The organism is Oceanobacillus profundus (assembly GCF_003515705.1).
Lineage (GTDB): Bacteria > Bacillota > Bacilli > Bacillales > Amphibacillaceae > Oceanobacillus > Oceanobacillus profundus.
This window is the reverse complement of sequence record NZ_QWEH01000003.1, coordinates 115,344-173,014: the sequence shown is the minus strand read 5'-3', so window position 1 is coordinate 173,014 and position 57,671 is coordinate 115,344. Positions and strand designations below refer to the sequence as shown.

66 protein-coding genes (2 of these 66 cut by a window edge) are annotated in these 57,671 nt (G+C 37.6%); 65 read left to right on the top strand and 1 reads right to left on the bottom strand.

Annotated elements, in window-relative coordinates:
* From fapR to rnc, 6 genes are all read left to right on the top strand, one after another.
* A protein-coding gene (gene fapR, locus D1B32_RS06450; protein WP_095308573.1) for a transcription factor FapR crosses the window boundary here: on the top strand, positions 1–53 show its end. The gene continues 529 nt to the left of window position 1, outside the view; 53 of the gene's 582 nt are visible here — the last part of the coding sequence; its start codon lies beyond the left edge, outside the window; the stop codon is at positions 51–53.
* A complete protein-coding gene (gene plsX / locus D1B32_RS06445) occupies positions 50–1,048 on the top strand; it encodes a phosphate acyltransferase PlsX (RefSeq protein ID WP_095308574.1) in 999 nt (332 codons plus the stop codon). The genes fapR and plsX overlap by 4 nt, the downstream gene beginning before the upstream one ends.
* Positions 1,049–1,052: 4 nt before the next feature.
* A complete protein-coding gene (gene fabD / locus D1B32_RS06440) occupies positions 1,053–1,991 on the top strand; it encodes an ACP S-malonyltransferase (protein ID WP_095308575.1) in 939 nt (312 codons plus the stop codon).
* Positions 1,991–2,731, top strand: a complete 741-nt coding sequence (gene fabG, locus D1B32_RS06435; RefSeq protein ID WP_095308577.1) for a 3-oxoacyl-[acyl-carrier-protein] reductase — start codon at positions 1,991–1,993, stop codon at positions 2,729–2,731. The genes fabD and fabG overlap by 1 nt, the downstream gene beginning before the upstream one ends.
* A 208-nt stretch (positions 2,732–2,939) precedes the next feature.
* Positions 2,940–3,173: an acyl carrier protein gene (gene acpP, locus D1B32_RS06430; protein WP_095308578.1), complete on the top strand. Its 234-nt coding sequence runs from the start codon at positions 2,940–2,942 to the stop codon at positions 3,171–3,173.
* Between the two features lie 100 nt (positions 3,174–3,273).
* Positions 3,274–3,960, top strand: coding sequence for a ribonuclease III (rnc, locus tag D1B32_RS06425; protein WP_095308579.1), 687 nt, complete (start codon positions 3,274–3,276; stop codon positions 3,958–3,960).
* 47 nt (positions 3,961–4,007) lie between these two features.
* Here the strand turns inward: rnc and D1B32_RS06420 are convergent, their stop codons facing one another.
* Positions 4,008–4,229, bottom strand: coding sequence for a DUF1128 domain-containing protein (locus D1B32_RS06420; RefSeq protein WP_095308580.1), 222 nt, complete (start codon positions 4,227–4,229; stop codon positions 4,008–4,010).
* A 532-nt stretch (positions 4,230–4,761) separates the two neighbouring features.
* Between D1B32_RS06420 and smc the strand changes: the two genes are divergently transcribed.
* The 59 genes from smc to rpsB form a co-directional block, all read left to right on the top strand.
* The gene (smc, locus tag D1B32_RS06415) at positions 4,762–8,328 is read left to right on the top strand and encodes a chromosome segregation protein SMC (protein WP_118888937.1); all 3,567 of its coding nucleotides are present in this window, start codon (positions 4,762–4,764) and stop codon (positions 8,326–8,328) included.
* Positions 8,329–8,341: 13 nt separating this feature from the next.
* Positions 8,342–9,343: a signal recognition particle-docking protein FtsY gene (gene ftsY / locus D1B32_RS06410; RefSeq protein WP_095308582.1), complete on the top strand. Its 1,002-nt coding sequence runs from the start codon at positions 8,342–8,344 to the stop codon at positions 9,341–9,343.
* Positions 9,344–9,423: 80 nt separating this feature from the next.
* Positions 9,424–9,741 carry a putative DNA-binding protein gene (locus D1B32_RS06405; RefSeq protein WP_095308583.1) on the top strand — a complete coding sequence of 106 codons (318 nt, stop codon included), beginning with the start codon at positions 9,424–9,426 and terminating at the stop codon, positions 9,739–9,741.
* A 13-nt stretch (positions 9,742–9,754) separates the two neighbouring features.
* Complete coding sequence (gene ffh / locus D1B32_RS06400; RefSeq protein WP_095308585.1) at positions 9,755–11,098, top strand: signal recognition particle protein; 1,344 nt, start codon at positions 9,755–9,757, stop codon at positions 11,096–11,098.
* Between the two features lie 338 nt (positions 11,099–11,436).
* On the top strand, positions 11,437–11,715 hold the full coding sequence (gene rpsP / locus D1B32_RS06395) for a 30S ribosomal protein S16 (RefSeq protein ID WP_095308586.1): 279 nt from the start codon (positions 11,437–11,439) through the stop codon (positions 11,713–11,715).
* Between the two features lie 9 nt (positions 11,716–11,724).
* The gene (locus D1B32_RS06390; RefSeq protein ID WP_095308587.1) at positions 11,725–11,952 is read left to right on the top strand and encodes a KH domain-containing protein; all 228 of its coding nucleotides are present in this window, start codon (positions 11,725–11,727) and stop codon (positions 11,950–11,952) included.
* Positions 11,953–12,204: 252 nt separating this feature from the next.
* Positions 12,205–12,594 (top strand): YlqD family protein, encoded by a 390-nt coding sequence (locus tag D1B32_RS06385; RefSeq protein ID WP_095308588.1) that lies wholly within the window; start codon positions 12,205–12,207, stop codon positions 12,592–12,594.
* Between the two features lie 19 nt (positions 12,595–12,613).
* The gene (gene rimM / locus D1B32_RS06380) at positions 12,614–13,126 is read left to right on the top strand and encodes a ribosome maturation factor RimM (RefSeq protein ID WP_095308589.1); all 513 of its coding nucleotides are present in this window, start codon (positions 12,614–12,616) and stop codon (positions 13,124–13,126) included.
* The gene (gene trmD / locus D1B32_RS06375) at positions 13,126–13,866 is read left to right on the top strand and encodes a tRNA (guanosine(37)-N1)-methyltransferase TrmD (RefSeq protein WP_095308590.1); all 741 of its coding nucleotides are present in this window, start codon (positions 13,126–13,128) and stop codon (positions 13,864–13,866) included. The genes rimM and trmD overlap by 1 nt, the downstream gene beginning before the upstream one ends.
* A gap of 162 nt (positions 13,867–14,028) precedes the next feature.
* Positions 14,029–14,373, top strand: a complete 345-nt coding sequence (gene rplS, locus D1B32_RS06370) for a 50S ribosomal protein L19 (RefSeq protein ID WP_095308591.1) — start codon at positions 14,029–14,031, stop codon at positions 14,371–14,373.
* A 144-nt stretch (positions 14,374–14,517) separates the two neighbouring features.
* Entirely contained in the window at positions 14,518–15,087 is a 570-nt protein-coding gene (gene lepB / locus D1B32_RS06365; RefSeq protein ID WP_095308592.1) for a signal peptidase I, read from the top strand.
* 4 nt (positions 15,088–15,091) lie between these two features.
* On the top strand, positions 15,092–15,943 hold the full coding sequence (gene ylqF / locus D1B32_RS06360) for a ribosome biogenesis GTPase YlqF (RefSeq protein WP_095308594.1): 852 nt from the start codon (positions 15,092–15,094) through the stop codon (positions 15,941–15,943).
* Positions 15,944–16,088: 145 nt separating this feature from the next.
* The gene (locus D1B32_RS06355) at positions 16,089–16,859 is read left to right on the top strand and encodes a ribonuclease HII (protein ID WP_095308595.1); all 771 of its coding nucleotides are present in this window, start codon (positions 16,089–16,091) and stop codon (positions 16,857–16,859) included.
* A gap of 23 nt (positions 16,860–16,882) precedes the next feature.
* A complete protein-coding gene (locus tag D1B32_RS06350) occupies positions 16,883–18,631 on the top strand; it encodes a TP0910 N-terminal domain-containing protein (protein WP_095308596.1) in 1,749 nt (582 codons plus the stop codon).
* The gene (locus D1B32_RS06345) at positions 18,628–18,894 is read left to right on the top strand and encodes an EscU/YscU/HrcU family type III secretion system export apparatus switch protein (protein ID WP_095308597.1); all 267 of its coding nucleotides are present in this window, start codon (positions 18,628–18,630) and stop codon (positions 18,892–18,894) included. Before D1B32_RS06350 ends, D1B32_RS06345 begins: the two co-directional genes overlap by 4 nt.
* Before the next feature lie 225 nt (positions 18,895–19,119).
* Positions 19,120–19,974: a peptidoglycan-binding protein gene (locus D1B32_RS06340; RefSeq protein ID WP_118888936.1), complete on the top strand. Its 855-nt coding sequence runs from the start codon at positions 19,120–19,122 to the stop codon at positions 19,972–19,974.
* Positions 19,975–20,371: 397 nt separating this feature from the next.
* Positions 20,372–21,532: an ADP-forming succinate--CoA ligase subunit beta gene (gene sucC / locus D1B32_RS06335; protein ID WP_095308599.1), complete on the top strand. Its 1,161-nt coding sequence runs from the start codon at positions 20,372–20,374 to the stop codon at positions 21,530–21,532.
* 45 nt (positions 21,533–21,577) lie between these two features.
* Positions 21,578–22,480: a succinate--CoA ligase subunit alpha gene (gene sucD, locus D1B32_RS06330; RefSeq protein ID WP_118888935.1), complete on the top strand. Its 903-nt coding sequence runs from the start codon at positions 21,578–21,580 to the stop codon at positions 22,478–22,480.
* A gap of 95 nt (positions 22,481–22,575) precedes the next feature.
* Entirely contained in the window at positions 22,576–23,469 is an 894-nt protein-coding gene (dprA, locus tag D1B32_RS06325) for a DNA-processing protein DprA (protein WP_095308602.1), read from the top strand.
* Positions 23,470–23,582: 113 nt separating this feature from the next.
* A complete protein-coding gene (gene topA / locus D1B32_RS06320; RefSeq protein ID WP_095308604.1) occupies positions 23,583–25,661 on the top strand; it encodes a type I DNA topoisomerase in 2,079 nt (692 codons plus the stop codon).
* Between the two features lie 157 nt (positions 25,662–25,818).
* Positions 25,819–26,136, top strand: coding sequence for a hypothetical protein (locus tag D1B32_RS06315; protein ID WP_095308606.1), 318 nt, complete (start codon positions 25,819–25,821; stop codon positions 26,134–26,136).
* A 306-nt stretch (positions 26,137–26,442) separates the two neighbouring features.
* Positions 26,443–27,363: a tyrosine recombinase XerC gene (xerC, locus tag D1B32_RS06310; protein ID WP_095308608.1), complete on the top strand. Its 921-nt coding sequence runs from the start codon at positions 26,443–26,445 to the stop codon at positions 27,361–27,363.
* A 10-nt stretch (positions 27,364–27,373) separates the two neighbouring features.
* Complete coding sequence (gene hslV, locus D1B32_RS06305) at positions 27,374–27,919, top strand: ATP-dependent protease subunit HslV (protein ID WP_095308610.1); 546 nt, start codon at positions 27,374–27,376, stop codon at positions 27,917–27,919.
* A 273-nt stretch (positions 27,920–28,192) separates the two neighbouring features.
* The gene (gene hslU, locus D1B32_RS06300) at positions 28,193–29,587 is read left to right on the top strand and encodes an ATP-dependent protease ATPase subunit HslU (RefSeq protein WP_095308612.1); all 1,395 of its coding nucleotides are present in this window, start codon (positions 28,193–28,195) and stop codon (positions 29,585–29,587) included.
* A gap of 27 nt (positions 29,588–29,614) precedes the next feature.
* Entirely contained in the window at positions 29,615–30,394 is a 780-nt protein-coding gene (gene codY, locus D1B32_RS06295; RefSeq protein WP_095308614.1) for a GTP-sensing pleiotropic transcriptional regulator CodY, read from the top strand.
* A gap of 455 nt (positions 30,395–30,849) precedes the next feature.
* Positions 30,850–31,245, top strand: coding sequence for a flagellar basal body rod protein FlgB (gene flgB / locus D1B32_RS06290; protein ID WP_118888934.1), 396 nt, complete (start codon positions 30,850–30,852; stop codon positions 31,243–31,245).
* 3 nt (positions 31,246–31,248) lie between these two features.
* Positions 31,249–31,698, top strand: a complete 450-nt coding sequence (gene flgC / locus D1B32_RS06285; RefSeq protein WP_095308618.1) for a flagellar basal body rod protein FlgC — start codon at positions 31,249–31,251, stop codon at positions 31,696–31,698.
* A gap of 19 nt (positions 31,699–31,717) precedes the next feature.
* Entirely contained in the window at positions 31,718–32,023 is a 306-nt protein-coding gene (gene fliE, locus D1B32_RS06280; RefSeq protein WP_118888933.1) for a flagellar hook-basal body complex protein FliE, read from the top strand.
* Positions 32,024–32,318: 295 nt separating this feature from the next.
* On the top strand, positions 32,319–33,908 hold the full coding sequence (fliF, locus tag D1B32_RS06275; protein WP_118888932.1) for a flagellar basal-body MS-ring/collar protein FliF: 1,590 nt from the start codon (positions 32,319–32,321) through the stop codon (positions 33,906–33,908).
* Positions 33,909–33,920: 12 nt separating this feature from the next.
* Positions 33,921–34,934, top strand: coding sequence for a flagellar motor switch protein FliG (fliG, locus tag D1B32_RS06270; RefSeq protein WP_095308624.1), 1,014 nt, complete (start codon positions 33,921–33,923; stop codon positions 34,932–34,934).
* Positions 34,927–35,685: a flagellar assembly protein FliH gene (gene fliH / locus D1B32_RS06265; protein WP_158586215.1), complete on the top strand. Its 759-nt coding sequence runs from the start codon at positions 34,927–34,929 to the stop codon at positions 35,683–35,685. The genes fliG and fliH overlap by 8 nt, the downstream gene beginning before the upstream one ends.
* Positions 35,682–37,004 carry a flagellar protein export ATPase FliI gene (gene fliI, locus D1B32_RS06260; RefSeq protein WP_118888930.1) on the top strand — a complete coding sequence of 441 codons (1,323 nt, stop codon included), beginning with the start codon at positions 35,682–35,684 and terminating at the stop codon, positions 37,002–37,004. Before fliH ends, fliI begins: the two co-directional genes overlap by 4 nt.
* The gene (gene fliJ / locus D1B32_RS06255; RefSeq protein ID WP_118888929.1) at positions 37,004–37,450 is read left to right on the top strand and encodes a flagellar export protein FliJ; all 447 of its coding nucleotides are present in this window, start codon (positions 37,004–37,006) and stop codon (positions 37,448–37,450) included. Before fliI ends, fliJ begins: the two co-directional genes overlap by 1 nt.
* 5 nt (positions 37,451–37,455) lie before the next feature.
* Entirely contained in the window at positions 37,456–38,043 is a 588-nt protein-coding gene (locus tag D1B32_RS06250) for a MotE family protein (RefSeq protein ID WP_118888928.1), read from the top strand.
* Between the two features lie 26 nt (positions 38,044–38,069).
* Positions 38,070–39,437 carry a flagellar hook-length control protein FliK gene (locus D1B32_RS06245; RefSeq protein ID WP_118888927.1) on the top strand — a complete coding sequence of 456 codons (1,368 nt, stop codon included), beginning with the start codon at positions 38,070–38,072 and terminating at the stop codon, positions 39,435–39,437.
* 9 nt (positions 39,438–39,446) lie between these two features.
* Positions 39,447–39,917 (top strand): flagellar hook assembly protein FlgD, encoded by a 471-nt coding sequence (gene flgD, locus D1B32_RS06240; protein WP_118888926.1) that lies wholly within the window; start codon positions 39,447–39,449, stop codon positions 39,915–39,917.
* Positions 39,918–39,929: 12 nt separating this feature from the next.
* Positions 39,930–40,301, top strand: coding sequence for a TIGR02530 family flagellar biosynthesis protein (locus D1B32_RS06235; RefSeq protein WP_118888925.1), 372 nt, complete (start codon positions 39,930–39,932; stop codon positions 40,299–40,301).
* 84 nt (positions 40,302–40,385) lie between these two features.
* Positions 40,386–41,177 carry a flagellar basal body rod protein FlgG gene (gene flgG / locus D1B32_RS06230; RefSeq protein WP_095308640.1) on the top strand — a complete coding sequence of 264 codons (792 nt, stop codon included), beginning with the start codon at positions 40,386–40,388 and terminating at the stop codon, positions 41,175–41,177.
* A 45-nt stretch (positions 41,178–41,222) separates the two neighbouring features.
* Positions 41,223–41,441 (top strand): flagellar FlbD family protein, encoded by a 219-nt coding sequence (locus tag D1B32_RS06225; RefSeq protein WP_095308642.1) that lies wholly within the window; start codon positions 41,223–41,225, stop codon positions 41,439–41,441.
* Complete coding sequence (gene fliL / locus D1B32_RS06220) at positions 41,434–41,853, top strand: flagellar basal body-associated protein FliL (protein ID WP_118888924.1); 420 nt, start codon at positions 41,434–41,436, stop codon at positions 41,851–41,853. Before D1B32_RS06225 ends, fliL begins: the two co-directional genes overlap by 8 nt.
* A gap of 34 nt (positions 41,854–41,887) precedes the next feature.
* On the top strand, positions 41,888–42,883 hold the full coding sequence (gene fliM / locus D1B32_RS06215) for a flagellar motor switch protein FliM (RefSeq protein ID WP_118888923.1): 996 nt from the start codon (positions 41,888–41,890) through the stop codon (positions 42,881–42,883).
* On the top strand, positions 42,873–44,042 hold the full coding sequence (gene fliY, locus D1B32_RS06210; RefSeq protein WP_118888922.1) for a flagellar motor switch phosphatase FliY: 1,170 nt from the start codon (positions 42,873–42,875) through the stop codon (positions 44,040–44,042). The genes fliM and fliY overlap by 11 nt, the downstream gene beginning before the upstream one ends.
* Before the next feature lie 17 nt (positions 44,043–44,059).
* Positions 44,060–44,422 (top strand): response regulator, encoded by a 363-nt coding sequence (locus D1B32_RS06205; RefSeq protein ID WP_095308650.1) that lies wholly within the window; start codon positions 44,060–44,062, stop codon positions 44,420–44,422.
* A gap of 16 nt (positions 44,423–44,438) precedes the next feature.
* Positions 44,439–45,098 (top strand): flagellar biosynthetic protein FliO, encoded by a 660-nt coding sequence (locus D1B32_RS06200; RefSeq protein ID WP_118888921.1) that lies wholly within the window; start codon positions 44,439–44,441, stop codon positions 45,096–45,098.
* Positions 45,091–45,756, top strand: coding sequence for a flagellar type III secretion system pore protein FliP (fliP, locus tag D1B32_RS06195; protein ID WP_095308654.1), 666 nt, complete (start codon positions 45,091–45,093; stop codon positions 45,754–45,756). The genes D1B32_RS06200 and fliP overlap by 8 nt, the downstream gene beginning before the upstream one ends.
* A 50-nt stretch (positions 45,757–45,806) precedes the next feature.
* Complete coding sequence (gene fliQ, locus D1B32_RS06190; protein WP_095308656.1) at positions 45,807–46,076, top strand: flagellar biosynthesis protein FliQ; 270 nt, start codon at positions 45,807–45,809, stop codon at positions 46,074–46,076.
* 3 nt (positions 46,077–46,079) lie between these two features.
* On the top strand, positions 46,080–46,859 hold the full coding sequence (fliR, locus tag D1B32_RS06185; RefSeq protein WP_118888920.1) for a flagellar biosynthetic protein FliR: 780 nt from the start codon (positions 46,080–46,082) through the stop codon (positions 46,857–46,859).
* Between the two features lies 1 nt (position 46,860).
* Positions 46,861–47,940, top strand: coding sequence for a flagellar biosynthesis protein FlhB (gene flhB, locus D1B32_RS06180; protein ID WP_118888919.1), 1,080 nt, complete (start codon positions 46,861–46,863; stop codon positions 47,938–47,940).
* A 98-nt stretch (positions 47,941–48,038) separates the two neighbouring features.
* Positions 48,039–50,075 carry a flagellar biosynthesis protein FlhA gene (gene flhA, locus D1B32_RS06175; protein ID WP_118888918.1) on the top strand — a complete coding sequence of 679 codons (2,037 nt, stop codon included), beginning with the start codon at positions 48,039–48,041 and terminating at the stop codon, positions 50,073–50,075.
* Positions 50,072–51,175, top strand: coding sequence for a flagellar biosynthesis GTPase FlhF (gene flhF, locus D1B32_RS06170; protein ID WP_118888917.1), 1,104 nt, complete (start codon positions 50,072–50,074; stop codon positions 51,173–51,175). Before flhA ends, flhF begins: the two co-directional genes overlap by 4 nt.
* Complete coding sequence (locus tag D1B32_RS06165; protein ID WP_118888916.1) at positions 51,165–52,025, top strand: MinD/ParA family protein; 861 nt, start codon at positions 51,165–51,167, stop codon at positions 52,023–52,025. The genes flhF and D1B32_RS06165 overlap by 11 nt, the downstream gene beginning before the upstream one ends.
* 5 nt (positions 52,026–52,030) lie before the next feature.
* Complete coding sequence (locus D1B32_RS06160) at positions 52,031–53,074, top strand: protein-glutamate methylesterase/protein-glutamine glutaminase (RefSeq protein ID WP_095308668.1); 1,044 nt, start codon at positions 52,031–52,033, stop codon at positions 53,072–53,074.
* A 22-nt stretch (positions 53,075–53,096) separates the two neighbouring features.
* The gene (locus tag D1B32_RS06155) at positions 53,097–53,567 is read left to right on the top strand and encodes a chemotaxis protein CheW (protein ID WP_379601044.1); all 471 of its coding nucleotides are present in this window, start codon (positions 53,097–53,099) and stop codon (positions 53,565–53,567) included.
* A 3-nt stretch (positions 53,568–53,570) separates the two neighbouring features.
* Positions 53,571–54,206, top strand: a complete 636-nt coding sequence (locus D1B32_RS06150) for a chemotaxis protein CheC (protein ID WP_118888915.1) — start codon at positions 53,571–53,573, stop codon at positions 54,204–54,206.
* Positions 54,199–54,696, top strand: coding sequence for a chemotaxis protein CheD (locus D1B32_RS06145; RefSeq protein ID WP_095308672.1), 498 nt, complete (start codon positions 54,199–54,201; stop codon positions 54,694–54,696). The genes D1B32_RS06150 and D1B32_RS06145 overlap by 8 nt, the downstream gene beginning before the upstream one ends.
* Positions 54,697–55,124: 428 nt before the next feature.
* A complete protein-coding gene (locus tag D1B32_RS06140; RefSeq protein WP_095308674.1) occupies positions 55,125–55,907 on the top strand; it encodes an RNA polymerase sigma-28 factor SigD in 783 nt (260 codons plus the stop codon).
* A 150-nt stretch (positions 55,908–56,057) separates the two neighbouring features.
* Positions 56,058–56,336, top strand: coding sequence for a hypothetical protein (locus tag D1B32_RS06135; protein ID WP_240033746.1), 279 nt, complete (start codon positions 56,058–56,060; stop codon positions 56,334–56,336).
* Positions 56,337–56,349: 13 nt separating this feature from the next.
* Entirely contained in the window at positions 56,350–56,775 is a 426-nt protein-coding gene (locus D1B32_RS06130; RefSeq protein ID WP_095308678.1) for a DUF6115 domain-containing protein, read from the top strand.
* Between the two features lie 186 nt (positions 56,776–56,961).
* Positions 56,962–57,671, top strand: the 5' portion of a protein-coding gene (gene rpsB, locus D1B32_RS06125; RefSeq protein WP_095308679.1) for a 30S ribosomal protein S2. 67 nt of this gene lie beyond the right edge of the window; only the first 710 of its 777 coding nucleotides appear in the window; its start codon is at positions 56,962–56,964; its stop codon lies off the right edge, out of view.

Below are 57,671 nucleotides of genomic sequence, written 5' to 3'. Positions count from 1 at the left end.
GTGTATTTTATATGTACCAATCAAATGAAAATAAAGGGGAAAAAAATAAATGAGATTAGCAATTGACGCCATGGGCGGAGACAATGCGCCCAAAGAAGTTGTATTAGGTGCAATGGATGCTATTTCAGAAATTAAAAATCTGAATATCACCCTTTATGGTGACGAAAAACAAATAAAACCATTTTTAACAAATGATAAAAATATTGAAATTGTACATACGGACGAAGTCATTACTAGCGATGATGAGCCAGTTCGTGCAGTGCGTCGCAAAAAGAATTCCTCACTTGTATTAATGGCGAAGGCCGTAAAAGATGGCTATGCAGATGCATGTATTTCTGCTGGTAATACGGGAGCATTAATGAGTGCGGGATTATTTGTTGTCGGGAGAATACCTGGGATTGATCGGCCTGCATTAAGCCCTACATTGCCGACCGTTGATGGAAAGGGATTTCTAATGCTAGATGTTGGGGCAAATGTGGATGCAAAGCCTGATCACTTAGTACAATATGCAATTATGGGATCCATCTATTCTGAAAAGGTACGACAAATTCAAAATCCAACTGTTGGTTTACTAAATGTTGGTACAGAAGATGGAAAAGGGAACGATCTAACGAAAAAAACGTTTGAATTGCTCGAAAAGGCACCTATAAATTTTATTGGAAATGTCGAAGCGCGTGATATATTAAATCATGCTGCTGATGTAGTTGTTACAGATGGGTTTAGTGGTAATGTCGCATTAAAAACGATTGAGGGAACTGCTCAAACTATTTTTACGTTATTAAAAGAAACCTTTATGGCTTCAGCAAAAACGAAAATTGCCGCAGCACTAGCGAAAAATGATTTACGTGGGCTCAAAGATAAACTGGATTATTCAGAGTATGGTGGTGCTGGTCTATTTGGACTCGCAGCTCCTGTTATTAAGGCTCATGGTTCATCGAATAGTAGAGCAATTTTAAGTGCCATTAAACAAGCTAGCTATATGGTGGAAAATGATGTAACAAATACAATTAAAACAACAGTTGAATCAATTGAATCAGAAAAGGAGTGATTGAATGAAGCGCGTAGCTTTAATGTTTCCTGGTCAGGGCTCACAGGCTGTTGGAATGGGAAAGGAATTCTATGATGAATTTCCACAAGTTAGAGAGCTGTTTCAGAAAGCAAATGATGTATTAGGTAAGGATATAAAGGAAATTATATTTGAAGGTCCTGCAGAAGTGCTGACAGAGACAGAAAACACACAACCAGCATTACTATTAACCAGCATTGCGATCCATCAATTACTCGAGCAGGAAAAGGTCGAAGCAGTGATGACAGTCGGCCATAGTCTTGGGGAATACAGTGCACTAGTTGCTGCAGGAGCATTAACTGTTGAAGATGCATTGCCGCTTGTTGGTGTTCGTGGCAAGTTAATGGAAGAAGCCTTCCCAAAAGGACAAGGTACAATGGCAGCAGTTCTTGGGCTTTCGGAAGCAGAGATTACAGAAGTCTTGTCTGGTATAACAGATGAAATAGCGGATATTGCTAACTTAAATTGTCCTGGACAAGTTGTTATTTCTGGTTCGCAAAAAGGAATTGAGCTTGCTTCTGATCTATTAAAAGAAAAAGGAGCAAAACGTGTCCTGCCGTTAAATGTGAGCGGGCCATTTCATTCTCGATTAATGAAATCTGCGAACGAAGAATTTGCAGGATATTTGGATAAAACACCAATTAAAGATGCTATAATTCCGGTTTTTGCCAATGTTTCAGCAGAGGCTGTAACAGATGAAGCAGCGATTAAGGATTTACTTCTTAAACAATTGTATTCACCAGTTCGATTTGAAGAATCCATTAACCATATGATTGACCAAGGTGTTGACGCATTTGTTGAAGTAGGTAACGGAAAAGTTCTTTCTGGCTTGCTGCGGAAAATTGATAAAAAGGTGAAGACATTTGCGGTTCAGGATTTGAAATCAATGAACGAGTTTATTTCGTGGTATAGGGGGGATGCATAATGTTAAAAGGGAAAAATGCGTTAGTAACAGGTGCATCTCGTGGAATTGGAAGAGCAATTGCATTAGAGCTTGCGCGTCAAGGTGCAAATGTTGCGATTAATTACGCTGGTAGTGAGCAGAAAGCACAAGCAGTTGTAGAAGAAGTTGAACGGCTAGGCGTAAAGGCCTTTAAAATACAAGCTGATGTTGCGGATGAAACTAGTGTAAAAGCTATGGTTAAAGAAGTTGTGACACAATTTGGCAGCTTGGACATCTTAGTCAATAACGCTGGTGTTACAAGGGATAATTTGTTAATGCGCATGAAAGAAGAAGAATTTGATCAAGTTATAAATACAAATTTAAAAGGTGTGTTTATTTGTACGAAAGCTGTTACAAGACAAATGATGAAGCAGCGGGCAGGTAGAATTATTAATGTAGCTTCTATAGTAGGAGTTAGTGGAAATCCTGGACAAGCAAACTATGTTGCTGCAAAAGCAGGAGTTATTGGACTTACAAAAACATCTGCCAAAGAGCTAGCAACACGGAATATTTTAGTAAATGCAGTTGCACCAGGGTTTATTGCAACAGATATGACAGACGAACTAAATGAAGAACAAAAAGCAGCAATCTTAGGAGTGATTCCTTTAGAAAAACTGGGATCACCAGAAGACGTTGCAAAAGTCGTGCGATTCCTAGCCTCCGATGACGCCAACTACATCACCGGCCAAACCATCCACATTGATGGCGGAATGGTAATGTAATTTAGTTGCAAAGGCTGTATATAAAGAAACTAGGAACCAATGTGCAATGATGGATTTTGCGTATACCTGCTACGAAACATACAACGCTTTGCGGGTGTATACCTTTTATGAATAAAAGGGTTAAATGTGTAGGTGGTTGTTTTAATTCGGTTCCTGCTAGAATTTCTTATCCATATATTTTATACTACTTGAAGGGAGGTGAAGTAAAATGGCAGACGTATTTGATCGTGTTAAAGCTATTATCGTTGACCGTCTTGATGTTGAAGAGTCTAAAATTACAATGGAAGCCTCTTTTAAAGAAGATTTAGAAGCTGATTCACTAGATGTAGTAGAACTTGTAATGGAACTGGAAGATGAATTTGACATGGAAATTGCTGACGAAGATGCTGAAAAAATAAATACAGTAGGTGATGCTGTAAACTACATAAACAGCAAAGCTTAAGCAAATTACTCAAGCAATTACGCTTGTTCGTAATATGAACAGAAAGTCTCGCTTCATGCGGGACTTTCTGTATCTATATTAAAAAATGGAGGTGAAAATAATGAACGTAGAACAATTAGAAAAAGAGCTTAATCTTACATTCAATAACCATAACCTGATAAAACAGGCTTTTACACATTCATCGTATGTGAATGAGCATCGAAATGTCGTTTTTTCGGATAATGAACGACTTGAATTTCTTGGCGATGCAGTTCTAGAATTAGGTGTTTCACAATACTTATATCGAAAAAATAAAGAGATGCCAGAAGGTGAAATGACGAAACTACGTGCTGCAATTGTTTGTGAACCATCTTTAGTAAATTTTGCTCAAGAATTAAACTTTGGTAAGTATTTATTACTCGGTAAAGGTGAAGAACAAACGGGTGGGAGAGATAGACCTGCTATTTTGGCTGATGTATTTGAAGCTTTCCTTGGCTCACTTTATTTAGATCAAGGATTTGATGAAGCGATCAATTTTTTAGAAGTTCATGTATTTCCTAAAATCAAAAAAGGTGCTTTTTCGCATGCGATGGATTATAAAAGTCAACTGCAAGAGTTAGTACAGCAAAACAAAAACCAAACCATTGAATACAAAATTATAGATGAGAAGGGACCTTCCCATAATAAGGAATTTGTTGCCCAGGTTGTTATAAAAGGGAAAAATGCTGGGGAAGGAATTGGGAGAACCAAAAAAGAAGCAGAACAACGTGCAGCAAAATATGCGCTTGATTCATTTATTCCACATTAATTAAGAAAGGCTGTTATCCATCAGGTGGACACAGCCTTTTGCATTATTTATTTCCGAATTAATGAAAGTTCCTCTATAAATGCCTGTGTTTCAGATGCACTTAGTCTTCCTTTTTGATTAACCATATCATACATAAATTTTAAATCATCGTATTTTTCAAGATCGTAATCCTCTGGATCCATGATTGTCCGATTAACAACCTGCAATTTATCTGCTAAATCCTCCAGCAATATTTTCATATTTTCTACAGATGCGACTTCTAAACTCATTTTATCCTCCTTTTTTGCAAAACACTTGCGATTCGTTGAAGCCTGAAACAGTTCTGCACTTCTTTTGTTAATAAGTTTATGATAAAATAAATAAGTTAAAAAGCCAAACTATTTTTTTGTTAAGCAATTTCAAATGGAATATAACAACAATGAGAAGCAGGAAGCAGAGGATCTCATTTAAAATAATACTTAAAGTGCGTGTTCAAAAGGAAGATGAAAAGGACCGAGGTAGGCTAAAGCCGAAACGTTCTGGGGCTGCGATTACTTGTCCCACTGAAAAGCTTTGGTGCAAAGCCGACACTAGCACGCCCTTGGCGTCGAAGTTCAAGACGGCAAAGCTCCCCGTACCAGGCTTCCACAGGATATGGTGGCTTCGACTTTCGACACAGGATGGGTCGGTTTTTAGTCGAAGGTCCTTGTTCTCGATGTATGATTTTCACCGGACTTTTAGAACAACTTCTTAAAAATAAAAAAAAGAAATATAGCAAGGAACTAAGGGGAATAGGGTTCTTTTGGAATTAGGAGAATGTATATGTATTTAAAACGATTGGAAAGTGTGGGCTTCAAATCATTTGCAGAACGGATCAATGTGGAATTTGTGCCAGGAGTAACAGCTGTGGTTGGTCCGAATGGAAGCGGGAAAAGTAACATTACCGACGCAATTCGTTGGGTGCTCGGTGAACAATCAGCTAAATCATTACGTGGCTCCAAAATGGAAGATATCATATTCCAGGGCAGTGAATCAAGAAAAGCATTAAATGTCGCTGAAGTTACACTCGTACTCGATAATCAAGATAAACGAGTGCCACTTGATTATGAAGAAATTAGTGTTACACGTCGAGTTTATCGTTCTGGTGATAGTGAGTTCTATATTAATAAGCAGTCATGCCGATTAAAGGATATTATTGATCTTTTCATGGATTCTGGTCTTGGAAGAGAAGCTTTCTCCATTATAAGCCAAGGAAAAGTCGAAGAAATCCTTAGCTCAAAAGCTGAGGAAAGACGAACGATTTTTGAAGAAGCTGCAGGAGTACTGAAATACAAACAGCGCAAGAAAAAAGCGGAATATAAATTAGCGGAAACCCAGGAAAATCTTAATCGGGTTGAAGATATTATCCACGAGATTGAACAGCAGATTAATCCGTTGAAGCAACAGGCTGAAACAGCTGAGAAGTATATAGAGCTAAAAGAAATGCTTAAAGAAAAGGAAATTTCCTATCTATTATCTGAAATTGAACAGCTGCACCAGCAATGGAAAACACAATTAAAGGAGCTTGAGGAAGAAAAGTTATCCGAAAGTGCCCTTAAGTCTATGATCCAAAAAAAGGAAGATGAAATCGAGAACCAGAATAAAGCAATTCAGCATCTGGATGAAAAAATAGAGGAAATGCAAGAAAATCTATTAATTGCTACTGAGCAGCTTGAAAAGTACGAAGGCAAAAAACAACTGCTGGATGAAAGATCGAAGCATTTTGGTGAAAATAAGCATAAATTAGAAATGCAGAAAAAAGAAAGCAATACGAGAATTGCTGCGTTAGAGGATGAGCTGGCAAAAGAAAGGAAGCTACTTGTACAATTGCAGCATGATCGAAAAAAATATAAAGAACAAGCAAACGAGCTAGAAGCTAAATTAAACACAAGTAAAGAAAGTATTTCAGAGCAAATTGAAGATTTAAAATCGGATTATATTGAATTACTTAACAAGCAAGCAGCGAAAAGGAATGAAAAGCAATCTGTCGCCCAGCAATTACACCAGATAAATGGAAAAAAGGAAAAACAGTCAAATAAATTTCAAAGTCTAATTGAGCAAAGAGAGCAATTGACGGAAGAGAAGAATCGATTAGAAGCAAGCTATAGAGCGAGAGAATCTGGCTTTTCAGCAATCGAATCCGATGTCAAGCAATTAAAATTGAACTTAGAAACCGAGCGAAGCCTTTTTCAAGAATCGCAAACAAAACTATACCAAGGCTATCAATATATAGAAAAATTAAAATCAAAAAAAGAAATGCTGGAAGAAATGAAAGAAGACTTTCAGGGGTTTTTCCATGGGGTTAAAGCAATTTTGAAGGCTCGTGAAGAAAAGAAGCTGGAGAATATTTACGGTGCCGTAATCGAATTGATTGATGTTCCGAAAAAATTTATTACAGCAATTGAAACTGCTCTTGGTGGGCAAGCACAGCATATTGTTGTAACAGATGATATGGCAGCAAGAAGGGCAATCGCTTGGTTGAAGCAAACAAATAATGGAAGAGCAACCTTTTTACCGCTTGGTTCTATCCAGGAACGTTTTATTACGCAAGATATGTTAGCGAAAATGGAAGGTCATCCAGGCTTCCACGGAATAGCATCAAAACTCGTACATACAAACGCTACTTACCAGAAGGCAGTTAATCATTTAATGGGACATGTTATTATTGCTGAAAAATTAAAGGATGCAAATGAAATTGCTGCACTCGTTAACCGTCGATTTCGCGTTGTTACACTTGATGGGGATGTCGTAAATCCTGGAGGTTCCATGTCTGGTGGAGCTCAAAAGAAAACGAATCAGTCGCTATTTACAAGAGAAAAGGATTTGCAAGAAGTAACCGAAAAAATCGAAGGATTCCAGCAGAAAATATTTCAATTTGAATCAATTGTCGGGCGTAAGAAGCAATTGATTAAGCAGCTGGAAAATGATCTAAGAACGAAAGAGAGCACGATTTCTTCGGAGCAAAATGCACTACAAGAATTACACTCGGAGTGGAAACAAGTAGAGATGAGACTTTCTTCTATTAACGATAGCCTGTCAATCTATGATCAGGACAAGCAGCAGTTTGTTCAAGATAGTAAAGAACTTACTAAACGAGAGGAAAGTTTAACAGAAGAATTAACTGCACTTAAAGTACAGTTGGATTCCATTCAACAGAAAATCGACTCGCTTACGAATGAAGAAGCTGCATTTAAAGAGAATAAAAAAATGCTGCAGGATAATCTGCATCAATTACAAATCCAACTTGCTGAACAAGAAGAAAGAGTGAAGTATCAGCGCGAAAAAACAAATTCAACTGGTGAGCAATTAGATAAACTAAAAGAGCAGCATCATAACTATGCGAAGGAATTGAGCAATTTATTAGAAATTGAACAATCGAAAGAAACAGAAGAAGAGGTGGCGGCACGGATTGCGGCTGCTAAGCAAGAGAAGGAAATGTTAACGAATGAAATTCATCAGAAACGTACTGAAAGAGCACAACAAACACAGTATGTTCTAGATGAGGAAAAAGAACGGAAAGAAAAAAGTAACAGGCTTCAAATACTGCAACAATCCATTCAGCAAAAAGAAGTTCGTGCAGGTCGCCTTGATGTTGAACTCGAAAACCGATTGAATCATCTACAGACGGAATATACCATCACATACGAGAAGGCAAAACAGCAGTATCAGAAGGCAGAAAATATGATAGAAGCAAAAACAATCGTTAGTGAGTTGAAATTACAAATAGATCGTCTTGGAACCGTTAATCTTGGTGCTATTGAAGAATACGAACGGATATCGGAACGCTACACTTTCCTGTCTGAACAGCAAAATGACCTTGTCGAAGCAAAAGAAACACTTTATACCGTTATTGATGAAATGGATGAAGAAATGAAAAAGCGGTTTGATGAAACATTTAACAAGATAAAAGATGAATTTCATGATGTATTCAAACAGTTATTTGGTGGCGGCTATGCTGAACTGAAATTAACCAATCCGAAAAATTTATTGGATACAGGTGTTGATATCATCGCACAGCCACCAGGGAAAAAACTGCAGCATTTAGGCTTGCTATCTGGTGGAGAACGTGCACTTACGGCAATTGCTCTACTATTTGCTATTTTAAGGGTAAGGCCAGTTCCATTTTGTATTCTTGACGAGGTTGAAGCAGCGCTTGATGAAGCAAATGTTGCCCGTTTTGCGAAATATGTTAAATTATACAGTGATAACACACAATTTATTGTGATTACACACCGAAAAGGTACAATGGAAGAAGCGGATGTGTTATATGGTGTTACGATGCAAGAATCAGGTGTGTCACGGCTTGTCTCGGTTCGATTAGAGGAGACGAAAGAATTAATAAATTCTTAGGAGGGAAACAAATATGAGCTTTATCAATAAGTTAAAGAATAAATTTAAACAGAATGAAAAAGAGGAAGAGGTTTCTAAAAAATACCAAGAAGGTATGACAAAGACACGTAATTCTTTCTCATCAAAAATTAATGATTTAATTGCTCGATATCGTAAAGTCGATGAAGATTTTTTTGAAGAGCTAGAAGAAGTTCTTATAACTGCAGATGTTGGTGTTACAACTGTAATGGATCTCGTTGAAGAGCTGAAGATGGAAGTGAAACGCCAGAACATTAAAGATACAAACGGGATAAAAGATATTATATCTGAAAAACTTGTGGAGATTTATTATGGTGAAGATCAAGCAGAAATCGAAAAATTGAACATCCAGGAACAAGGTCTTTCTGTTATCCTTGTGGTTGGCGTTAACGGTGTTGGAAAGACGACGTCAATCGGAAAACTAGCACACCAGCTAAAGCAAGAAGGAAAACAGGTAATCTTGGCAGCAGGGGATACATTTCGCGCAGGCGCGATTGAACAGCTGGAAGTATGGGGGGAAAGAGCTGAAGTTGATGTTATTAAACATAATGCAGGCAGTGACCCAGCAGCAGTAATTTTTGATGCAATTAAAGCAGCGAAATCACGCCAGGCAGACGTGTTAATTTGTGATACTGCAGGCAGACTTCAAAATAAAGTGAATTTAATGAATGAGCTTTCGAAGGTGAAACGTGTCATCGAAAGAGAAATACCAAATGCACCGCATGAAGTTCTCCTCGTGTTAGATGCGACAACTGGTCAAAATGCCCTAAGCCAAGCCAAAACATTTTCAGAGGTAACAAATGTATCTGGTATCGTATTAACGAAGCTTGATGGCACAGCAAAAGGTGGGATCGTACTTGCGATACGAAATGAACTTCATATCCCTGTGAAGTTTGTTGGGCTAGGGGAACAAGTGGGAGACTTGCAGCAATTTGATGCCAATGCATTTGTATATGGTTTATTCGCAGATCTTGGAACCGAAGCAAATGCAGAGTAGAATTTGAAATTCCTTGACAATGAACAAAAGCATTCGCTATGATAATGTAAAGGAATTTCACTTAACAAGGGGTGTGAATTATGATTGAAAAAACAACCCGCATTAATTATTTATTCGATTTTTACCAAGCGCTTTTGACGCCGAAGCAACGTAATTACATGGAAATGTATTACTTAGAGGATTATTCTCTCGGAGAAATCTCCGAATTGTTTCATGTGTCCCGCCAAGCAGTATATGATAATATCAAACGTACAGAGGCTATGCTTGAATCATATGAAAAAAAATTGCATTTATATGAGAAATTTGAACAGCGAGCAGCACTTATTGAAAAATTGGAGCAATCAGTTGCAGATCAGTCTGTTTTGAAAATGCTTCATCAACTAAAAGAATTAGATTAGGAGGACACCTTCTATGGCATTTGAAGGATTAGCCGACCGCCTGCAAAGTACAATCAAGAAGATAACTGGTAAGGGGAAGGTTTCTGAGCAAGACGTAAAAGAAATGACACGTGAAGTCCGCCTTGCATTACTGGAAGCGGATGTAAACTTTAAAGTGGTCAAAGATTTGATCGCCCGTATTAAGGAGCGTGCAATTGGCCAGGAGGTAATGGAGAGTTTAACACCTGGTCAACAGGTTATTAAAGTAGTAAAAGAGGAACTAACAACATTAATGGGTGGTGAGCAAAGTAAAATTGCTGTGGCTGACCGCCCGCCAACCGTCATAATGATGGTAGGTTTACAAGGTGCTGGTAAAACAACAACAACCGGTAAACTAGCTAATTTATTACGCAAGAAACATAATCGTTCGCCACTATTAGTCGCATGTGATGTGTATCGTCCTGCGGCAATTAAGCAATTAGAAACACTTGGTACACAACTTGATATGCCTGTGTTCTCAATGGGGACAGAAGCAAATCCAGTAGATATTGCAACAGGAGCGATTGAAAAGGCGAAGGAAGAGCACCGGGATTATGTTATTATCGATACAGCTGGGCGCTTGCATGTAGACACAGATTTGATGGATGAATTACAACAAATTAAATCAGCTGTCACCCCAGATGAAATATTTTTAGTTGTTGATTCCATGACAGGTCAAGATGCGGTGAACGTTGCAGAAAGCTTTAATGAACAGCTTGATATTACAGGAGTTGTGCTAACAAAATTGGATGGGGATACCCGTGGCGGTGCTGCATTATCTATTAAAGCCGTTACGGACAAGCCTATTAAGTTTGCTGGGATGGGTGAAAAACTAGACCAGTTAGAGGCATTCCATCCCGATCGAATGGCCTCTCGTATCCTAGGCATGGGTGATGTGCTTTCGTTAATTGAAAAAGCACAAACAAACGTTGATGAAAAGCAAGCGAAAGAACTGGAAGAAAAAATGCGTACGATGTCCTTTACATTTGACGATTTTCTTGAACAGATGGGACAGGTAAAGAAAATGGGACCGCTAGATGATTTGATGTCCATGATTCCTGGCGCAAGTAAAATGAAGGGTCTTAAAAACGCACAGCTGGATGAAAAGCAGCTAACGCAAGTAGAGGCAATCATTCAGTCGATGACAAAAAAAGAAAGAGTAGACCCAAGCATTATTAATGGGAGTCGCAGAAAGCGGATTGCCAAAGGCTCTGGAACATCCGTATCCCAAGTGAACCGCTTGATAAAACAATTCAGTGAAATGAAAAAGATGATGAAGCAAATGACAAACATGCAAAAAGGAAAAAAAGGAAAAGGCATGAAATTTCCTTTCATGTAAATTCGGAAGCAGGAGTGCCTGAGAGGCGTATAGACTGCGCCTCGCACTTTAGGGGGATTCCGACGTTAGGCGTAGCTGATTTTAGTCAGCCATCCTTTTACTTGAAGTCGATGCCCGATTTCACCGCGAGGGTATAAATACGACTAAGCTACATGTCTTGGTAGTCGGCAAATCTTCTACAGATTATCATGAGATGAAGGAAGCCTGGCCTCTGGGAATCGGAGCTGGAAGTAATAAAAAAATACTTTTTAACGTTGTAATGTAAAAACACTTTACAGACCCATTTTTTTCTGTTAGAATCTTAAATTGTGAATAACATTTTATTGGAGGTGCAAATAATGGCTGTTAAAATTCGTTTAAAGCGTATGGGATCAAAAAGAAACCCATTTTATCGTATCGTTGTAGCTGATTCACGTTCTCCTCGTGACGGACGTCAAATCGAACAAATCGGAACATATAATCCGGTAGTCAACCCGGTTGAAGTTAAGATTGATGAAGCAAAAGCACTTGATTGGATGACAAAAGGTGCAAAACCAAGTGATACAGTTCGTAATCTTTTCTCAAAAGAAGGCATCATGAAAAAATTCCACGACCAAAAAAATCAAGTAGAGAAGTAGTGTGATATCATGAAGGCCCTAATAGAATCGATTGTTACCCCATTGGTTGATCACCCGGAAGATATCGTTGTTAAGGAGACAGAAGAAGATACAAAAATTGTATATCATCTTACTGTTCATCAGGAAGATGTCGGAAAGGTAATTGGAAAAAATGGACGTATTGCAAAGGCAATTCGTACAGTTGTCTATGCAGCAAAAACGGATGGTAATAAACGTATTTATTTGGACATTATGTAAAGGGAAAGCGGACCTCCAAAGGGTTCTTCTTTCCCTTTTACACATCTTGAAATGATTGTTTGGCAGATAGTTCTTGACTCTATAAATGCAACTAATGAATCTGTTAAAGACTCGGTGAATACTAACTTTTCACCCCCATTAACGGCAGTAATCCCCACCACCTTTAAGCATGAGAAAAATAAAATGTAAAGTTGTGGGAGGGGCACAAAACTGATCGAAGTTTCATTTTTATAACGGGAGCGAGGAAATCCAGTGAATATCATTAAAAAAGTAGTGATTAAGCAAGTTGTCACAGAGAAAAGTAAAGAAAAGATTTATCGCAATTTCCATGATCATAAATTGCGGCTTGAACAAGAGTGTCAACAGCTCCTTTTTGAAAAAAGAAAATTGCAGAATAAAGCTGGTAGTGCAAAGCAAGAAATTGAACAACGTTTCCAGCAAGAAATAAATAATCGTAAAGAAAAGATTAAACTGCTCGATTTTAAAATAAGTCAATTGGAAACGCTGGAGCTTGGAAGTGAGATTATTGAAAAAGAAGTTGAAGCTCTTGTTGAAGTAAATGTTGGTTCTAACTGGAACGAGATTATGGAAGAACAAATAATCGTCATTAAAGATGATATTGTTGTCCGAATTAATGAATGAATAATGAGTAGGTGAGAAGATGAACGAACGTATGTTTAATGTAGGAAAAATAGTCAATACTCATGGTATCCGAGGTGAAGTAAAAGTATTGCGTATTAGTGATTTTGAAGAACGCTTTGCTCCGGGTGAAAAGCTTTTTGTTGTAAAGGACGAGCAGTCCATCGAACTTGAAATTACTGCCCATCGGATGCATAAGGGTTTTGATCTTTTGCAATTCGAAGGCTACACGAATATTAATGATGTGGAAACATTCAAAGGCTGTAAATTAAAAATTAGTGAAGCGCAATTAACCGAACTACAGCAAGATGAGTATTATTATCACGAAATCATTGGTTGTGAGGTTTTTACTACTGCTGGAGAAAATATAGGAAAAATTAAAGAGATATTATCTCCTGGTGCAAATGATGTATGGGTGGTAAAGCAGCAAGCTGGTAAGGATATTCTCATCCCATATATTGATGACGTTGTAACAGAAGTAGATGTAGCAAATAAGAAAATTGTGGTTGAACTAATGGAAGGACTGCTTGACTAATGCATATTGATATTTTGACCCTTTTTCCAGAAATGTTTACCGGCGTTTTTCAATCATCAATATTAAAGAAAGCCGCTGAAAAAGAAAAGTTTAGCTATAACCTTGTTAATTTCCGAGATTATACCGTGAATAAGCATTTAAAGGTAGATGACTATCCGTATGGCGGTGGAGCAGGAATGGTATTAACCCCGCAGCCTGTATTCGATGCCGTAGCCGCTGTGAAAAAAGAGAGGCAGACAAAACCTCGTGTGATTCTCATGTGCCCGCAGGGTGAATCGTTCACGCAAAGAAAAGCAGAAGAGCTGGCTGAAGAGGAACATCTTATTTTTATTTGTGGTCATTATGAAGGATACGATGAGCGAATTCGAGAAAATCTTGTTACCGATGAAATCTCAATTGGTGATTATGTCCTTACTGGTGGAGAGCTTGGATCAATGGTCGTTGTAGATAGTGTCGTTCGTTTACTGCCTGATGTACTTGGGAATCAAGAATCAGCTCCAGAGGATTCTTTTTCTACGGGGTTATTGGAGCATCCTCACTTCACGAGGCCAGCTGATTTCCGTGGTATGAAAGTTCCAGACGTATTGCTATCAGGAGACCACGGGAGAATAAGAGACTGGCGAAAAGAAGAAGCATTAAAACGAACCTATAAGCGCCGTCGTGATTTACTTGAGCATTATGTTTTAAATGAGACGGAGCAGAAGGTAATAGATAAGCTTAGAGCAAACGAAGAGAAATAAGCATTGCTAAAAAACCTTGCAATTGTCTAAAAAGGGTGTTGAACTATCATTTTCAATATGGTATATTTATTATTGTGCTTAAGTGCGCTTAGGTACATATAAACGATGTTCCGCTTATTACAAAATGAATAATGAGCATTGGTTTGGAAGGAGTGAAGGATAATGCAACAACTTATTGCAGATATCACAAAAGATCAACTTCGTACGGATCATCCTGATTTTCGTCCTGGTGATACGGTAAAAGTTCACGCAAAAGTAGTTGAGGGGACTCGCGAACGTATTCAGGTGTTCGAAGGTGTTGTAATCAAACGTCAAAATGGTGGAATTAGTGAATCATTTACAGTAAGAAAAATTTCTTATGGTGTAGGTGTTGAACGTACTTTCCCATTACATTCACCTAGAGTTGATAAGATCGAAGTTACTCGTCGCGGTATTGTACGTCGTGCGAAACTATACTATCTTCGTAATCTACGTGGAAAAGCAGCTCGTATTAAAGAACGTCGCTAATCGACATGAGCTGTCCCGAAAAACGTTATTGGAAAGGAGCTTGGCAAATGTGCGCAAGCTCCTTTTTGCTATTTAGCTTGTATGAATACGTCATGCTAGCTTAAAATAGAGTAAATACATATAGAATCGGTCGGAGGGGAATATATGGCGAAAAAAAAGAAAAACGAATGGTTAGATTGGATAAAAGCGCTATTACTAGCGTTTGGTTTGGCGTTTATCGTCCGCGCCTTTCTATTTGCTCCGATTGTAGTTGACGGACCTTCCATGCTGCCGACACTGCATGACCGAGATCAAATGATCGTTAATAAATTTTCTTACCTAATCCAAGACCCAGAACGATTTGATATTGTTGTTTTTCACGCTTCAGCTCAAAAGGATTTTATTAAACGAATAATTGGCCTGCCAGGTGAACATGTGGCGGTAGAGGATAATGTGCTCTATATCGATGGAGAGCCAGTAGAAGAGCCTTTTCTAGATGAACAAAAGGATCAAATGAAGCCTTATCAAATGCTGACAAACGATTTTACATTAGAAGAGCTTCCTGGAGGATTTGAGGTAGTTCCAGATGGACATGTATTTGTTTTAGGTGACAATCGAGGTAATTCAACAGATAGCAGAATGCTGGGTGTCATACCGATGGATGAAATTATTGGGAAGACCAGTTTAATTTATTGGCCATTCGATCGAATGCAATTAATTGGAAAGGAGGAATAAAATTATGACCATACAATGGTTTCCAGGGCATATGGCAAAAGCGAGAAGAGAAGTAGAAGAAAAGCTGAAACTTGTAGACTTCGTAATGGAATTAGTTGATGCGAGGGCCCCGCTTTCCTCACAGAATCCAATGCTCCAGCAAGTGTTACAACAAAAATCAAAAATGGTTGTTTTGATGAAGAAGGATTTAGCTGACGCCAGACAAACGGAAAAGTGGATAGCACACTTGAGAGAGAAGAAAATTCCTGCAATCGCGGTTGATGTAAATAATAAGGCAGATATTAAAAATGTTATTCAGATGGCGAAAGAACTTGGCCAATCAAAAATGGATAAGCTTTTGAAAAAGGGAATTAAACCAAGAGCTGCAAGAGCGATGATTGTTGGAATACCAAATGTTGGTAAATCAACACTTATTAATCGGCTAGCGAATAAAAAGATTGCTAAAACTGGAGATCGGCCAGGAATTACAAAGCAACAGTTATGGATTAAAGTAAAAAAGGACTTTGAATTACTTGATACACCTGGTATCCTTTGGCCAAAATTCGAGGAAGAAGCAGTTGGCTACCGATTAGCTGCAATTGGAACAATTAAAGATCAGTTGCTTTCGTTACAAGATATTACTGCATTTGTTATTAACTATATGCAAGTACATTACCCAGTTCAGCTTGAAGATAGGTATGAAATTGACAGAAATATGAATGATATGTTAGAGATATTTAATGCAATCGGAAAGCAACGCGGAGCACTGCTAAGTGGTGGAGATATCAACTTTGATAAAGTTGCTGAAATTGTGTTACGGGATCTTCGTACAGGGAGATTAGGGAATATCACATTAGAAGCACCGCAAGAAGCATAAGGCATACATCTCAGGAGATGTGTGTCCTATTTTTTGTACAAAAGCGTGAGCAAATGCATTTAGCCGAAATAATAGGTAAATGTAAGGTACTAACCCTAAATCAAATAAGAAGATAAGCCGATATAAAAGAGAGTATGGTGATAAGGTGAAAAAGCAATCGATTACTGTTATAAGACAACAAATTAAAAATAACGAAGTAACAGACGAAATGATTCAGGAATTGAAGGCAGACGAACGAAAGGGCGTTCAGCAATTACTGAAAAGCTATGAAAAGCAAAAAGCGAAAGAGAAACAGTTAGCAGATCAGTTTGTCGAGATGTCCCATTATGAGCAAGTTGCTCATTCAAAGGGGTGTCAATACATTGCTGGGGTTGATGAGGCAGGGCGCGGACCTTTAGCAGGACCAGTTGTTGCAGCAGCAGTCATATTACCAGTGGATTTTACATTATACGGCCTAAATGATTCAAAACAGTTAAATCAAGCGACAAGAGATTATTTTTTTACAAAGATTAGAGAACAAGCTGTCAGTTACGGAGTTGCAATCATTGATAATCGAACAATTGATGAAATGAATATTTTTGAAGCGACAAAGCTAGCGATGCGCCAGGCGATAAATCAGTTGAAACCGAGTCCAGATCATGTCCTGATAGATGCTGTTGAGCTAAGGGACTTACCTTATTCTACAGAGTCGCTCATAAAAGGAGATGCCAAAAGCATTTCAATAGCAGCTGCGAGCATACTTGCCAAAGTAACTCGAGATAATTTAATGAGAGAAATGCACGAAGAATACCCTGATTATAATTTTATGTCTAATATGGGTTACGGCACAAAGCATCATCTAGAAAAACTTCGTGAGATTGGTGCTTCACCATATCATCGTAGATCTTATGCACCCGTCAGAAATAGCATTAGTTAAAGAGTTGGAAGGGATGTTCACCAATGAGTATTTATAAGCTTACTGGAGAAAAATTAGCTAAGGTTACACAGACTGAACAGCGATTGAGACCCGGACAAATTGTTCAAGGGAAAATTTTGAAAATATTTCCAGAAAATAAAGCGCAAATACAGCTTGGTGGACAAAACATGATTGCCAAGCTAGAGGCGGCTCTTTCAATTGGTAATACATATCATTTTCAAGTGCAAACCTCAGATGAAATGATTTATTTGAAAGTGCTTAGTGAATACATAAAAAAACAAACAAAAACTAGTTTAGCACCATTAATGAATCAGCTAAACGTGAAACCAAATAAGGCTAACAGTTCTTTTATACAAGCTCTAATTCATGGAAATATACCATTTGATCAATCGCAATTAAAAGAAGCGTTGCATATCTTCGAACAATCGAAGGATAGGTCAGCGGCTAAGCAAATCTTGTTAGAAATGATTGGAAGAAGGTTTCCAATTACCTGGGATGTTTTTCAGGCATTATCGATAAAAAATTCAAGTCAATTCTCGAGTCAAATGAATGAGCTATTAGAAGAAATGAAGTCAACAAACAATAAAACAGAACTTTGGACAAAGCTGGAACAACTGATATCAAGGCCTATTAGTGAAACTGCTTCTTTAACGAAACAGTTTAATCTACTAAATGAACAAAATAAGCAGCAAATATTTCACGTTGTAAAAGGACTAGGGATGCTGAATCAAGATGTTGATTTCAAGGGATGGGTCTCGGAGTGGCAACAAGTTGGACAAGTATTAAAAGAGAACCAACATAATATAAGACTGCCATTTTCTCTTCACTCCAATGATATTGTGGAAGTTTTTGAACAGCTACATTCCAACCAATCTGGATTATTGAATCACTCACAACAATTCTTACAAGCGTGGAAAAATGCGTTGAATCAACCTGTATTAGCACAGCGTGAATTCATTCAGTTAAAAGAACAACTGAATCAAAACATTCTTCCGCTTCTTCCGATTGAACAAACGAAATTTATACGAGAACTGTCAAACAATCCAGTTCAATTAAATAGTATGATGAATTTAATAGTGTCGCTGGGTAGTCCTATTACCTATAAAGAGATAGATACGCTGCTGAAAACCGCTCAGTTTGATAAACTCTTCCTGTCAAAGGGTCCGAACGAGCAATTTATGCTGCAATTACAGCAAGTGCTCACATATACAGGACTTAATTATGAACATCAGCTTGCACAAAAAAATCTTGAGCAACAAAGTTTAAAATCACTGTTGCTTCAGTATGTACAGCAAAGTGACGGTACTGCGCACGAAAAGGCCGGACAGTTGCTGCATTTTATTAACGGCATGCAACTTAATTCCATAAACGAATCGGATAGTGTGATTCAAGCATCCCTGCAAATTCCAGCTGAGAAGCTTGGACTAGTCAATGATTTAGAGCTTGAATTTGAGAGTAGGAAAACAGAAGACGGGAAGGTTAACCCAGATTACTGTCGTATTCTATTTTATTTGGACTTACATGGATTAAAGCAGACGATTATTGATATGCATATCCAGAAACGCTCCGTTACCGTTACGATTTATAATGATATACAAGAATTAAAGCGTCAGACAGTGAAATTAATACCTGTACTAAGACAGGGATTGGAGGCTTTAGATTATAAGCTGACATCCGTGGACTTTAAAGCGCTGCAAGAATTAAAAAGTCCTGCTAAGGAAACAACAGAAAAAGTATATTCATCCTATCAAGGAGTTGATTATCGAATATGACAGAGGGACGAAAGAAGGCCGCAGCGCTCCGGTATGATCAAGGAAAAGATTTTGCTCCTAAAGTTACTGCAACTGGGAAAGGACTAGTTGCGGAAGAAATTTTAAAAAAAGCAAAAGAAAATAATGTACCGATATTAGAGGATTCTTCACTCGTTGAATTATTGGCAGAGCTAAATATTAATGAAACAATACCAGAGGAATTATTTCAGGCGGTTGCTGAAGTATTTGCATTTGTTTATCGTGCCGATAAGCAATTGAAATAGGAAGATCCAAAGAATCTTCAACTGGAGAACTTCGATTAATTGCACTTGTATGAAACGTTGAAATCAACAAATACGAGAAGCTTGAAGGGTTAGAAAACTTCTATCTTGCCTGTATTTATTTTGGCGAGGTAGAAGTCACCTTTAGCAGAAAATAAAAATAATTACCTACAAACATCCAAGAGGGTGTTTTTTATTTTGCATAAAATAAGAAGGAGGGTTGTTTTTATGCCATTTAAAGGATATCGAGTAACTTCACCATACGGATATCGAACACATCCTATCACGGGGGTAAGAGGTACCTTTCATGCAGGGATTGATCTTGTTAAATACCACAGGGCACCAATTAATGCTTTTACTGCAGGCATCGTTATATTTGCCGGAATGGGGAAAGCTGGGTCAGGCTTTGGCGGATATGGAAATGTAGTGTTTATTCAAGATAAAAATGGAAGAGGGCAGTTATACGCCCACCTGGATAGTGTAAATGTCAGAAGAGGGCAACGCATCAATAAAGGTCACATTATCGGCAGACAAGGTAATACTGGGAATTCTACAGGTTCACACTTGCACTATGAAGTAAGAAAAACGGCACCAAGTACACCACCATATGGCTATACAGCAGATAGGGCAAACGACAGTTTAAATCCTGCCACTTATCTAAAATCGTTTGGTGCATCCGATATTAAAAATAGTTCTAGTCGAATTCGAACAATCCAGTCTACTTTAAATAGAAGATATAATACGGCTTTAAAGGTAGATGGTGTGTATGGACCACAGACTAAAAGAGCGTTGGTAAAAGGCTATCAAACCGAGTTAAATGAGCAATATAATGCAGGATTACCCGTTGATGGCATGTGGGGTCCAAGAACGGAAGCGGCTACGGTTACCATCAGAAGAAATGCCAAAGGAAATATAACATGGATATTACAGGCAACTCTGTATGCACTAGGATATAACCCGAATGGACTTGATGGGTTGTTTGGGCCAGGTACAGAAAAAGCAGTGCGAGACTTTCAGCGTGATAGGAAAATAAAAGTCGACGGAGAATCAGGTAAAAATACCTTCGCTAAAATGTTTGGATAAAAGATAAAAAGTGCTCAGTTAGCGACATGCAAAGGTGAGGAAAGTCTCGCTAGTCGCTAACCAGGCGCTAGAACTGGATGTGTCTTTAGCAGTGGTATTTATATATTATAATATTCTAGTGTAGTAAGAAAGCCGTCCTAAAAACGTCCTTCACGTAATTATCAATACTTTCTATAATTTAGTCATTCACACCTTTTCATCATGGACCAATCTATCTATGAAAGCTAAAGCAGACTCGAATTATTTGTTCCCTAAATCTTTTTTGTTAATGAACAAAAATGAAGCATTAAGGTTTAGCAATTCGTAACACGATTTAAACAATTTTCACTAATTCTTGTGAAATTTGTTTTTTTTTAATACAATGGAGATGCATTCAAATTGAATAGGAGGATGGAAGATGAACATTCACGAGTATCAGGGGAAAGAAGTCTTACGCAATTTTGGTGTGAAAGTTCCAACAGGCTATGTAGCGTATACAGTGGATGAAGCGGTAGAAGCAGCGGAAAAATTGGGCACATCTGTAACCGTTGTCAAGGCGCAGATTCATGCCGGTGGAAGAGGTAAGGCCGGAGGAGTTAAAGTAGCAAAAAGTTTGGAAGAAGTTCGTACATATGCGGATGAAATTCTTGGAAAAACATTGGTAACCCATCAAACGGGACCAGAAGGAAAAGAAGTTAAACGTTTACTTATTGAAGAGGGCTGCGACATTAAGAACGAATATTATGTGGGGGTTGTTTTGGACCGTGCAACTTCACGTGTCGTTTTCATGGCATCTGAAGAAGGCGGTACAGAGATTGAAGAAGTAGCAGAAGCAACGCCTGAAAAAATCTTTAAGGAAGTTATTGACCCAGTTGTTGGTTTGACACCTTTCCAAGCTAGAAGACTAGCATTTAACATAAATATACCAAATGAATTAATTGGAAAAGCAGTTCAGTTTATGACAGCACTTTATCAAGCTTTTGTAGAAAAAGATTGTTCTATTGCTGAGATCAATCCACTTGTCACGACTGGAGATGGTGAGGTTTTAGCATTAGATGCAAAGTTAAACTTTGATGATAATGCGTTATACCGTCAAAAAGATATCGTTGAATTACGAGATTTAGAAGAAGAAGATGAAAAAGAAATTGAAGCATCTAAATATGACCTAAGCTACATTTCCTTGGATGGAAATATTGGCTGTATGGTAAATGGTGCGGGGCTAGCGATGTCAACAATGGACATTATTAAGCACTATGGCGGGGATCCGGCTAACTTCCTTGATGTTGGGGGCGGCGCAACTGCTGAAAAAGTAACAGAAGCATTTAAAATCATTCTATCCGACTCGAATGTAAAGGGAATTTTCGTCAATATCTTTGGTGGTATTATGAAATGTGATGTTATTGCCGAGGGTGTTGTAGAGGCAACAAAACAAGTAGGTCTTGAAATTCCATTAGTCGTTCGCCTAGAAGGTACAAACGTGGAAAAAGGGAAGAAAATTCTTGAAGAATCAGGTTTAAATATTACATCAGCGAGTTCAATGGCTGATGGTGCAGAAAAAATTGTATCAATGGTGAACTAATCGAGAGGCTATATTAAACTTTTAATTTTGGGAGGACGGACGAAAATGAGTGTTTATATAAATAAAGATACGAAAGTAATTGTCCAAGGAATCACTGGTGCAACAGCTACATTCCATACGAAGCAAATGCTTGAGTACGGCACGAAAATCGTTGGGGGAGTGACACCAAAGAAAGCTGGTACAGAGGTTGAAGGTGTACCTGTTTTTAATACAGTAAAGGATGCAGTAGATGCAACTGGTGCAACGGCATCGGTAATTTATGTACCTGCTCCATTTGCTGCGGATGCGATTATAGAGGCAACAGATGCAGAGTTAGATTTAGTTATCTGTATTACAGAACATATTCCAGTCTTAGACATGGTAAAAGTAAAGCGTTACATGGAAGGAAAGAAAACACGTCTAATTGGCCCGAACTGTCCGGGTGTTATAACTGCAGACGAATCGAAAATTGGAATTATGCCGGGTTATATTCATAAAAAAGGACATATCGGGGTTGTCTCTCGTTCTGGAACGTTAACATATGAAGCAGTTCATCAATTAACTCAAGCTGGATACGGTCAAACAACAGCAGTCGGTATTGGTGGAGATCCTGTCAATGGGACAAACTTTATCGATGTTCTAAAAGAATTCAATGAGGATCCAGAAACAGAGGCAGTTATTATGATTGGTGAAATTGGCGGTACAGCTGAGGAAGAAGCTGCGGAATGGGTTAAAGCTAACATGAAAAAACCTGTTGTAGGCTTTATCGGCGGTGCGACTGCACCTCCAGGAAAACGGATGGGACATGCTGGTGCAATTATTTCTGGTGGTAAAGGTACTGCCGAGGAAAAGACTCGTATCATGGAGGCGAGTGGCATTACAGTTGCTGAAACGCCTGCCGTAATGGGCGAGACAATGATTAAGGTTCTAAAAGAAAATGGACTTGAAGAAAAGTGTAAAACACATTAAGAACAAAGCTTTTAGGTGACCCTAGAGGAGAGCCGGAAGAGATAGTTTCTTCAGGCTCTCCTACAATTTTAACTGGAGAAAGGATTGGTGTATGCTTGGATACACTTCGCTTAAGGTTAATACATTTGCACCGCTGTCGTGGAATTACGAGAAGGTTTATTCGTAAACTTCTTCAATACGATCCCTCGCTTGAACAGATCTATCATTTTTCTTCTGCAGAGATTACAAATCGATTTACCCTCCCAAATAAAAATGCCGCATTATTTTATTCTGATCTTCATAATTTGGCTATAAGGCAGCAAATAGTACACGATATAAATAAGTATAAAATCATCACAATAGTTGACGAAAGTTATCCTCCTATGTTAAATACAATTAAAGATGCTCCACTTGTACTGTATGCGCTTGGCGATATCTCGTTATTAGCATATAGTCCGGCAATCAGTGTAATTGGAACGAGAAATCCATCAAGTGAGGCCGCTCAAAAGATAGATCATGTAGTAAAGCCGCTTGTAAAAAATGAATGGTTAATTGTAAGCGGTATGGCTAAAGGGATTGATAGTTTAGCACATAAAATCGCCTTAACCTATAAACAGAAAACGATAGCTGTTTTAGGAGGCGGTTTCATGCATGTTTACCCTAAGCAGAATATGAGCCTGTTCCACCAAATTGTGAAACATGGTCTCGTTTTAACCGAATATGCCCCAGATGTTCGGCCAGTAAAATACCATTTCCCAGAAAGAAATCGCATTATTAGCGGCCTTGGATTTGGAACATTAGTGATTGAGGCAACTGAAAGAAGTGGCACACTAATAACAGTTGACCAAGCCCTTGATCAAGGAAGAGAGGTATATGCAGTTCCTGGATCACCTTTACTTTCACAAACAAAAGGTTGTCATCAAATGATTCAGGACGGGGCGAAACTTGTTCATAACGCACAAGATATATACGAAGATTGGATGGCTATTCATAATTTAATGACCAAATAGATTTTAATAATAAAGTATAAAATAAAGTATGTTTGACAAATTCATAGGATAAATTTAGTATTAGTAAAGATTTCAAGTGTAAATTGTCAACCTCATTCTAGGAGGCACGGATCATGTCAGATTATTTGGTAATCGTTGAATCGCCTGCAAAGGCGAAAACGATTGAACGTTATTTAGGAAAAAAGTATACAGTAAAAGCATCGATGGGACACATAAGAGATTTACCGAAGAGTCAAATGGGTGTTGACGTCGATGAAAATTATAAACCAAAATATATTACGATTCGCGGTAAAGGCGATGTATTGAAAGAGCTAAGAAAGTCAGCAAAAAAGGCAAAAAAAATATATCTCGCAGCCGACCCCGATAGAGAAGGGGAAGCAATTGCTTGGCATTTGGCACATATTTTGAGTGTTGATGAAAATTCCAAATGCCGTGTTGTTTTTAATGAAATTACAAAAGATGCAATAAAAGAATCGTTTAAACATCCGCGTGCAATCGATTTAGATTTAGTTGATGCACAACAAGCTAGAAGAATTCTTGATAGGCTCGTAGGTTATAATATTAGTCCGCTTTTATGGAAAAAAGTGAAAAAAGGGCTTAGTGCTGGTCGTGTACAGTCAGTTGCTTTAAAGATGATTCTTGATCGTGAGAAGGAAATTGAGAATTTTGTTCCAGAGGAATATTGGTCCATTGATGCAGCTTTTCAAAAGGATAAAGAAGTATTTGAAGGTTCTTTTTATGGAATTAATGGTAAAAAGACAGAGTTAAAATCGGAAGACGATGTAAAAGAAGTGAAAGCAAAAATGAAAGGGAATTCGTTTGACATTACTAAAGTTAACAAACGTGAACGAAAGAAAAACCCGGCACAGCCTTTTATCACTTCCTCTTTACAGCAAGAGGCTGCTCGAAAGCTGAATTTCCGTGCGAAGAAAACAATGATGATTGCTCAACAGCTGTATGAAGGAATTGATTTAGGTAAAAAAGCAGGCGGGATTACCGGGCTAATCACCTACATGCGTACAGATTCAACTCGTATTTCTGAAACAGCAAAGCAAGAAGCAAAAGGATATATTGAAGAAAACTTTGGTAAAGAATATCTTGGAAATGTAAAAGCTGCAAAAAATAAAGAAGGTGCACAGGATGCCCATGAAGCAATCCGACCAACCTCAACATTAAGAGATCCAAAATCACTAAAGGATGTATTATCACGAGACCAACTCCGATTATACAAACTGGTTTGGGAACGTTTTGTAGCTAGTCAGATGTCACCAGCTGTAATGGATACAATGACAGTACATTTACTAAATAATGATGTAGAGTTTCGTGCAACAGGTTCAAAGGTGAAATTTAAAGGATTTATGAGAGTTTATATTGAAGGAACAGATGACAATAAAAAAGTGGAAGATAAGTTATTGCCTGATTTAGCTGAAGGGATGGTCGTAGAGTCGAAAGAAATTACACCGAATCAGCATTTTACGCAGCCGCCACCAAGGTACACAGATGCAAGGCTTGTACGAGTAATGGAAGAACTCGGTATTGGCAGACCTTCGACCTATGCACCGACTCTAGATACGATTCAGCGCAGAGGCTATGTTACAATGGATAACAAACGCTTTGTTCCAACAGAGCTGGGCACAATCGTATCGGACTTAGTAGAGGAGTTCTTCCCAGAAATTATTGATGCTGATTTTACTGCTAAAATGGAAAACGATCTCGATTCAATTGAAGATGGAAAGATCGAATGGATAAAGATTATTGATGAATTCTATAGCGGATTTAGCAAACGGCTTGAAGTTGCGGAAGAAGAAATGGAAAAAATCGAAATTAGAGATGAACCAGCAGGTATTGATTGTGAAGAATGCGGACATGAAATGGTATATAAAATGGGTCGATATGGTAAATTCCTAGCCTGTTCCAACTTCCCGGATTGTCGTAACACAAAACCGATTTTAAAGGAAATTGGTGTGAAGTGTCCGAAGTGTAAAGAGGGCAATGTCGTTGAAAGAAAATCCAAGAAGCGAAGAGTATTTTTCGGCTGTGACAGGTTCCCTGACTGTGATTTTGTCTCATGGGATAAACCAATCTCAAGACCTTGTCCAAAATGTGAATCTTTGTTGGTAGAAAAGAAGGCTAAAAAAGAGACGCAGGTTCAATGTACGAATTGTGAATATAAAGAAGTAGCGCAAAGTTAGCTGTTCATTACTGGACAGCTAATACTTTTTTGTGCATTAAAAAATCTTCTTCTTAGCTTTTCGATTTTTTTGGATTTTAAGTTTGGTGGAATGCATCAGTACAAGAGTTTTACTTGTCTGTCAAAAGGGAATGCCATCTAACAAGGAGGCTATAATCATGACAGAAAAAAATCATTACTTTGTTGTTGTAAAGGAAAGAGAAATTAGAGAGATCCCAGTGGATGATAATGAAGAGGAATTCGAAATTATCGCAGATGACAGTGAATTAAGTGCAATGCGTGAATTATTTTTAAACATGAAAGACCATGCTAATACTGCAACAAGTTTCATCATTAAAGATCCATTTGATGATCGCAGGGCAGATAGAGAGAGAGAGGCATATGAAAGGAATCTCCAAAAAGTATATCGAAAAATATATGAACTTGGAACAAATGGAACAAAAGCAAAAATTCGAGAAACAGGAATAATTAAGTAGCAATTTGGTTATAAAGGTAATACCCATTGTTCACAAAACTTTCACTGTATTACATTTTTGCAAAAAAAATAATATTTGTTTGTTGACTATACTATTCTAAATAGATATAATTACGCATTGGAAAGGCAATTTACTTTACAGACAATATTAATTTATATTAAATTTAACGAAATAGCATGACAAATCAAATTATTGTGATATAATAAGTGTGGTTTCGATTCTGAATTTTGTTGCAATTTAGTTAAGTTTATTGCATAATTATTCGAAGTATGCTATGATTTATCCGCTGTTTGATGGGGTGAAGAATTGAATACATTCGTAGCGTACAGTGAAGCGTTCATCGAATATTTGCAGATTGAGAAAAATGCTTCACCTTATACGGTAAAGTATTATCAGAATGATCTGGAAGTATTTTTTGATTTTCTTCGTCAAGAGGGGATTGACGATCTAGATGTTGTTTCACAACGAGAAGTAAGGCTTTTTCTAACAAGATTATATGAGCAGAAATTAAACAGAAGGTCAGTTTCAAGGAAGCTTTCATCGTTGCGTAGCTTTTACAAGTTTATGGAGCGAGAGGAATGGGTGTTGGCAAATCCGTTTGTTCATATTCATTTACCAAGGACTGCTAAACCAATACCAGGCTTTTTCTACATGGAAGAATTGGAAAAGTTGTTTGAAGTAAATGATTTGAATAGTCCAACTGGCCAACGTGATCAGGCTATACTAGAAGTGTTATATGGAACGGGTATACGAGTGAGTGAATGTCAAGGTCTAAAGCTTTCGGATATTGATTTTTCGATTGGAACCATTTTGGTTAAAGGGAAAGGTCGCAAAGAGCGGTATGTCCCATTTGGCAGGTTTGCAGAAATAGCATTAGAGACATTCATTCATGACGGCAGAATGAAACTAATGGAAAAATCTCAAGTCACTGATGCTGTCTTTTTAAATGCTCGAGGTAATCCGCTCACGACAAGAGGTATACGAGTGATTCTAAAAAAATGCGTAGAACGAGCTGCATTAACTGTGGAAATTCATCCACATAAGCTGAGGCACACATTTGCAACGCACATGCTTAATGAAGGTGCGGATCTGCGTACTGTACAGGAATTACTTGGTCATGAAAATCTATCCTCTACCCAGATTTATACCCATGTGACAAAAGATCATTTACGTGATGTGTACATGAAAAGCCACCCAAGAGCGAATGATCAATATCGTAATGAGTGAGGTGAAAGGAATGGCTACTGAAATGCACGCAACCACAATTTTTGCAATTCAGCATAATGGTCAGTGCGCCATGAGTGGAGATGGGCAAGTAACATTAGGAAATGCAGTGGTAATGAAGCATAAAGCCAAAAAAGTAAGAACCTTGTACAATGGGAAGGTGTTGGCGGGCTTTGCTGGATCCGTTGCAGATGCTTTCACACTTTTTGAGAGATTTGAAAGCAAGCTTCAGGCCTATAATGGGAATCTAACTCGAGCATCGGTTGAGTTAGCCAAGGACTGGCGCTCAGATAAGGTGCTCCGTAAATTGGAAGCAATGCTGATTGTCATGAATAAGGAAAATATGTACTTGGTTTCTGGTACTGGCGAAGTTATCGAACCAGATGATGGTATATTGGCCATTGGTTCGGGAGGTAACTATGCATTAAGTGCAGGAAGAGCTTTAGTTAGGCATTCTGGTAACTTGACTGCAAAGGAAATTGCTCAAACAGCCTTGGAGGTTGCAGGTGAAATTTGTGTATACACAAATAATCATATTACATTGCAAGTACTTGATTAATAGTGTGTGTTCAAAAGGAGGATGAAATGGACCGAGGTCGGCTACAGTCGCAACGTCCTGGGGCTGTGTTTACTCGCCCCGCAGAAAACCTTTGTTGCAACGCCGGCACTAGCACGTCCTGTGCGTCGAAGTTCGAGGCGGCGAAGCTTTGAGTACCGGAACGTATGCAATTAATACGAGAGGAACGGAAAAGCAAGCCAACGGAGAAATTCGATGTGTCATTTTCACCGGATTTTTTGAACATCCTCTAAATAAGGGAGGTTTTTCCTAAGAATGGGAATTGACTACACTCCAAAACAAATTGTTGGTCAGCTAGATAAATATATTATTGGTCAGCAACAAGCAAAGCGATCTGTAGCTGTTGCTTTGAGGAATCGTTATCGACGAATGCAACTTGAAGATTCAATGAAAGAAGAAATCGTTCCAAAAAATATCTTAATGATTGGACCGACTGGAGTGGGGAAAACAGAGATTGCCAGAAGGCTGGCAAAACTTGTTGGTGCCCCGTTTGTGAAAGTCGAAGCAACTAAGTTTACAGAGGTCGGTTATGTCGGTAGAGATGTAGAATCAATGGTACGTGACCTTGTAGAAATGGCTGTACGAATGGTAAAGGAAGAAAAAATGAGTGGCGTAATGACAACAGCGGAAAAAGAAGCAAATAAACGACTTGTTAAATTGCTTGCTCCATCAGCCAAAAAGCAATCCGGTGTTAAAAATCCATTTGAAATGCTTTTCCAAAATCAAACAGTAAATGATAATGCTGAAAATGATTTTGAAAAAGATGAAGAAATTAAAAACAAACAGCAACGAATTGAACATCAGTTAGCTTTAGGTGAACTGGAAGACCGAATGGTTACCATCGAAATCGAGGAAATTCCTCCTTCCATGTTTGATATGCTGCAAGGTTCGGGTATGGAACAGATGGGAATGAATATGCAAGATGCAATCGGGCAATTCATGCCATCAAAAAAGAAAAAACGTAATCTAACTGTATCTGAAGCTAGAAAGGTATTGACACAACAAGAAGCTCAGAAATTGGTAGATATGGATGAAGTAGCCGGGGAAGCTGTTAAGCGTGCAGAACAAACGGGAATACTTTTTATAGATGAAATTGATAAAGTAGCTGGAAAGCAAGAAGCAACTGCAGATGTTTCCAGAGAAGGTGTTCAGCGTGATATATTACCGATTGTTGAAGGATCAACGGTTGTAACGAAGCACGGGCCAGTGAAAACAGACCACATGCTTTTTGTCGCGGCTGGAGCTTTCCATATGGCAAAGCCCTCTGATCTTATCCCGGAACTACAAGGAAGATTTCCAATTCGTGTTGAATTAGAAAAATTATCTGTAGGGGATTTCAAGCAAATACTTACCGAACCATCTAATGCATTGATTAAGCAATATCAATTAATGTTAAAAACAGAAGGTATAAATGTTGTTTTTACAGACGATGCTATAGAAAGACTTGCAGAAATTGCCTTTCAAGTAAACCAGGATACCGACAATATTGGCGCGAGAAGGCTTCACACCATACTAGAAAAACTTCTTGAAGATTTGTCGTTTGAAGCGCCCGAAATTACGTTGGAGGAAATAGAAATTACTCCTGCCTATGTAGATCAAAAACTCAACAGTATTGTACAAAACAAAGACTTAAGTCAGTTTATACTATAATTCATAATAATGAAATGGAGGATCATCATGGATCTATTAAATCGAGCAAGAAAAATTAACGCAATGTTACAGAAAGCAACAGGTAAATCAGTAAACTTTAATGAAATGTCAGCATCATTAAGAGATGTAATCAAAGGGAATGTATACATCGTCAGCAGACGTGGGAAGTTACTTGGATTTGCAGTAAATCAAGAAATTGAAAACGAGCGTATGAAATCAATGCTTGAGCAAAGACAATTCCCGGAAGAGTATACACAGGGGCTGTACAATATTTATGAGACAACAGCAAACCTTGATATTAATAGTCAGCATTCCGTATTTCCAGTGGAAAATAAAGACTTATTTAAAGACGGTCTGACTACAATTATCCCGATTATCGGCGGTGGAGAGCGTCTTGGTACGTTAGTTCTTGGAAGAGTAAATGAAAGTTTTAACGATGATGACCTTTTACTTGCTGAATACGGTGCAACTGTTGTAGGTATGGAAATACTTCATGAAAAAACAGAAGAAATTGAGATGGAAGCACGTAGTAAAGCTGTTGTACAAATGGCAATCAGTTCACTATCATACAGTGAATTGGAAGCAATTGATCATATCTTTGAAGAATTAAACGGACATGAAGGGCTATTAGTAGCAAGTAAAATTGCAGACCGCGTAGGGATCACTAGATCTGTAATTGTAAACGCGCTAAGAAAATTAGAGAGCGCAGGAGTTATTGAGTCCCGTTCACTAGGTATGAAAGGTACGTACATTAAAGTATTGAATGACAAATTCCTTGTGGAGCTAGAAAAGCTACGTTCAAGATAAGTTTATAAAATAATATAAAAAGACACAAAAAAGCCAAATTATTTGGCTTTTTTGTGTCTTTTTATAGTTAATTATCCTTATAATTAAATATAGGACTTTCGTATGTAGAGGAATATCAAAACATGGGAAATAGCCAAAAACCAATTGTAAATGCTGTGTAAATGTTTTTGAATTGCTTGTAAATTCCACAAAACTGTACATTCATGTTACTAAATACCTAGTCTTTTTTTACTGTTTTATTTTCTTTTAGGAGAAAATGTCGAAAAGTAATAGACTTTGTCTAATTTATAACTTACAATATTCGTAGTAGATGAAGTAAGTATGACTGTCAATCAAAATTTTCATAGAAATGGAAGCGCAATGTACATATAAGAGGATAAATAGAAACAAGATCTTCTGTTCACGACAGGCCATTTTTACTGGACTTTTAACAACATACATAAGGAGTGCTTGTAATGAATTTATTTGGAGGGACAATTAGTAAGTTAGAAAACTCTCTCAACTACGCTGCAATGAAGAATAATACGATTTCAGATAATATTGCTAATGCAGATACACCTGGTTATAAAGCGAAGGATGTTCAATTTAAAAATATTTTAGATGATACACTTACTTCCTCAATTCAAGCTAAGCGTACAACTGAGAAGCATATCCCCTTTAATTCAAATCAAAATTCATCTTATCGTGTCGTATCACAATCCAATACGATGTACAACCATAATGGAAATAATGTTGATATTGATAAAGAAATGACAGAGCTTGCGAAGAATCAAATCTATTATAATGGTTTGATTGATCGGATCAACGGGAAGTTTGGGAGTTTGCAGACGGTTATAAGAGGGGGGAACTAATCGATGTCAATATTTAATTCTATTAATACAAGTGCTAGTGCATTAACTGCACAAAGACTTCGAATGGACATCGTTTCCTCTAATATTGCGAATGCACAATCAACAAGAGCAGTCATAAATGAGAATGGTGAGTTTGAGCCGTATCGGAGAAAAATGACAGTTTTAGAAACACAGGATAATCGTTTTAAATCGATGCTTGCAAATGCATCTGGTGATATAAAGCATAGTGGTGTGCGAGTTGCTGCCATCGTTGAGGATGAGGAGCCGTTTAAACTTGTCTATAACCCTGTTCATCCAGATGCAAATGAAGCTGGCTATGTAGAGATGCCAAATGTTGACCCCTTGCAAGAAATGGTTGACTTAATGAGTTCAACGAGGTCTTATGAAGCAAACATTACTGCTTTGAATGCAAGTAAAGGTATGTTAATGAAAGCATTAGAAATTGGTAAATAGACGATAAGGAGTTAAAAAAATGGACTTTTCAATAAATAATGTTTCGCAGCCTATTCAATCTTTATCGAAAGTTTCGAATGCTGCAGTGACACCTGGAGAGGCACAAGCTAATTTTGCAGACACGTTAAAAGGTGCAATTGACAACCTTAATTCTGTTCAGATGGAGTCAGATAATAAGACGGAGGCATTAGCTAACGGTAATATTGATGATCTTCATGACGTGATGATCACAGCACAGAAGGCAAGCATTACGCTCGAAACTACAGTGCAGATCCAGAAAAAAGTTATCGATGCATACAACGAAATAATGAGAATGTCGATATAATCTTCGAATAGCAACGACAAGCAATCAATAGTAGTACGTGTTCAACAATGAGGATGATAAGGTCCGAGGAGGCTAAGTAAGCAACGTCCTATTCGTCGAGGTTCGAAGGGGTGAAACTCCCCGTACCGGACTTCCAAAGGATGTGGTGACTTCGACGTTTCGACAAAGGGCTTATCGGTAGTTAGTCGAAGGTCCTCAGTTCTCGGATGTATTACTTTTACCGGATGTTTTGGACATCCTATAGTAGATTAATGATGAAATATCGATTACTTAATGCACTTTGGTGGGGGAAATTATGAAGGAAACTTTGTTGAAATGGAAAGAATCGGTAACTTTGTTTTGGCAGAATCGGTCAAAAAGCCAAAGGGGTCTCTTTCTTGGGTCAGTTATCATAATAATTTTATTTATAATAGGTATTGCTTTTTTTAGTTCCAATACTCGTTTTGTTCCATTATATAATAATTTGACCATTCAAGAGGTCGGACAAATTAAAGCAGAGCTAGATACAAGAGGCATTCCTTACGAATTAAATAACGGAGGCACGAGCATTAATGTTCCAGAGGAACAGGTTGAATCATTGCTCGTTGATCTAGCTGGAATGGGCTTGCCAAACAGTGGGAATATTGATTATTCCTTTTTTAGTGAGAATACATCTTGGGGAATAACCGACAATGAATTTAATATCATGAAGCTTGATGCAATGCAAACAGAGCTTGCTAATCTGATTCAGAGCATTGAAGGTATCAATAATGCGCAAGTAATGATTAATATGCCTGAAGAACCGGTATTTGTTAGTGATGTGACTGGTGAAGCTAGTGCATCAATCGTGTTAAACACACAGCCAGGCTATCAATTTCAAGGAAATCAAGTAGAAGCGCTCTATCACTTAGTTTCAAAAGCGCTGCCGAATCTTCCATCTGAAAATATTGTTATTATGAACCAATATTTTGAGTACTTTGATCGAAATTCACAAACTGCTTCTGGAGCTCAAGATGCGTACACTCATCAGCAAACCGTGAAGAAGGATACTGAGCGAGATATCCAAAGAAGATTACAACAAATGCTTGGAACAATGGTTGGAATGGATAATGTCATCGTTTCTGTGACTGCAGATATTGATTTCACTCAAGAGAATCGTACAGAGGAACTCGTGGAGCCTGTTGATATTGAAAACGTGGAAGGAATACCTGTTAGTCTGGAAACAATTCAGGAATCCTATACTGGTGATGGTGCTACCGGTGGTATCGGTGGGACAGGTGATGAGGATGTTACCAACTACCCGGCTGGAGATGCTGGATCTGGTGAATATGAGCTAGATAAGGAAACAATAAACTATGAATATAATCGAATTCGTAAGGAAATTGTTGAGAGTCCCTATAAAGTTCGCGACCTTGGAATTCAAGTTGCAATCGATAATACAAGAACAACAGAGGGAAACAATGTAGAGTTTCTAAGCGGGCAAGAACAGAATGATGTGGAACAAGGAGTTTCTTCTATTCTCAGTTCTATCGTAGGAGCGACAATTGACGCAGATTACGGCGAAGTTGTCCCAGAAGACAAGATATCCATTGTGTTTCAGGAATTCACAGAACCTCCTGCAACAGTCAGTGCGTCTTCTCCTGTTATTCCATTATGGATGTATATTGTCGGAGCTGTATTACTTGTTGCTATTATCATACTAATCATTTTATTAGTCCGAAATAGGAGTAGTGAAGAGGAAATAATAGAGGAAACAGTTACAGAAAGTCCAGTACTGGAAGTTCCTGATCTACCACAGGAAGAAGAATCTGAAGCAGTTGTAAGAAGAAAGCAGTTAGAAAAAATTGCGAAAGAAAAACCAGAGGAATTTGCTAAATTGTTGAGAAGCTGGATTGGAGAAGATTAGGAGGGTAAAAAAATGGCAAGGCAAAAAGGCGTTTTAACTGGAAAGCAAAAGGCAGCAATTCTTTTAATCTCCCTAGGTCCAGATGTATCGGCGCAAGTTTATAAGTACTTATCAGAAGAAGAAATTGAAAAGTTAAGCTTGGAAATATCATCGGTTAAAAAAGTAGATACAAATTTGAAAGAAAATGTCTTAGAACAATTCCACCAAATTGCTGTAGCACAAGACTACATAACACAGGGAGGAATTGGTTACGCGAAGACCGTTTTGGAAAAAGCTTTTGGAAAGCAAGAAGCTTCCAATATAATAAACCGTCTAACTTCATCTTTACAGGTAAGACCATTTGATTTTGCAAGAAAAGCGGATCCTCAACAAGTATTGAATTTTATTCAAGGAGAGCATCCGCAAACAATTGCTTTAGTTCTTTCTTACCTTGACTCCGAACAGGCAGGACAGATTTTATCCTCATTGCCCCAGGAGCTGCAAGCTGATGTGGCTAGACGAATAGCTACAATGGATTCCACTTCACCTGAAATTATAAGTCAGGTAGAACAAGTGCTGGAGAAGAATATATCTGCTTCTGTTTCTGAGGATTATACACAAACTGGTGGAATACAGGCGGTTGTTGAAGTGTTGAATGGTGTAGACCGTAGTACGGAGCGAACAATTCTTGATGCTCTAGAGGTTCAAGATCCGGAACTGGCAGATGAAATCAAAAAGCGAATGTTTGTTTTTGAAGACATTGTTGTCCTTGATAATCGAGCGATACAACGTGTAATTCGTGAAGTTGAAAATGAAGATCTGCGATTAGCTTTGAAGGTTGCTAGTGATGAGGTTAAAGATGTTGTCTTTACAAACATGTCTCAGCGCATGGCAGAAACTTTCAAAGAAGAAATGGAATATATGGGACCAGTTCGCCTAAGAGACGTAGAAGAAGCACAAATGAGAATTGTAGCTATTATTCGTAGACTTGAAGATATAGGAGAAATTGTCATCGCTAGAGGTGGAGGAGACGATATCATTGTCTGATTCAGAAAATAAACAGCTCTTCAATCAGAAATTGATAAAAATTAAACCGATTCGGTCGATACAGCACACCATTGAAGATGAACCAATTGATAGTAATAAAGAATTGGAGACAATCCAAGATGAGATCGAAAGCATGCAACAGGAATTGCTGGATTTAGCTCAAAAAAAAGAAGTATTACTGGAACAAACCAAGCGAGCAATTGAACAAGAGAAAAACAACTGGGAAGAAACGAAGCATCAGTTGATTGAAAGTGCAAAGCAGGAAGGTTATCAAACCGGTTTTTTTCAAGGAGAGCAAGCAGGTAAAGCTGCATATGAAGAAAAGTTGAATCAAGCTAATTTAATTATTGATGCAACGACGTATGATTACAATAAAACGATTGAAAATAGCGAAGAGTCGATATTACAGCTGTCACTTAGTATTGCAGAGAAAATTATCGGTAAGGAAATTTCCAAGGAACCAGCAACATTTTTGGGAATTATACGACAGGCCATCCGGGAATTAAAAGATCAATCAACTGTAACGATTTATTTACATCCTCTAAATTACAGTGAGGTCATAGAGCAAAAAGATGAATTAAATCGAATTATGGAAGATGAATCAACTTTATCTATCTACTTAGATGAAAACTTGAAGAAAAACACTTGCTTAATCGAGCATGCTTTTGGTCAAATTGATGCGAGTGTTGACACACAACTATCAAAAATCCGTGAAGCATTGCAGGATTACCTAATGGAGAAGAAGCAATGAATTTATCCGATTACAAATCTGTTATAGAAAAAGCTGCAACATATAAGCATTATGGTAAGGTCCTGCGTGTTGTAGGGTTGATGATTGAATCAGAAGGACCCGCGGCAAACATAGGAGAAGTATGTTACATTCATTCTTCCTCCTCTAATCGACCACCTATTGTATCAGAAGTTGTAGGTTTTAATAATGAAAAAATCCTTCTTATGCCATATGCAGAGGTAACGGAGATAGGATCCGGATGCTTAGTTGAATCTACTGGAAAGCCTTTAACTGTAAAGGTTGGACGATCTTTGATTGGAAATGTTGTGAACTCGCTTGGTCAGCCATTGGATGATCAAGCATCACTTCCAAAAGGGCTCTCTAACTATTTAACCGATCAAGCTCCACCAAATCCAATGACACGACCACCGATACGCAAACCAATTCAAGTTGGCGTGAAAGCAATTGATTCGCTTTTAACAATGGGTAAAGGCCAGAGGGTTGGAATTTTTGCTGGTAGTGGTGTTGGGAAAAGCACACTACTCGGAATGATTGCAAGAAATAGTAATGCTGATATTAACGTTATTGCATTGATTGGTGAACGTGGTCGTGAGGTGCGTGAGTTTATTGAGCACGATTTGGGCGAAGAAGGGCTAAAAAAGACAATTGTTGTAGCGGCAACATCAGACCAACCTGCTCTAATGCGGATTAAAGGAGCATATACTGCTACTGCAATTAGTGAGTATTTCCGCGATCTTGGCTACCATGTTAATTTAATGATGGATTCCGTCACTAGAGTAGCAATGGCACAAAGAGAAATTGGTCTGGCGATTGGTGAGCCACCAACGACAAAAGGATATACACCATCTGTGTTTTCCATTCTTCCCAAGTTATTAGAAAGAACGGGAACAAATAAAGCTGGGACAATCACCGCTTTCTACACTGTACTTGTTGATGGGGATGATATGAATGAGCCGATTGCAGATGCAGTTCGTGGAATATTAGATGGACACTTTGTAATGGATAGAAAGCTAGCAGAGCGCGGTCAATTTCCTGCTATTAATGTACAGAAGTCAGTTAGTCGAGTTATGAATATGGTTGCAACAGCGGAACAAAAACAGATTGCACAAGAGCTTCGGAAGCTGATGGCAGTATACGAGGATAATCGTGAATTAATTAACATAGGTGCTTATAAACGTGGCACCAATCAGGAGATTGATCGGTCAATTTCCTATTATCCAAAAATCCAAGAATTTTTAAGGCAGGATATACATGAAGTAAATACGTTAGAAGAAACGATTCAATTGATGAAATCACTGCTTAATGGAGGAATTGAGTGATGGCCGAGATTGTTGCATTATCAAAAATATTGGATATTCGTGAAAATGAAAAGCAAGTTGCACAGAAAGCGTATAATCAATCACTTGATTCTTTTGAAAAAGTTGCTACAGAGCTGTATCAAATTTTGCGAAAAAAAGAACGTGCTGAGGATTCATATGATCAATTTTTTCACTCACTAACACCGATTGACCGAATAAAAGAGCAAGCCAATTACATTGAGCAACTAAACAGACAAATTAATAATTTGCAGTCTCGTGTTCAAAAGGCTAGAACAGATATGGAATCAAAACAACATCTGCTGTCAGATGCGCACGTGGAAGTAAAGAAATTCGAGAAACTAATTGAAGTAAGAAAAGAAACAAAAGCAACTATACAAAAAAAGATGGAAGATGCTTTTATGGATGAAATTTCAATAACACAATTTTTAAGCCAAAAAAATAGGTGAAATAAATGGTTGAGACTACGAAAAAGAAAAAAAGGAATCCAATTCTCTGGTTTTTATTTGCAGTTGTAATTCCGTTAATCATCATCATTACTCTAGTTGTTATTATCATGGGGGTTGCAGGATTTAATGTTATCGATTGGACGAAGCAACAAGCTAGTTCAATGCCAATCATATCGAATCTAGTAGCATCAGATGAAGCAAAGCCTGTACAAGATGATTCGCGGGCACAAGCAATTGTAAATGAGAAAGATGAAGAGATTACAAGCTTAAATGAAACGATTCGTGAATTGGAAGCTACAATAAATGATCAAAACCAAGATATTGTTCGTTTGGAAAATAGTTTAGAAGATGCACAGATTGATGAAGAATTGTTAGAGGAAGATTCTTCAGATGAATCTTTTTCTACAATTATTGATTCATTTGAAGAAATGAAGGGCTCTAAAGCAGCCCCTATTATTGAAAATTTAGAGACAGATACGGCGGTTTCAATTTTGCAGGAACTATCTAACGAACATCGTGCAACGATACTAGGTGCGATGAATCCTGAACAGGCAGCAGAGCTAACACAATTGCTTCTCTCAAATGAAAATTAAAAAAGTTATTGGAAGGAGGTGAGAATTTGAATAGTGTCGCGGTGTTTCTACAACAGGTACAGCCAGCAAAGTTGACAAATACGCAAATGAAATCCGGTTTACGAGGGGATGTTTCATCATTTCACCGTATATTAGATGAGAACATTGTTAATGTATCTGAGCATGAAAATCAGGAACTGTCTTCAATGAAAAAAGAGGTTGCTCTAGAGAATCTGTTACAACGAATCAACAGTGGAAATGATACAGAAAATGTAGCGAATTCAGCTACTGCAAGCTTAAATAATGAGGTGGAGAATCAAGATGTCTTTATCCTGCAACCTTCATCTGTTTTTCCTGACGTGGAGGAAGAAGTCTCACTATCTAGCGAATTGCATGGATTTCCAATAGTAAATCCTGAAAGTGGAACGAGTAATACAGATGTTGAGGAACAACTAGCCTTTTTGCTTGAGCAGATTGAAAAATTAATCTCCAAATTAGATACAGACGAAGATGTTCGGGATGCCTCATCAAAAGTATTGGAATTGCTTCATCAATGGAAGGATTTAACACGGTTACAAGCAAACCTAACGTCTGTGACAGACAGAGATACAGCAGGGTTTACCTTGTTACAACAAAGACAGCATGTAAATAAAGAGCAAGTAAATCCAAATACATTGATAGCTGGGGTAACGGCAGTAAATGGCGAAGAGATGAATGAATTAACAGCAGGGAATAAGCAAGAAACGAGAGAGTCGAAAATATGGAATTACATATTTGATTCATTCCAAAAGCGAGAGCATTTTTCTGGAATGCAACGGTACAATGCAGATTCAAATGTAACAGTTAAGGATATAGCGAAATGGCTTGGTAGTGCAATTGAAAAAGAAAATTTAGTTGTTATGACAAGTCAGACGAACCAGGCGGTGCCGATTTCAAAACTAGAGCAACATGTGATTCATATTAATCAACTACAACCGACTCAAAGCCCGGATCAGCAGTTAATGGACCAGTTTGAAAAAATTATGGAATCAACTAAATTGTCGGCTTTGCCCAACCAGAGGAACCATTTAACAGTATTGTTAAGACCCGATAATATGGGGGAATTAATGGTTCGTTTTACACAGGTAAATGGTGAAGTATTGGTAAAAATTTTAGTTACCACTGCTACTGCAAAAGAGATGTTAGAATCAAACATACATCAGCTTAAGAATATGTTTTCCCCGCACCAAGTAGTCGTGGAGAAGCAAGATGCAAATGTGCCGCAAACGACAAATTTGCAGGAAGAGCAAGAAAATAAACAGTTAAAAGAACAGGAACAGCAGCAATCGAATCAATCCGATCATAAGGATAATCAACAAACAGAAGATAGCTTTGAGAGACAGTTTGAAGAGCTGCTTCTAAATGAGAAGGTGTAGGTGGAGGAAATGACAACAATTGATCCATCGTTATATTTAAGTAACCAGCCAAAGACCAGAACACCGAGCGCAAGCCTTGGTAAGGATGAATTTTTAAAAATACTAATGACGCAGTTACAAAATCAGGATCCTACAAATCCGATGGACGATCGTGAATTTGTATCACAAATGGCCACTTTTTCATCATTGGAGCAGATGATGAACATGTCTAATTCAATCGAAATGCTCGTACAAAGTCAGTTGGTCTCTCCTGTAATCCAATACAGTCATATGATTGGTCAGGAAGTATCATATATGGATGTGGACCAAGAGACAGGTAAGGAGCTTGGTAAAGTAACTAGTAAAGTAGTGGCTGTTAGTCAACATGAAGGATGGGCAATATTGGAGCTTGAAAATGGAGAAAAAATATACGCGGATGCGATTATTCAAGTTAGCGATCCAGGTACAAAAGAAGAAGCCGGAGATAGGATAACGGAATAAGGGGGAAAGGTTATGGATCATCGGATTCATCAAGTCCCACAGCATGCATTACAGTTTCCAGCAATCAATGGACCTAAGTCTAAGCAATCACCCATTCCATTTAAGGATATTTTATCACAGGAACAAGGATTGAAAATAAGTAAACATGCATCACAGCGAATAGCAGAGCGAAATATTCAAATTGATGAGCAGCAATGGGAAATAATCGGCGAGAAAATGCAGGAAGCTAAGAAAAAGGGGATTACAGATTCACTTATCGTCATGAACAATGCAGCATTGCTTGTTAATGCAAAAAATCATACTGTAGTGACAGCAATGAATCGTGAGGAAGCAACAAGTAGAATTTTTACAAATATCAATGGAACCATTCTAATAAATGACTAGGCTGGACCCTTATGGGAGGCCAATATAAGCTGTTGAATGCTAGATACAGCTAACCAAAATAACCATAAAAAAGGGGATAAAAAAATGTTACGTTCAATGTATGCAGGTATTTCAGGTATGAAAAATTTCCAAACGAAATTAGATGTTATCGGAAATAATATCGCCAATGTTAATACAACAGGGTATAAAAAAGCAAACGTGACTTTCCAAGATTTAATGAGTCAGACAACAACAGGTGCACAAGGTGCAACTGCTACTCGTGGGGGAGTCAATGCTACACAGGTTGGGCTTGGTTCTCAGCTTGGTACAATAAGCAACATTCACACACAAGGATTTCAGCAGGTGACAAATAACCCGCTTGACTTGACAATCGAAGGTGATGGAATGTTTGTATTGCAGGAACAAGGGGGTACAACGTATTATACAAGAGCTGGAAATTTCTATTTAGATGATAATGGCGCGATTGTTAATCCGAATGGATTGTATCTTCAAGGTGCTAATGGAAATATAACAATACCAACTGATGCGCAAAGCTTCAGTATTCAAACAGACGGTACGATAAACTATATTGATGCTGCTGGTGCAACACAAGAAGCTGGGCAAATAACGCTGGCAAGCTTTTCGAATCCTGCCGGGTTAGTAAAAGACGGTAGCAATTTATACTTAGATTCACCTAATGCAGGTTATAACGGTACAGTTACTCCTGAACAGAATGGAGCAGCTTCGATCATAAGTGGCTCACTTGAAATGTCAAACGTTGATCTTTCAGAAGAGTTTACAGAAATGATTACAGCACAGCGTGGTTTCCAGGCAAATACTAGAATTATCACAACATCTGATGAGATTCTTCAAGAGCTAGTAAACTTAAAACGATAATAAGGGGGTAGGGAGTATGCTTAAACCTGTACTCCCGCCATATACATGATTACTTTAAAAAGGCTGAATGACGATGAATTTGTACTAAATGCCGTTTTAATTGAACAGGTTCAGTCGCTGCCAGATACAACGATTTCCTTAATTAATGGAAAGAAAATTGTTGTAAAGAACAAAGCCGATGATGTTATACAAAAAATTACAGAATACTACCAACAAATAGGATTAGCACGAGTTCAAATAAAGGCTGGTGAAGAGGATGAGTAAGTTAGTAAAGACAATGATTACATCACTTGTTGTATTATTAGTTATTGCAATTGCTTCATTAGTAGTTGTATTAAATGTGGCAGGCGAAAATGAAAAAGGTGATGCACAAACGATTGATGACATTGTAAACTATTCCTATGAATCACCTGAAATCACAACCGATTTAGCAGATGGAGCATTTGTTAGAATTCAGTTTCAAATTGTAACGGATGGGAAAGAAACATTAAAAGAGGTTGAAAAGCGTGATTTCCAATTGAAAAATATTATTATTAAAGAGCTTGCAACGAAAACAGAAGAAGATTTTAAATCCGGACTTTCCGAGTTAGAGCAAGTTGTTAAATCAAGTTTAAACGAACTAGTGGAAGAAGGAGAAATCACAGAAGTATATACAATCAACAAAATACTTCAATAGAATGAAAGCTCCTAATAGGAGGTGGGTATGATTAATGGATGAAGTTCTCTCACAAAATGAAATAGATGCACTATTATCTGCGATAACCTCAGGTGAAATGGATGCTGAAGAACTAAAAAAAGAAGAGCAAGAGAAAAAAGTACGCGTGTATGATTTTAAACGCGCATTGCGTTTCTCTAAAGATCAGATAAGAAGCATCTCTAGAATTCATGAAAATTATGCAAGAATGCTAACAACTTATTTTTCATCGCAGCTAAGAACGTATGTTAATATTTCGGTTACATCTGTTGATCAGGTGCCATTTGAAGAGTTCGTACGCTCAATACAAAAAGTGACAATATTAAATATTTATAGTGTTGAACCGTTAGATGGTAATTTAATCATGGAGGTTAATCCAAATATTGGTTATGCATTGCTTGACCGAATTCTAGGCGGAAAAGGTAACACGATTAACAAAAACAACAATTTAACGGAAATCGAAAAGTTATTACTACGTCAATTTTTCGAAAAAGCTGTGTATACATTAGAAGAATCGTGGGCTTCTGTAACAGAAATAAAGCCACGATTAGAAGAGTTTGAAGAAAATCCTCAATTTTTACAGATGGTTGCACCAAATGATACGGTTGTCGTCGTTTCGATGACAGCTGCAATTGGGGAAACAACTGGTATGATTAATATTTGTATCCCACATATAATTTTGGAGCCAATTATTCCGAAGCTCTCTGTGCATTATTGGATGCAAGCGGAGAAAAAAAATCGGGATGCTACAGCATTTAATAAAATGTCGAAGAACTTAAAGCAAACTGAAGTTGAAGTAAAATCGATTCTTGGTGAGGGTGCGATTGCAATCAATGAGTTTTTGGCACTAAAGCAAAATGATGTGATAACACTAGATCAGAAAATCGATTTACCGCTAAGACTTACTATTAATAATGAAGTTAAATTCCTCGTGCAGCCAGGCAAGTATAAAAATAAAATGTCTGTACAAATATTAGATGAAATAAAAAGGGGTGAGCAATATGATGAATGATGGCATGCTTTCACAGGAAGAAATTGATGCGCTATTGAATATTTCTGATGAAGACAAGTCAGATGAAAATAAGCAAAGCTATCTTTCCGATATTGAAATTGATGCACTAGGAGAAATTGGTAATATTTCTTTTGGTAGCTCTGCCACCACACTTTCCACTTTATTAAATCAGAAGGTGGAAATAACAACACCAATAGTAGACGTCATAGAAAGAACGGATATTGGTGATGAATTTACCTTTGAGCCAGTAAGTATTCAAGTGAATTACATAGAGGGATTTACGGGAAAAAACGTGTTTGTTATAAAAGCTGGGGACGCAGCTATTATTGCAAATATTATGCTTGGTGGTGATGGGACAAATCCAGATAGTGAATTGAATGAAATCCATTTAAGCGCAGTTCAGGAAGCGATGAATCAAATGATGGGTGCAGCTGCAACGAGTATGTCAACCGTGTTTAATAAACGCGTTGATATCTCTCCGCCTTCAATATTGGATGAAGAAGTAACTGGAGTTAAAAACGAAGATGTTTTTGATGAAGAAGTCTATGTAAAGGTGTTTTTTAAATTAACTGTTGGGAATCTGATCAATTCGAATATGATGCAATTAATTCCGTTGCGCTTTGCAAAAGAGCTAGTTAATGAGCTGTTAAATGGGTCGGAAGAACACGCAATTGAGAAAAAGGAGAGCGCTGCGACGCTTGAAGCTGAAATCCCGGTTACTGAGAATAGTGTAGCTAAACAGCAGGAGCAGGCTGTTTATAATAACTCCTTACAAGCAGAAACAAGAGATGACCCAGCTGAACCGCAATATTTGGGTCATAAAGTTACAAGCTCACATGCAGAGGTGCATCAGGCAGCTTTCTCTGATTTTGAAAAGGTTGAGCTGAATACTGGTCAGCAACGTAACCTTGATATGTTACTTGATATCCCATTAAAAGTTACCGTTGAACTTGGCCGAACAAAAAAATCAATTAACGATATACTTGAACTGGCTTCAGGTTCTATTATTGAGCTTGATAAGCTAGCAGGTGAACCGGTTGATATTCTAGTAAATGATAAACTTGTAGCTGAAGGTGAAGTTGTTGTGATTGAAGAAAACTTCGGTGTTCGTGTTACAGATATTATTAGTCAGTATGACCGGATTAGGAATTTAAAATAATTAGGGGGAATAACCAAATGGCAGAACGAATTTTAATTGTGGATGATGCAGCATTTATGCGAATGATGATTAAGGATATCCTTACAAAGAATGGTTATGAAATAGTTGGGGAAGCACAGGACGGAGCGCAGGCGGTTGAAAAATACAAAGAATTGACACCTGATTTAGTAACCATGGATATTACGATGCCAGAAATGGATGGAATTACAGCATTAAAAGAAATAAAGAAAGTTAACCCAGACGCTAAAATCATTATGTGTTCTGCGATGGGACAACAGGCAATGGTGATTGACGCTATTCAAGCGGGAGCAAAAGACTTTATTGTAAAGCCGTTCCAAGCAGATAGGGTAATCGAAGCGATTCAAAAAGCTTTAAACTAAGAAACGAGTGAGCAGGTTGAAGAAAAAAATTCTTTACAGTTTCTGTTTGAGTACCATTCTTATTCTATCATTTTTCTCCTTCCAGACGGATGCAGCACCAAACAGTGTGTTGGAATGTCTGGGGGAGGAAGCTGATTGTGAAGATGATGAAATTCCAAAAAACGAATTGGAAGAAAACGAAAATGATAGTGATTTACTAACGGATAATAATAAGTCCAGTTCCATGGCGTTTGAATTAGTTAGAATGTTTTTTGCATTATTACTAGTTCTTGGATTAATTTATGTGCTGCTTAAGTTTTTAAATAAACGAAACAAACTTTTCAACCAGGTGAAGGCACTAGAAAATTTAGGTGGGATATCTGTAGGACAAAATCGTTCTATTCAAATCATTCGAATTGGAAAAAGACTTTATTTAGTTGGTGTAGGAGAAAATGTTGAATTGCTTCAAGAGATTACTGACGACGAAGTAAAGCAAGATATTGTACGTAATAATCAAGATACTCAAGATAGTTTTCCAATCAGTTCGTTGTTGTCACCTTTTGTTTCTTCCAAAAAAGATCAGACAAATCAATCGTCTAGCAGTGAATTTAAGAAGCTTTTCTCGAATGAACTTAACAATTTGAAGCAAAGCCGAAAAAATATGATTAATAAGCACAAGGAAGATACACATGAATGAATTTATCGATATATTTTCTAGTTCGGATCCAGCTAATGTATCCACGTCTGTTCGGTTAATACTTTTACTAACCATCTTTTCGCTAGCGCCAGGAATATTGATTTTAATGACAAGCTTCACGCGAATAATTATTGTGCTTTCATTTGTTCGGACTTCTTTAGCAACACAACAGATGCCGCCAAACCAAGTACTCATTGGTTTAGCCCTATTTCTTACTTTTTTTATTATGGCTCCTACATTCAGTGAGGTCTATCAAGAAGCGCTACAGCCACTTTTTGATGAAGAAATTACTTTGGATGAGGCATATGAAAATGCCAGTGCACCTTTAAAGGATTTTATGGCAAGGCATACGAGGCAAAAGGATTTAGCTCTATTTCTTGATTATACGCAAACAGAGCCACCTGAAACGGTACAAGATATTCCCCTAACTACATTAGTTCCTGCTTTCGCAATAAGTGAATTAAAAACGGCATTCCAAATGGGCTTTATGATTTTTATCCCATTTTTGATTATTGATATGGCTGTGGCAAGTGTTCTGATGTCAATGGGAATGATGATGCTTCCACCAGTTATGATCTCGTTGCCGTTTAAAATTTTACTCTTCGTGTTGGTGGATGGATGGTATTTAATAACGCAATCCTTACTTAATGGTTTTTAGAGGTTCACGCACTTTAAATGTGAGTATAGTAAAGAAAGGAGCTTCTACTTATGAGCAGTGAATTCGTATTGACCTTGGCTGAGCAAGGAGTTTATACAATATTACTTGTTACAGGCCCATTGCTTATATTAGCTCTTGCGGTCGGTTTGTTGGTAAGTATTTTTCAGGCAACGACGCAAATACAAGAACAAACATTAGCCTTTATCCCAAAGATTGTCGCTGTTTTTATAGGGCTGATCTTCTTTGGACCGTGGATGCTTACGACAATGGTTGAATTTGCATCCTCTATTTTTCAAAATATTAATCAGTTTGTAGGGTAAATCATGCTTGATTTAATTTCTATTACGAGTCTACCAGTTTTTCTGCTTATATTCGTACGGGTATTGGCATTTTTTGTTACGATGCCGTTATTTTCTTATCGAACAGTGCCATTACCATTTAAAATAGGTTTTAGCTTCTTTCTAGCAATGATTATGTTTTATACAGTCGATGCTTCCCAACTGGTCGTCGACGAAATGTATATTTTTCTAATAGTTAAAGAAGTGTTAGTTGGAGTACTAATTGGCCTCATTTCATTTATTATCGTATCTGCAATACAGGTAGCTGGTGGTTTTATTGACTTTCAAATGGGATTTGCGATTGCGAATGTGGTGGACCCACAAACAGGAGCACAAAGTCCATTGACAGGACAATATTTATATATGATTGCACTATTATTTTTATTAGCGGTTGATGGGCATCATTTGATTATTGATGGAATATTTAATAGTTATCGTTTTATTCCGCTGGAAACATTTATTCCATTTCAGAATAATTCAATTGCAGAATTTGTCATTACAGCTTTTAATAGTATGTTTATTATCGCTTTCCAAATTGCAATTCCAATCGTTGGCTGTTTGTTTTTGGTAGATGTGGCACTTGGAATTATTGCGCGTACTGTACCGCAAATGAATGTGTTTGTTGTAGGGCTGCCGCTTAAAATATTAGTTAGTTTTCTTGCGATCCTAGTGTTTCTAGCTTTGTATGTGACGCTGGCAAGAAACCTTTTTACAGCAATGTTTGAAACGATGCGTGGACTAATGCAGCTTTTCGGAGGTGCTTAATTTGCACTTGAAACTTGATTTACAATTTTTTGCAGGTGAAAAAACAGAAAAAGCTACTCCAAAAAAGCGTCTCGATGAACGAAAAAAAGGAAAAGTAGCAAAAAGCCAGGACATAAATACAGCAATTTTATTATTATTTTGTTTTTCTACATTGTTTTTGTTTGGCGGATTTATTTTGGAGCATATGACAGGAATATATGAGCGTACTTTTATTGAATTTCTCGACTGGGAATTAACGGAGAATACTGTTCAGCAAATACTGAACAGTGCAACGGTCGAAGCAGCAAAGATGCTTGCACCTATAATGTTAATCGCAATTGTCGCAGGTTTCGCCTCTAACTTAATGCAAGTAGGTTTTTTGTTCACAACAGAGCCATTAAAGTTTGATCTAAAGAAAATTGATCCGATTCAAGGAGCAAAACGGATTTTTTCAATCCGAGCACTTGTTGAGCTATTAAAATCCTTATTAAAAATCACCTGTATTGGCGGGATAACATTCTCTGTGATTTGGCTTTATAAAGATGAAATGCTGATGACGGCATTTACGAACGCTGAAAATGCATTAGCTTTCTTTGGAAGAGTTACGAGTGTTATGGCGTTTGCAGCAATTATAGCTTTATTATTATTAGCGGTGTTTGACTATGCTTATCAACGGTTTGATTTCGAAAAAAATATGCGGATGTCAAAGCAGGATATTAAGGACGAATATAAGAATGTTGAAGGGGATCCTTTAATTAAATCGAAAATCAAGGAAAAACAAAGGCAGATTGCAACGAGAAGAATGATGAGTGAGGTACCAAATGCGGATGTTATTATTACAAACCCTACACATTATGCAGTAGCAATTAAATATGACGAAGAAAAGGCTAATGCTCCTTATATACTTGCAAAAGGTACAGATCAAATAGCATTAAAAATAAAAGAAATAGCTAAAGCAAATGACGTAATTACCGTTGAAAACAGGCCATTAGCAAGAGGGCTGTATCGTGCGGCAGAGATAGGGGATATCATACCGGAAGAATTCTTTAAGGCTGTTGCAGAAGTACTAGCATATGTATATCGATTAGAGAAAAAGATTTAAAAAGTATATAAACGACTGGGCGTGGCTGTCTTGGGAACTAAGCTATACACAGCTTTAAAATTTCGGGCACACCAAACAGCAAGTAAGGAGAGACATAAATGAAAGCGCGGGATTTATCAGTACTTTTAGCAGTTATATTAGTAATCATCATGCTGGTCATCCCGCTACCGGGTTGGCTGTTAAGTGTGCTGATTTTAGTAAATATTATTATAGCGCTAATGGTTATCTTAGTATCGATGAATACACAGGAGCCATTACAGTTTTCGGTATTTCCAACAATTATCTTACTCGTAACTTTATTCAGGCTTGCGTTAAATGTTTCGACCACAAGGTCAATTCTAGCGGAAGCAGATGCTGGTGGAGTAGTTGATACCTTTGGATCATTTGTAATTGGAGATAATCCACTTGTTGGTTTTGTTGTATTTATCATATTGGTTATTATAAACTTTCTTGTTATTACAAAAGGTTCGGAACGTGTCTCTGAAGTAGCTGCGCGATTTTCACTTGATGCGATGCCAGGTAAACAAATGAGTATTGATGCAGACCTAAATGCTGGTTTGATTTCCGAAAGTCAAGCTAGAGAGCGACGTGAAAAAGTGGAAAGGGAAGCCGATTTCCATGGTTCGATGGATGGTGCGAGTAAATTTGTTAAGGGTGATGCAATTGCAGGAATCATTATTGTTCTAATTAATGTTGTATTCGGTTTAATAATTGGGATTGTACAAATGGGAATGCCTTTTGGAGAAGCTGTTAATACTTTTATTCGTTTAACTGTGGGAGACGGTTTAGTCAGTCAGATTCCAGCATTACTTATGTCAACCGCTACAGGAATTGTTGTGACGCGATCAGCTGGTAATGGAAATCTTGGCTCAGAAGTAACAGGCCAATTACTGCAATACCCAAAATTATTATATATTGCGGCGGGTACGATTTTTCTTCTTGGCCTAACTCCGATTAATTTCTTTTTAACGACAATGTTAGCGTCTATATTAGCATTGAGCGGTTACTTTCTGGAAAAGCAATCCAAGATGCCGCCGGAAATACAAACAGAAGAAGAAGAGGATCAAACAGAGAGCTCTGCGATGAAGTCTTCTGAAAATGTTGTCAGCCTTCTAAGTATGGACCCAATTGAATTTGAATTCGGTTATGGACTAATTCCTCTGGCAGATACGAATCAAGGCGGCGATTTACTGGACCGAGTTATTATGATTCGAAGACAGCTTGCAATTGAACTTGGTATTGTTATTCCAGTTGTCCGGATTCGAGATAATATTCAACTAAACCCAAATGAATATCGATTAAAAATTAAAGGAAATGAAGTCGCATCGGGTGAACTTTTACTAGATCACTATTTAGCGATGGCTCCAGATTTCAGCGATGATACTCTTGATGGAATAGATACGAAGGAACCGGCATTTGGTTTGCCTGCAAAATGGATTAGTGAAGAAAACAAGGATGAAGCAGAACTATCTGGTTATACGGTGGTAGATCCACCATCTGTTGTATCGACACACATTACAGAAGTAATTAAGCGACAGGCACATACATTGTTAGGCAGACAGGAAACGAAACAATTAATCGATCATTTGAAGGAAAGCTATCCAATTTTGGTTGACGAGGTAACCCCTGAACCACTTGCAATTGGCGATGTGCAAAAAGTTCTTGCTAAATTGCTGAGAGAAAATATTTCCATTCGTAATTTGCCAATTATCTTTGAAACATTAGCTGATTTTTCGAAAATGACGAATGACACAGAGCTTCTTGGGGAATACGTGAGACAAGCACTTTCTTCACAGATTACAAATCAGTATGCAGGTGAGGATATGCAGATGAAGGTGATTACAGTTTCAGGTAAAGTTGAAAAGCTGATAGCTGATCATATACAGCAAACGGAACATGGCAATTATTTAGCGCTTGATCCAGACTCCCAGCAAGAAATTATTAAGACGATTCATACAGAGGCAGAGAAACTTGCACTTCAAGAAGAGTCTACCATTGTACTTTGCTCACCTGCCATTCGAATGTATGTAAAGCAATTGCTTGATCGATTCTTACCGCAAGTAATTGTGCTTTCTTATAACGAACTTGAACCAGATGTACAGGTACAAAGTGTTGGGGTGGTGAATGTAGCATGAAGGTAAAAAAATATATAGCAGACACTATGCCTGAGGCAATGAATCAGGTTCGAAAAGAACTTGGTCCCGATGCAGTAATTCTTAATTCAAAAGAAATTCAACAACGTGGGATGTTTGGTTTTTTTAAGAAGAAACAGATTGAAGTTGTGGCGGCTCTTGATCCTAGTCCAATAACACCTAAGAAAAACCCTGAGCAAGTGGCAGAACAACCTCGAATGAATAAAACAAATAAACCAAAGTTAGAAAATGAGCATGTACTACTGGAAATTAAAAACCTGAAAAAAATGATTGAAGTTCAGTCTCGACAGGGAGGATTAAGTTTCTCCCCTTCTTATCAAGTAGCTTATGAACATTTGATTGATCAAGAGGTTCACCCTAAGCTGGCCAAGGAAATTGTGGAATTGGTGTTAGAGAAGCAAGGTGACACAGAAATAGATGTTATCATGAATAATATCGGTTTAATAATAGAAGAGAGACTAAGCAACGTTTTAGCACCCATTCCATTAAACAAGAAGATTATTCAATTTGTAGGTCCAACAGGAGTAGGGAAGACGACTACGATTGCAAAGGTTGCGGCTAAGATGATGCTTGAAAGTGATAAAAAAGTTGCTTTCGTAACAGCTGATACGTATCGAATTGCTGCAGTGGAGCAATTAAAGACCTATGCGCGAATTTTAAATGTGCCACTTGAGGTTGCCTACAGTATTGATGATTACCATCAGGCGATTACTAAATTTTCGAGTTATGATGCAATTTTTGTTGATACAGCTGGTAGGAACTTTCGTGATCCGAAATATATTAATGAATTGAAAAAAACGATTGATATGTCCATGATGGAAACCTATCTTGTGTTATCTTTAACAACAAAGCCTAAGGATATTGTAGAAATCTACGAGCAATTCGAGCACCTTTCGATAGCGGGTGTCATTTTCACAAAACTGGATGAAACAAGACAATATGGCAGTTTACTAAATATTGCTCTAGAAAAGCAAGTTGGAATTGCTTATTTGACAAATGGTCAAGATGTTCCTGATGATTTGCTCGAAGCAGATAAACGAGTAATACGTAATCTTCTGGTAGGTGATTATGATGAAGCATGATCAAGCAGAGGGGCTGAGGAGAAAGCTTGATAGTCGCAACCATCCAAATAACGCAAAAACGGTCGCAGTTATAAGTGGAAAAGGTGGCGTAGGTAAGTCCAATTTTGCGTTAAATTTCTCTTTGCAACTCATAAACAACGGCAAAAAGGTATTACTCTTCGACTTGGATGTTGGAATGGGAAATATCGATATTTTGCTAGGTAGCCGAGCAGAGAAAACGATTGTTAATTTGTTTGAAGAACGTTTATCTATACTTGATGTAATTGAACAAGGACCAAAAGGGCTAGCGTATATTGCAGGAGGTTCTGGATTGTCAAATTTCTTCCAGATGGACGAATCAGACCATGATTATTTTTACGAACAATACAAGGAATTGTCCTTAATTTATGATTATATTTTATTTGACATGGGTGCAGGTGTTACGGAGGACAGCTTATTTTTTATTCTTGCCTCAGATGAATGTATTGTGATTACAACACCGGAACCAACATCCGTTACAGATGCATACGGGATGATAAAGCATGTCGTCAATCGCAAACAAGATATGCCTTTACATGTCATATTAAATCGTGCATCCAATTATCAAGATGGTTTGAAAGCATTAGAACGATTTAAAGCTGTTGTGACCAAGTTTTTAAAAGTAGAAATTCAATCGATTGGGATTATTCCTGATGATAGGGTTGTTACACAGGCAATTGTAAGACAGATTCCTTACACGTTATATAATGAAAAATCCAAAGCAGCTAAAGCATTAAAAGATATTACATACAATTATGTAACACATACAAAACAAGTGAACCGAACACCTTCTTCCTTCGTTCAACGATTAAAACATTTGATGGAGAGGTAGTTATTATGAAGCAAATTCGCGTTATTGTTATCGATGATTCTGCTTTTATGAGAAAAGTGATTTCCGATATTCTTGCAAGCGATCCTAGAGTGAATGTGATCGCAACTGGTCGTAATGGAGAAGATGGAATAAAGAAAATTATAGAACTACAACCAGACGTCGTAACGTTGGATGTGCATATGCCAGTAATGGATGGGATCGAAGCACTTTCGATTATTATGAGGGAAAATCCAACTCCGGTTGTGATGCTTTCAAGTGAAACGAAAGAGGGTACAACAAAAGCGATTCAGGCTATATCGAATGGCGCCGTTGATTTTATTACAAAACCATCTGGAGCTATCTCATTAGATATACGAAATATCCAGCAGGAAATTATTTCGAAAGTTGTTACGGCTTCACAAGTTAATTTGAATAAGAAGCAATTGCACAAAGCGACTGATTGTCAGATGGAAGCTCCAATCCAAAAATACTATGATAAATCAATCATAACGATTGGTACATCGACAGGAGGGCCTAGGGCACTTCAACAAGTGCTTACAAGTATTTCAGATTCATTTACTGTACCAATCTTAATTGTCCAGCACATGCCTGCCCGCTTTACAAAATCGTTAGCTGAACGTCTTAATACACTTAGTCCAATTCGTGTGAAAGAAGCGGTGCACGGTGAAATTATTGAAAACAGTACTGCTTACATTGCTCCTGGTGATTTTCATATGACAATTAATAAAATTGGCACTTCACTTGCAATCAGTTTATCAAAGGATGCTCCTGTCAAAGGGCACCGTCCATCAGTAGATACATTATTTTGCTCGATAGCTGGTCTGAAACGAATAAACAAAATCGCAATTGTATTGACTGGAATGGGAAATGATGGATCGGCCGGTATTATCGAAATGAAAAAGCAGGATCCCAATACGATTGTCCTAGCTGAATCGGAAGAAACATCGATTGTATATGGTATGCCGAAAGCAGCTGTTCAGACAGGATATGTTAACCAAGAACTTTCATTAAATCAATTTGGCTCAATACTTGCTAACTTAACAAAATAGAGATTTACTAGGAGGAATAAAATTGGAAAAGGCATCGACACAAGATCGAAAAATGATTGTATTTCAATTGCAGGATGAAGAATATGCGGTTCCTGTTAATCAAATTGGGTCTATCGAGAGGCAACAACCAATAACTAGGGTACCCCAAACTTTACCATATGTGAAGGGAGTAATAAATCTTCGCGGAGTCGTAATTCCGATTATTGACTTACGATTACGATTTGGTATGGAAGAAACTGATTTTGATGCAAATAAACGGATTATTATTGCTCAAATAAACGAGATGGAAGTAGGTCTGATTGTTGACGTAGCAAATGATGTTATTGATATTCCTGAAGAACTAATTGAGCCTGCACCAGAGGTTATTGGTACCGTTAATGCTGATTATATTGAAGGTGTTGCCAAAGTAGATAACCGTTTACTTATTCTACTTGATCTGCAAAAAGTACTATCCTTCCAGGATATTGATGTGCTTAATGCAGTGGAAGGCTAAGCAATGGAATTTGTACAGTTAACAACGATGCAGAAAGATGTGCTTAGAGAAATAGGAAATATTGGTGCGGGAAATGCAGCTAGTTCGCTCTCTATCCTATTAAACAAAAAAATTGAGATGAAGGTACCCTCTGTTCGTATTGCTGGATTTGATGAAATCATGGAATTAACTGGTGGCTCTGAGAACACAATTGTTTGCTTATTATTTCGCATTCAAGGAGAGGCTCCAGGTACAGTTTATTTAATATTTACAATTGAAGAAGCTGAGTATTTTGTAAGAGAATTGACAAATGATCCGGGGTTTACCTTGCTCCAATCAGAGCAAGAAAATGAAATAGCGCTTTCAGCATTACAAGAAATCGGCAATATTGTAACAGGATCATATCTAACAGCTCTATCAGATTTTACAAATATTAATATGCAGCCTTCTGTCCCATATCTTGGAATCGATATGGCAGGAGCGGTGTTAACGGTTGGTTTGCTGGAGCTCTCGCAAGTTTCTGATTATGCCATTGTTATTAATACAGAAATTAGTCATGATGGAACAAATCAAGGTATTCAGGGGAATTTCTTTTTATTACCAGACCCTGAATCTTTCGCTAAAATATTTGATGCGTTAGGAATAAATGATTATGAATGAAACAGGTTTAGTAGTCAAAGTTGGAATTGCTGACTTAAAAGTTGTGCAAGTTCCTGATTTAATTCGAACCTCAGGTTTAGGTTCATGTGTTGGTGTGATCGTCTACGATTCTTCGAAAAAAATTGCGGGGCTTTCTCATATCTTGCTTCCGGATTCAGCCTTGGCAAAGCAAGCTAAATTGAATGTGTACAAATATGCAGATACAGCAATTCCTTATCTCATTAACTTGCTGCTTGAAAGAGGTGCAAGAAAATATGCACTAAAAGCGAAACTGGCAGGTGGTGCTCAGATGTTTCAATTAAGTTCAGGTTCAGATATTATGCGAATTGGACCAAGAAATGTTGAAGCGGTCGAAAAACAACTGGCAGAACTTAAGATTCCTGTTGTTGCATCCGACGTAGGCGGAAATGCTGGAAGAACAATTGAGTTCGATCCAGAAACAAGTCAATTAAAGATACGACAAGTGAATAAAAAGGAATTTTATATTTAAATTCTCAACTTTCATAATGAGGAATAGACGTTTGTTTTTGATCAAATTAAGCAAGTTAACTATATCCGTTTCACTTGTTTTTGGTTTTAGGTTAACTTTTTAAAGTCGCGGTTGGTAGAAACTACGGACTAATGATTATTTGCTTAATCTGAGCAATGATCGCCGTCCGGGATCGCTCCGGGCGGAGGCTCACCAGCCCCCCTAAGGCGTGCGAAGTATATTTCCGGAGCGGATATACGCACAAACATTATGTGTTAATTCGAAGTTTATATATTTTATGCTGTAAACAATAACTATTGTAATGGAAACATATCCAGTCTGATATTTAGAAAAGAACGTTCGTTTTATAAGGATCTGATAAGCTATTTATTGCACAAATGATTGAGTGAATACTTATTTATTAACGGAAAAGGAGGAGCGTAGAAAAAATGAAATCAGGAAATTCCCTTCTTGAAGATAAGCTTTGGAATGACTGGATAACGAATAAAAGCAGTGAAGCAGCGAATGAATTAATTGTCAATTACATGTATCTCGTCAATTTCCATGCGGAACGTATTTCAAGCCAACTCCCAAAAAGCGTAAGTAAAGAAGATGTCAAAAGCTTGGGACTTCTTGGGCTTTATGACGCGTTGAAAAAATTTGACCCAACTCGTGATTTGAAATTCGATACGTATGCCTCCTTTCGAATTAGAGGTTCGATTATTGATGGATTAAGAAAAGAAGACTGGCTTCCTAGATCAATACGAGAAAAAGCAAAAAAAGTTGAACAAGCAGCAGAGCAATATGAACAAAAACATCATAGAGAAGCGACTGCAGGTGAAATAGCCGAAATGTTGGGGATGTCGATAGAAGAAGTGGAAACCGCTATTAAAGACTCACTCTTTGGTAACATTCTTTCAATTGAAGAAAAGCCAAAAGGTAATTCGAGTGAATTGAAAGAAGGAATTGGTTATTCGATTCCCGATAATTCCACGATATTACCCGAGAGTCATCTAACGAAAAATGAATTAAATAACGAACTCGTTCAAGGGATAAAAATGTTAAACAAAAATGAACAGCTTGTTGTCAGTCTGTTTTATAATGAAGAATTAACCTTTACAGAAATAGGACAGGTTCTTGGGCTAACAACCTCCAGAATATCGCAAATCCACAAACGGTCTATTTTTAAGCTGCGAAAAACGTTAAATAAAATGCAAGTATTTGCTAATTGAATTGAAAACATATCAAGAATCTCCAGTGCAAACAACATATTGATGGAAGTACAGATGCACACAGCTTCTTTACGACAAAATTTAGATTCAACCTTAGCGTTACGACTAAACAAAAAGGAATGATAGCTTCTGAGTTGGAAATCCATTGAAATGCAGGTTGCACTTCCTAGAACGCAGGATGCTGGGAAGATGCAGGATAATATGGTAAAGCAGGGACAGCATTTCCAGGAATCATTGGCACAGACTCAAAGGAAACAAGAAGAACGAACCCGGAAGCGGGTTAATGAATTTGAAAAAACCGAGAAAGTAAAGAATAAAGAACAGCATTCGAAAAACCTCATTAACAAAAAGACTCAACTGGAGCAAAGTGAAGAAGAGTACAAAATGAACCATCCTTATTTAGGAAGTCAGATCGATTTTAACGGATAGAAGGAGAAAGAATATGGTTTCATTCTTAATCATTATCAGTTTTTTATTGCATTTTATTACGTTTATTGCAATCTATATGTTTTTCAAACAGTTACAAAACGTAAAGACACAAGATCTGAATGAGATAATAGCGTTATTTGATACGTACTTACAAGAGGTTAAAGCAGAAAACAACCGATTACAGCAACTATTAGAGGATCGCAATATAAAGACTGATCAAACGCATACAAAGCAGGAAGAACCAGAAACTGAGGAATACGAAAAATCTCACGATATTCCTATCCCAGACGATGTTGGAGATACCGTGGTTGCATCTCTGGAATCCAGGGTTTTGCAACTGCATAATCGGGGTGTTCCAGTTGATGAAATAGCTAAAGAATTAAATTGTGGTAAGACAGAGGCAGAAATAATTATAAAATTACATGAAAAGATGCAGTAAAAGCTTGATATCAACAAATCATTATGGTATAGTAACTTTTGGTGTAAATACTATGTTTATTTTCATAGAATGAACAAGTTTTATAAAACACACGTTCAGTAATTTGTATGTTTGGTGCTATTTTATAAATAGTCTACATACAAAAATGACCTGAACGGAGGAAAAAAACCATTAGGAGGAATTAAAATGTCAGCAATTTCTATGAAGCAATTGTTAGAAGCAGGTGTACACTTTGGACACCAAACACGCCGTTGGAATCCGAAAATGAAAAAATACATTTTCACGGAGCGTAACGGTATCTATATCATCGACTTACAGAAAACAGTTAAAAAGGTTGATGAAGCATACAACTATGTAAAGGATATCGCTGCAAATGGCGGAACTATTCTTTTTGTTGGAACAAAAAAACAAGCACAAGATTCTGTAAGAGACGAAGCAATTCGTTCTGGTATGTACTATGTTAACCAACGTTGGTTAGGTGGTACACTTACTAACTTCCAAACAATCCGTAAACGTATCAATCGTTTGAAATCAATTGAGCGTATGGAAGAAGACGGAACTTTCGAAGTTCTACCGAAAAAAGAAGTTGTTAATTTACTAAAAGAAAAAGATCGCTTAGTGAAATTCTTAGGTGGAATTAAAGAAATGACAAAGCTTCCAGATGCATTGTTCGTTATCGATCCACGTAAAGAGCGTATTGCTATCGCTGAAGCGCATAAATTGAACATTCCTATCATCGGAATTGTAGATACTAACTGTGATCCAGATGAAATTGATTATGTTATCCCTGCAAACGATGACGCAATTCGTGCGGTTAAACTTTTGACTTCAAAAATGGCAGATGCTATTTTAGAAGTAAAACAGGGTGAAGAAACTGAAGTTGTAGAAGAAAAAGC

Bases quoted from the DNA above. Each gene is read 5' to 3' on its own strand.
- fliE (WP_118888933.1), top strand. From the start codon at position 31,718: ATGGACTTTTCAATAAATAATGTTTCGCAGCCTATTCAATCTTTATCG.
- fliP (WP_095308654.1), top strand. From the start codon at position 45,091: ATGAATGAATTTATCGATATATTTTCTAGTTCGGATCCAGCTAATGTA.
- trmD (WP_095308590.1), top strand. From the start codon at position 13,126: ATGCATATTGATATTTTGACCCTTTTTCCAGAAATGTTTACCGGCGTT.
- acpP (WP_095308578.1), top strand. From the start codon at position 2,940: ATGGCAGACGTATTTGATCGTGTTAAAGCTATTATCGTTGACCGTCTT.
- smc (WP_118888937.1), top strand. From the start codon at position 4,762: ATGTATTTAAAACGATTGGAAAGTGTGGGCTTCAAATCATTTGCAGAA.
- flgD (WP_118888926.1), top strand. From the start codon at position 39,447: ATGACAACAATTGATCCATCGTTATATTTAAGTAACCAGCCAAAGACC.
- fliQ (WP_095308656.1), top strand. From the start codon at position 45,807: ATGAGCAGTGAATTCGTATTGACCTTGGCTGAGCAAGGAGTTTATACA.
- plsX (WP_095308574.1), top strand. From the start codon at position 50: ATGAGATTAGCAATTGACGCCATGGGCGGAGACAATGCGCCCAAAGAA.
- flgC (WP_095308618.1), top strand. From the start codon at position 31,249: ATGTCAATATTTAATTCTATTAATACAAGTGCTAGTGCATTAACTGCA.
- flgG (WP_095308640.1), top strand. From the start codon at position 40,386: ATGTTACGTTCAATGTATGCAGGTATTTCAGGTATGAAAAATTTCCAA.
- rimM (WP_095308589.1), top strand. From the start codon at position 12,614: ATGAACGAACGTATGTTTAATGTAGGAAAAATAGTCAATACTCATGGT.
- D1B32_RS06315 (WP_095308606.1), top strand. From the start codon at position 25,819: ATGACAGAAAAAAATCATTACTTTGTTGTTGTAAAGGAAAGAGAAATT.
- flhF (WP_118888917.1), top strand. From the start codon at position 50,072: ATGAAGGTAAAAAAATATATAGCAGACACTATGCCTGAGGCAATGAAT.
- D1B32_RS06150 (WP_118888915.1), top strand. From the start codon at position 53,571: ATGGAATTTGTACAGTTAACAACGATGCAGAAAGATGTGCTTAGAGAA.
- ylqF (WP_095308594.1), top strand. From the start codon at position 15,092: ATGACCATACAATGGTTTCCAGGGCATATGGCAAAAGCGAGAAGAGAA.
- D1B32_RS06160 (WP_095308668.1), top strand. From the start codon at position 52,031: ATGAAGCAAATTCGCGTTATTGTTATCGATGATTCTGCTTTTATGAGA.
- fliG (WP_095308624.1), top strand. From the start codon at position 33,921: ATGGCAAGGCAAAAAGGCGTTTTAACTGGAAAGCAAAAGGCAGCAATT.
- sucD (WP_118888935.1), top strand. From the start codon at position 21,578: ATGAGTGTTTATATAAATAAAGATACGAAAGTAATTGTCCAAGGAATC.
- hslV (WP_095308610.1), top strand. From the start codon at position 27,374: ATGGCTACTGAAATGCACGCAACCACAATTTTTGCAATTCAGCATAAT.
- D1B32_RS06145 (WP_095308672.1), top strand. From the start codon at position 54,199: ATGAATGAAACAGGTTTAGTAGTCAAAGTTGGAATTGCTGACTTAAAA.
- ffh (WP_095308585.1), top strand. From the start codon at position 9,755: ATGGCATTTGAAGGATTAGCCGACCGCCTGCAAAGTACAATCAAGAAG.
- D1B32_RS06345 (WP_095308597.1), top strand. From the start codon at position 18,628: ATGACAGAGGGACGAAAGAAGGCCGCAGCGCTCCGGTATGATCAAGGA.
- codY (WP_095308614.1), top strand. From the start codon at position 29,615: ATGGATCTATTAAATCGAGCAAGAAAAATTAACGCAATGTTACAGAAA.
- fliY (WP_118888922.1), top strand. From the start codon at position 42,873: ATGATGAATGATGGCATGCTTTCACAGGAAGAAATTGATGCGCTATTG.
- fliF (WP_118888932.1), top strand. From the start codon at position 32,319: ATGAAGGAAACTTTGTTGAAATGGAAAGAATCGGTAACTTTGTTTTGG.
- sucC (WP_095308599.1), top strand. From the start codon at position 20,372: ATGAACATTCACGAGTATCAGGGGAAAGAAGTCTTACGCAATTTTGGT.
- D1B32_RS06420 (WP_095308580.1), bottom strand. From the start codon at position 4,229: ATGAGTTTAGAAGTCGCATCTGTAGAAAATATGAAAATATTGCTGGAG.
- topA (WP_095308604.1), top strand. From the start codon at position 23,583: ATGTCAGATTATTTGGTAATCGTTGAATCGCCTGCAAAGGCGAAAACG.
- D1B32_RS06250 (WP_118888928.1), top strand. From the start codon at position 37,456: ATGGTTGAGACTACGAAAAAGAAAAAAAGGAATCCAATTCTCTGGTTT.
- rnc (WP_095308579.1), top strand. From the start codon at position 3,274: ATGAACGTAGAACAATTAGAAAAAGAGCTTAATCTTACATTCAATAAC.
- D1B32_RS06135 (WP_240033746.1), top strand. From the start codon at position 56,058: ATGCAGGTTGCACTTCCTAGAACGCAGGATGCTGGGAAGATGCAGGAT.
- fliL (WP_118888924.1), top strand. From the start codon at position 41,434: ATGAGTAAGTTAGTAAAGACAATGATTACATCACTTGTTGTATTATTA.
- D1B32_RS06130 (WP_095308678.1), top strand. From the start codon at position 56,350: ATGGTTTCATTCTTAATCATTATCAGTTTTTTATTGCATTTTATTACG.
- fliI (WP_118888930.1), top strand. From the start codon at position 35,682: ATGAATTTATCCGATTACAAATCTGTTATAGAAAAAGCTGCAACATAT.
- flhA (WP_118888918.1), top strand. From the start codon at position 48,039: ATGAAAGCGCGGGATTTATCAGTACTTTTAGCAGTTATATTAGTAATC.
- D1B32_RS06390 (WP_095308587.1), top strand. From the start codon at position 11,725: ATGAAGGCCCTAATAGAATCGATTGTTACCCCATTGGTTGATCACCCG.
- D1B32_RS06225 (WP_095308642.1), top strand. From the start codon at position 41,223: ATGATTACTTTAAAAAGGCTGAATGACGATGAATTTGTACTAAATGCC.
- D1B32_RS06350 (WP_095308596.1), top strand. From the start codon at position 16,883: ATGAGTATTTATAAGCTTACTGGAGAAAAATTAGCTAAGGTTACACAG.
- D1B32_RS06165 (WP_118888916.1), top strand. From the start codon at position 51,165: ATGAAGCATGATCAAGCAGAGGGGCTGAGGAGAAAGCTTGATAGTCGC.
- hslU (WP_095308612.1), top strand. From the start codon at position 28,193: ATGGGAATTGACTACACTCCAAAACAAATTGTTGGTCAGCTAGATAAA.
- fliR (WP_118888920.1), top strand. From the start codon at position 46,080: ATGCTTGATTTAATTTCTATTACGAGTCTACCAGTTTTTCTGCTTATA.
- lepB (WP_095308592.1), top strand. From the start codon at position 14,518: ATGGCGAAAAAAAAGAAAAACGAATGGTTAGATTGGATAAAAGCGCTA.
- D1B32_RS06405 (WP_095308583.1), top strand. From the start codon at position 9,424: ATGATTGAAAAAACAACCCGCATTAATTATTTATTCGATTTTTACCAA.
- D1B32_RS06140 (WP_095308674.1), top strand. From the start codon at position 55,125: ATGAAATCAGGAAATTCCCTTCTTGAAGATAAGCTTTGGAATGACTGG.
- rpsP (WP_095308586.1), top strand. From the start codon at position 11,437: ATGGCTGTTAAAATTCGTTTAAAGCGTATGGGATCAAAAAGAAACCCA.
- fabG (WP_095308577.1), top strand. From the start codon at position 1,991: ATGTTAAAAGGGAAAAATGCGTTAGTAACAGGTGCATCTCGTGGAATT.
- D1B32_RS06205 (WP_095308650.1), top strand. From the start codon at position 44,060: ATGGCAGAACGAATTTTAATTGTGGATGATGCAGCATTTATGCGAATG.
- rplS (WP_095308591.1), top strand. From the start codon at position 14,029: ATGCAACAACTTATTGCAGATATCACAAAAGATCAACTTCGTACGGAT.
- ftsY (WP_095308582.1), top strand. From the start codon at position 8,342: ATGAGCTTTATCAATAAGTTAAAGAATAAATTTAAACAGAATGAAAAA.
- fliM (WP_118888923.1), top strand. From the start codon at position 41,888: ATGGATGAAGTTCTCTCACAAAATGAAATAGATGCACTATTATCTGCG.
- D1B32_RS06235 (WP_118888925.1), top strand. From the start codon at position 39,930: ATGGATCATCGGATTCATCAAGTCCCACAGCATGCATTACAGTTTCCA.
- fabD (WP_095308575.1), top strand. From the start codon at position 1,053: ATGAAGCGCGTAGCTTTAATGTTTCCTGGTCAGGGCTCACAGGCTGTT.
- flgB (WP_118888934.1), top strand. From the start codon at position 30,850: ATGAATTTATTTGGAGGGACAATTAGTAAGTTAGAAAACTCTCTCAAC.
- D1B32_RS06340 (WP_118888936.1), top strand. From the start codon at position 19,120: ATGCCATTTAAAGGATATCGAGTAACTTCACCATACGGATATCGAACA.
- fliJ (WP_118888929.1), top strand. From the start codon at position 37,004: ATGGCCGAGATTGTTGCATTATCAAAAATATTGGATATTCGTGAAAAT.